We start from the raw sequence: 56,035 nt of genomic DNA, 5'->3' as shown, positions 1-56,035 counted from the left end.
TTTCAGCTGGAACCGTCCTGATGCGCCTTCGCCTGCTATCCGCCTCCGTCCTGGCCGCCCTGGCCGCCGCTCCCGTCGCCTGGGCCGGGGAGGGCATGTGGGTGCCGCAACAGCTGCCGGAAATCGCCGGCCCGCTGAAGCAGGCCGGGCTCAAGCTCTCCCCCGGGCAGCTGGCGGACCTGACCGGCGACCCGATGGGCGCGGTGGTGGCGCTGGGCGGCTGCACCGCCAGCTTCGTGTCCCCGAACGGCCTGGTGGTGACCAACCACCACTGCGCCTACGGCGCGATCCAGCTCAACTCGACCGCCGAGAAGAACCTGATCAGGGACGGCTTCAACGCCCCGACCACCGCCGACGAGCTCAGCGCCGGCCCGAACGCGCGCGTCTACGTCCTCGACGAGATCACCGACGTGACCGCCGAGGCCCGCGCCGCGATCGCCTCGGCCGGCAAGGACGCGCTGGCCCGCACCAGGGCGCTGGAAGCCTTCGAGAAGAAGCTGATCGCCGACTGCGAGGCCGAGGCCGGCTTCCGCTGCCGCCTGTACAGCTTCTCCGGCGGCAACACCTGGCGCCTGTTCAAGAACCTGGAGATCAAGGACGTGCGCCTGGCCTACGCGCCCCCGGGCAGCGTGGGCAAGTACGGCGGCGACATCGACAACTGGATGTGGCCGCGCCACACCGGCGACTTCGCCTTCTACCGCGCCTACGTCGGCAAGGACGGCAAGCCGGCGGCGTTCTCGCCGGACAACGTGCCGTACCAGCCGAAGCACTGGCTGAAGATCGCCGACAAGCCGCTGGGCGCCGGCGACTTCGTGATGGTCGCCGGCTATCCGGGCTCGACCAACCGCTACGCGCTGGCCGCCGAGTTCGACCACACCGCGCAGACCGTGTACCCGGACACCATCCGCCACTACCAGAACCTGATCGGCATGATCGAGGAAGCCGGGCGCAAGGATCCGGACATCCAGGTCAAGTACGCCAGCAACATGGCCGGCTGGAACAACTACGCCAAGAACTACGCCGGCCAGCTGGAAGGCTTCAAGCGCATCGACGCCGCCGGCCAGAAGCACGCCGAGGAAGCGGCGGTCCTGGCCTGGCTGAAGGGCCAGGGCACGAAGGGCAGGGAGGCGCTCAAGGCGCACGCCACCCTGATGCAGCTGCTGGAGCAGAACAAGGCCACCCGCAGCCGCGACTACACCTTGGCGATGTTCAACGGCACCGGCGTGGTCGGCGCCGCCACCCAGCTGTACCGCCTGTCGCTGGAGAAGGCCAAGCCGGACGCCGAGCGCGAGCCCGGCTTCCAGCAGCGCGACCTGCCGACCATCGAAGGCGCGATGAAGCAGCTCGAGCGCCGCTACGTGCCGGCCATGGACCGCCAGCTGCAGGCCTACTGGCTCAACGAGTACATCAAGCTGCCGGCGAACCAGCGCGTGCCAGCGGTGGACCAGTGGCTGGGCGGTAGCGACGCCGCCGCCGTGGAGCGCGCGCTCGACCGCCTGGCTTCGACGAGGCTGGGCAGTACCGAAGAGCGCCTGAAGTGGCTGCAGGCCGACCGCGCCGCCTTCGAGTCCAGCGACGACCCGGCGATCCAGTACGCGGTGTCGGTGATGCCGACCCTGCTCAAGCTCGAGCAGGAGCGCAAGATCCGCGCCGGCGAGAACCTGGCCGCGCGCCCGGTGTTCCTGCAGGCGCTGGCCGATTACAAGAAGAGCCAGGGCCGCTTCGTCTATCCGGACGCGAACCTGTCGCTGCGCATCACCTTCGGCAACGTGATGGGCTACGAGCCGAAGGACGGCGTGGCCTACACCCCGTTCACCACGCTCGAGGGCCTGGTCGCCAAGGACACCGGCGAGGAGCCGTTCGACTCGCCGAAGGCCCTGCTCGACGCGGTCGCGGCCAAGCGCTACGGCGGCCTGGAAGATCCGCGCGTCGGCTCGGTCCCGGTCAACTTCCTGTCCGACCTGGACATCACCGGCGGCAACTCCGGCTCGCCGGTGCTGGACGCCGAGGGCAAGCTGGTCGGCCTGGCCTTCGACGGGAACTGGGAGTCGGTCAGCTCCAACTGGGTGTTCGACCCGAAGATGACCCGCATGATCGCGGTCGACCAGCGCTACATGCGCTGGGTGATGCAGGAGGTGTTCCCGGCGCCGCAGCTGCTGCAGGAACTCAACGTCGCCAACTGACCGGGCAGGCCGGGGCGGAAGGCATTCCCGCCCCGTAGACCCTGGCCGGTGCGGCCCACGGGACGGGAGCGGGTATCATCCGCTCCCGTCCTCGCGTCCGGACCCCGGAAACGGGCAGGTCCAGGCCGGGTCGCCACCCCTACCGGAAACACTGCTGCATGCGCATCCTGCTTGCCCGCCACGGCGAAACCCCGTGGAACGCCGAAGGCCGCTACCAGGGCCAGATCGACATCCCGCTTTCGCCCGTCGGCGAAGCCCAGGCCCGCGCCCTGGGCGAGCGCCTGCGCGACGTGCCGGTCAGCCGCGCCGTCGCCTCGCCGCTGTCGCGCGCACGCCGTACCGCCGAACTGGCGCTGGGCGAGGAGCGTGCCGGCATGCTGCAGCTGGACCCGGACATCCAGGAAATCGCCCACGGCGAGTGGGAAGGTCTGCTGGCCGCCGAGATCGGCGAGAAGGACCCGGCGCGCCTGCGCGCCTGGCGCGAGGAGCCGGACACGGTGCTCATGCCCGGCGGCGAATCGCTGCGCCAGGTGCTGGACCGGTCCTGGCGCGGCCTGGTCCGCGCCGCCGAAGGCCTGGGCGACGACGACACCCTGCTGCTGGTCGCCCACGACGCGGTCAACCGCGTGCTGCTGTGCCGGATCCTCGGCCTGCCGATCGGCAAGCTGTGGACCTTCCGCCAGGCGCCGACCACGCTCAACCTGCTCGAAGGCGCGGACGTGGACAGCCTGGAAGTCGTGCGCCTGAACGACTGCTCGCACCACACCCCGTTCTTCGGCGAAGCCAGGCACCGCGCGCTGTAAGGCGACGCCAGCCAGGACGACGAGCGCGGCCGCGTGCCGCGCGCCTTGACGTGCGTGGCACGCGGCGGGCCGCCGGCGGTATCGTTGGCGCGTGCCGCGGGCACCAATGGAATGACCTGGGCGGAAGCCGGATCCGATGAACCTGCAGCAGTGGCTCGAGCATATCGAGCGCCAGCATCCCCGCAACATCGAACTGGGCCTCGAGCGCGTGCGCGAGGTCGCCGCGCGGCTGGGCCTGCAGCGCCCGGCCGCGCAGGTCATCACCGTCGCCGGCACCAACGGCAAGGGTTCGACCGTGGCCTTCGTCGAGGCCATCGCCCGCGCCGGCGGCTGGAAGGTCGGCGCGTACACCTCGCCGCACCTGCTGCGCTACAACGAGCGCGTGCGCATCGATGGCGTAGAGGCAAGCGACGAGGCCCTGGCCGAAGCCTTCGCCGCGGTCGACGCCGCGCGCGGCGACACCCCGCTGACCTATTTCGAATACGGCACCCTCGGCGCGCTGTGGCTGTTCGAGCGCGCCGGGCTGGACCTGGCGGTGCTGGAAGTCGGCCTCGGCGGCCGCCTGGATGCAGTCAACCTGGTCGATCCGGATGTGGCGGTGGTCACCACCGTCGACATCGACCACGTCGACTGGCTGGGCCACGACCGCGAAGCCATCGGCGCCGAGAAGGCCGGCATTGCCCGGGCCTGGAAGCCGCTGGTGCTGGGCGAGATCGATCCACCGTCCAGCGTGCTGCGCCATGCCTATGCGATCGGTGCCAATGCGATCCGCCTGGGCAGCGACTTCTTCCACGAACCGGTGGACGACACCCAATGGCGCTGGCGCGAGGTCGGTGCCGAGCTGCTGCTGCCGATGCCGCGCCTGCCGGCGCCGGTGCAGCTGGCCAACGCCGCCACCGCGATCGCCGCGCTGCGCGCGCTGCCGCGCGAGCTGCCGGAACAGGCCTACGCTGACGGCGTGGCCGCGGCGACCCTGCCGGGGCGCCTGCAGCGCTTCGAACGCGACGGCGTCGAAGTGGTGCTCGACGTCGCCCACAACCCGCAGGCCGCGCGCGAGCTGGCCGCATGGCTGGCGCTGCAGCCGCCGGCGCCCACCGCGGCGGTGTTCGCGGCGCTGGCGGACAAGGACGTGGCCGGCGTGGTCGAGCCGCTGGCCGGCGCGGTCGCGCGCTGGCACCTGGCCGGCCTCGACGGCATCGCCCGCGGCGAGGCGGTGGATGCCTTCGCCGGACGCCTGGCCGGCACCGCGGTGGCCGGCGGCAGCCGCGACGCCAGCGTGGCCGATGCATTGCAGCGTGCGCTGCGGGCTTCCGCGCCGGGCGAACGGGTGCTGGTGTTCGGTTCCTTCCACACCGTGGCCCAGGCGCTGGAAACGCTGCGTTCAGGCCACTGACGGCAGGCCAGCGGGCCTGCAGCCTATAATCGCCAGGCATTCCCGGCGCGCTGCGAGGCCCAGTGGATACCACCCTGAAACAACGCCTGATCGGCGGCGCGGTCCTGGTCGCGCTGGCGGTCATCTTCCTGCCCATGCTCGTGCAGGGTCCGGCCCCCGACAGCGGCGTGGCGGACGTCTCGACCCGCGTGCCGCCGACCCCCGGCGGCGAATACGAAACCCGCGAACTGCCGCTGGTGCCCGGTGCCGCGGATCCGGCGTTGCCGGCGCCGGCGACCGAGGCCGCGCCTGCACCGGCCGAAACCGCAGCCCAGGACGCGGCAGCGCCCGCGGCGGCCGGCAAGCCCGATCCGGCGGAAGCCGCCGGCCAGTGGGCGGTGACCTTCGGTGCCTACGCCAGCGCCCGCGACGCCGACACCGTGCTGTCGCGGCTGCGCCAGGCCGGCCTGGAGGGCTTCAAGGAAGAGGCCGAACTCAACGGCCGCAAGGCCTGGCGCGTGCGCGTGGGGCCGTATCCGGACCGTGCGCTGGCCGAGGCAGGCCGCCTGCAGGCGGTGCGCATCCGCAGCGACGTCAACGCGCAGGTGATCGCGCTGGATGCCGGCAACGACACGGCCGGCACGTCTTCCGCGCCCGCCACCGCGGCGGCTGCGACCACGGCGGCCAGCCCGCCCGCGCCGGCCGCGAGCCAGCCGGCCGCCACCGCCCAGGCGCCGGCGACGAAGACCGAGGCGCTGCCGGCGGAGAGCAAGCCCAAGCCTGCGGCCACGACCCCGGCGCAGCAGCCGGCACCGGCGAAGACCACCGCGGCCACCGCGCCGGCCCCGGCGCCAACCGCGCCTGCCGCGTCCGGCGTCGGTTTCGCCGTGCAGCTGGGCGCGTTCTCCAGCGCCACCGAGGCCAACGCGCTGCGCGACCGCCTGCGCGGCGCCGGCTACAGCGCCATCGTCCAGCCGGTGCGCACCGACAAGGGCACCCTGCATCGCGTGCGCGTCGGGCCGGTCGCCAGCCGTGCCGAGGCCGAACAGCTGAAGTCGCGCCTGGCCTCCGGATTCGGCGGCGGCATGGTGGTGCCGCACCCGTGACCGCACCGGCCGACGCACGGGAGGGGTGCGCCGCGTGAATCCGATCGACCTGGTCCTGGGCGTGCTGGTCCTCGCCTCGGCGCTGTTCGGGGCGATGCGCGGGCTGGTCGGCGTGATCGCCTCGCTGGTGGCCTGGATCGGCGCGGCCTGGTTCGCGTTCCGCCATGGCGCCGAGCTGGCTTTCTGGTTCAGCAACGACGGCCAGCCGGGCGCGACCGAACTGCTCGGCGGCTACGTCGTCGCCTTCGTCGGCGTGCTGGTGCTGGTCGGGCTGGTCGGCTGGATCGTGCGCAAGCTGGTGCACGCGGTCGGGCTGTCCGGCGTGGACCGTTTCCTGGGGCTGCTGCTGGGCCTGGCCCGGGGTGCGCTGATCGCCTGCATCGCCATCGTGGTGCTGGCGTTCAGCCGCCTGCCGCAGGAGCCGGCATGGGCCGAATCCCGCGCCGTTGCTGTGTTGTTGCCCGGTGCGCAGTGGCTGGCGCGGTGGTTGCCGGACTGGGCCGTGCAGGAACTGGACTTTGGCAACGGCCGTCCGAGCGGCGATAATGGTGTCCTTGATCGGGCCGGCGCAGTCGTCGGGACGATCACCGAGGCGCTGCCCACCCCCGTGGACGAGAACGGACCTCCTCCCCGCGGCGCGGAGCCGCCGCCACCATCGTCTTCCCCCGGTCGCTGAGACCGCAGCGAGTACCCCCGAACATGTGCGGCATCGTCGGAATCGTCGGCAACCAGAACGTTGCCGGTCAGCTTTATGACGGCTTGACCGTCCTCCAGCATCGCGGCCAGGACGCGGCGGGCATCGCCACCGCCGACGGCACCCGCCTGCGCGTGCACAAGGACAACGGCCTGGTCCGCGACGTGTTCAACGCCAAGGCCATGAGCGTGCTGGAAGGCCGCGTGGGCATCGCCCACTGCCGCTACCCGACGGCGGGTTCTGAAGGCATGGACGAGGCGCAGCCGTTCTACGTCAACTCGCCCTACGGCATCGCCCTGGCGCACAACGGCAACCTGATCAACACCGAGGCGCTGCGCCAGCAGGTGTTCGCCCAGGACCGCCGCAACATCAACACCGACTCCGACAGCGAAGTGCTGTTGAACGTGTTCGCCCACGAGCTGGACGTGCAGCGCACCCTGACCCCGGACGCGGCGCTGCGCGCGATCTCCGGCGTGCATCGCCGGGTGAAGGGCGGCTACGCGGTGGTCAGCGTGGTGCTGGGCCTGGGCCTGGTCGCGTTCCGCGACCCGCACGGGATCCGCCCGCTGGTGCTGGGCAAGCGCGAGCAGGCCGAGGGCACCGAGTACATCGTCGCCTCCGAGTCGGCGGTGCTGGACATCCTCGGCTTCCAGCGCGTGCGCGACGTGCTGCCGGGCGAGGGCATCGTCATCACCGCCCGCGGCGAGATGTTCGCCGGGCAGTGCGCCGAACCGGCCGAGCGCGCGCCGTGCATCTTCGAATACGTGTACTTCGCCCGCCCGGACTCGATGATCGACGACGTCTCGGTGCACAAGGCGCGCATGCGCATGGGCGTCAAGCTGGGCGAGAAGATCCTGCGCCTGCGCCCGGACCACGACATCGACACGATCATCCCGATCCCGGACACCTCGCGCGACGCGGCGCTGGAGATCTCCAACGTGCTGGGCGTGAAGTACCGCGAGGGCTTCATCAAGAACCGCTACGTCGGCCGCACCTTCATCATGCCGGGGCAGGGCGAGCGGGTTAAGTCGGTGCGCCGCAAGCTCAACCCGATCCACCTGGAGTTCCGCAACCGCGTGGTCCTGCTGGTCGACGACTCGATCGTGCGCGGCACCACCAGCCAGCAGATCGTGCAGATGGCGCGCGACGCCGGCGCGCGCAAGGTCTACCTGGCCAGCGCCGCGCCGCCGGTGCGCCATCCGAACATCTACGGCATCGACATGCCGTCGCCGGACGAGCTGATCGCCCACGGCCGCTCCGTCGAGGAGATCGAGAAGCTGCTGGGCTGCGACTGGCTGATCTACCAGGACCTGGAAGACCTGGAGGCGGCGGTACGCGAAGGCAATCCGCAGCTGACCCGCTTCGATTCCTCGTGCTTCGACGGCAACTACGTCACCGGCATCGAGCCGGGCTATTTCGAGCGCATCCAGCAGCTGCGCTCGGACGAGGCCAAGCGCAAGCGCCGCGCCAGCTGAGGCAGGGGCGCGCCTCGTCGCTGCGGCGCGCCGTCCACGATGGATTCGCTGTTCGACGCCGCCCGCCAGTGCCTGGATGCCGCGGATCCGGCGGAAAAGGTCGCGCTGACCCATCGCCACTTCGCCGCCCTGCAGCGCGGCGGGCTGGCGATCCCGCAGGATGCGCCGCCGCCGGAGCCGATCCGCATGCCCGGCCGCCCGCCGCGGCCGCGGCTGGTGCATCCGCGCGACCTGCCCAAGCGCGGGCTCGGCAGCGACGAGGGCAAGGCGGCGTTCCTGCACGCCATCGCCCACATCGAGCTCAATGCCATCGACCTGGGCTGGGACGCGGTGTACCGCTTCCGCGGCCTGCCGGAGCAGTTCTACCTCGACTGGGCGCGGGTGGCCGACGACGAGGCGCGCCACTTCGCGATGCTGCGCCGGCGCCTGCAGGAATGCGGTTACGACTACGGCGACTTCGACGCGCACAACGGCCTGTGGGAGATGTGCGAGAAGACCGCGCAGGACGGCCTGGCGCGGATGGCGCTGGTGCCGCGCGTGCTCGAGGCGCGCGGGCTGGACGTGACCCCCGGCATGATCGAACGCCTGCGCACCATGGGCGACACGCGCACGGTGGCGGTGCTGGAGGTGATCCTGCGCGAGGAGGTCGCACACGTGGCGGCCGGTTCGCGCTGGTACCGCTGGTACTGCGAACAGCGCGGGGTGGAGCCGCGCCAGCGCTTCCGCGAACTGCTGCAGGAATACGCCAGCGGCTACCTGCGCGGCCCGTTCAACCTGGAAGCGCGGCTGCTGGCCGGTTTCGACGAGGACGAACTGCTGGCGCTGCAGCAGCAGGCCGGCTGAGACGGCCCGACCGCTGGCGGTCTCACAGGCGGTCCAGCGTCATCCCGGCGGCGTCCACGCGCAGTACCGAACCCTGTTCGTACCAGTCGCCGAGCACGACGCGCCGGCACTCGCCGCCACCTGCCTGAAGCGTGTGGATCGCCGGACGGTGGGTGTGGCCGTGGATCAGCGTGGCCACGCCGAAGCGGGCGAGGGTGGCTTCCACCGCCGCCGGGTTAACGTCGGTCACCGTCTCGAACGCGCCGCGGTCGCCGGCGAGCATTTCCTTCTGCCGGGCCATGCTCGCCTGCCGCGCCTGGGTGGCGAAGGCCAGGCGCGCCTGCAGCGGCTGGTCGAGGAAGCGCTGCTGCCAGGCCGGGTCGCGGGTCTGCGCGCGAAACGCCTGGTAGGCGGTGTCGTCGGTGCACAGCAGGTCGCCGTGCATCAGCAGGACCGGTTCGCCATACAGCGACACCACCGCCGGGTCGGGGAGGATGCGCATGCCGGCGCGGCGCGCGTAGGCCTGGCCGACGAGGAAATCGCGGTTGCCGCGCATGAAGTACACCGGCACGCCGGCGTCCGCCACGGCGCGCAGGCCGTGCGCCACTTCCGCGCCGGCTTCGGACGGGTCGTCGTCGCCCACCCAGGCCTCGAACAGGTCTCCGAGGACGTACAGCGCGTCGGCGCGCATCGCCTCGTCGCGCAGGAAGTCGAGGAACAGGGTGGTGATCGCCGGCCGGGCCGGGTCCAGGTGCAGGTCGGAGACGAACAGCGTGGTCATGCGCCGATTGTAGGGCGACCCGACGCCGGGCGTGGGCTCAGCCGGCCGCGGCCTGGTCCTGCATGCGCGCCAGCGACCGCCGCCACGGCGAATCGTCGGGAATGCCCTCGGCCTCGAGCAGCGCCTGGTAGCGTTCGAGCACCTTGCGCATGCCTGGCGTGTCGCCCGAGGCCCTCATCGCGCGGGCCTGGCCGCGCATCGCGCTGTCGTACACGACCATGAAATCGCGCGCGTGCGGCAGCACGGCCTGCTCGGCACGGGCCAGTACCTCGGTCGCCTCGCGCGGGTCGCCGCCGGATTCGAGCAGGGCGAAGCCCAGCGCGCCGAGGGCGTAGGCGTAGTTGACCGCGTCGATCCCGGGCGCGGCGCGGGCCTCCAGCGCCGGCAGCACCTCGCGCAGCACCTGCACCGACTCCTCGTGGCGGCCGGCGCCGGTGAGCGCCTGCGCCGCGGTGACCGCGATCTGCAGGTAGAAGCGGTTTTCCGGGCCGCCGGCTTCGCGCGCCACCTGCGTCGCCAGCAGCAGCGTCTCCAGCTGGCGGGCCTTGTCGCCCAGCAGCTGGTAGCCGATGCCGAGCTGGTTGAGCACCACCGCGCGCTGCACCGTGGCCTCGCCGACCAGGTGCACGTAGTCGCGGTCGACTTCCTCGAGCAGGGCCACGCCCTCGGCGACGCCGTTTCCGCCCAGCAGCATCGCGCCGAGGTTGGACCTGGCCAGCAGCCGCGTGGCCGGCTGCGAGGCGTAGTGGACCTCCATCAGCGCGACCACCTCGCGCTGCACGGCCAGCGCCTCGTCCACGCGCTCGGCGCGGTTCAGTGCCGAAGCCAGCGCCTCCAGCGCGGTGATCCGCACGCGGCCGATCGACTGGCTGGTGGCCAGGGGCTGCAGCCTGCCGTCGAGCTCGCGCAGCACTTCGATGATCCGCGCCGCCGGCACTTCGCCGAGCAGGTCCTCGTTGCGCAGTTCCTGCACGCGGTGACGGGCCCAGGCCTCGAACTGCGCCGGATCGTCCTGCGGGAGCAGGGTGCGGGCCTCGCGGTTGAGCGCGATCGCCTCGCGGTTCTGGCCGAGGAACAGGTGCGCGTCGGCGAGCAGGCCGAGGGTGGCGGCAAGGTCCTGCTTCGCCGCCGCGGACGTGCGCCGCAGCTGCAGCGCCTCCTCCAGCACCGGCAGCGCCTGCTGGCCCAGCTGCAGGCCGATGTAGGCCTGGCCGATCGCATCGAGCATCTCAGCGCGCACCTCGGCTGGCACGTCCTGGCGCGCACGCAGGTCGACCGCGCCGCGGTCGAGCAGTTCGCGCACGGTCAGGTCCTCGCCGTGGGCCTGCGAGGGATCGGCGTTGGCGAACAGGTCGGCCATGAACGTCGACAGCGCCTGCGCCTTGTTGCGCTCGGCGGTGACCTGGCGCAGCTGGCGGTCGCGCTCGAAGGCGAAGCCGCCGAGCATCAGAAGCACCACCGCCGCGGCGGCGACCCGCCAGCGGTGCCGCCAGGCGAAGCGGCGCAGGCGGTACAGGCGCTGGCCGCGGCGGGCCGATACCGGGCGTGAGTCGAGGAAGCGGCGCAGGTCGTCGGCCAGGGCCGCGACCGAGGGATAGCGGTCGCCCGGGTCGCGGCGCAGCGCCTTCATCACGATCGCGTCCACGTCGGCGGGGATGCGGCTGACGCCCGCATCCGGCGAGGGCGCATGGCACGCGCTGGCGCTGGGCGGGCGGATCTCGCCGGAGACGATCGCGCCGGGCAGCAGGTGGCCGGATTCGACGCCGTGGTGCGGGCGCACGCCGGCCACCAGTTCGTACAGCACCACGCCCAGCGACCACACGTCCGCCGCGGTCGACAGCGGCCGGCCTTCGATGTGCTCCGGGCTGGCGTAGGCCAGGGTCAGGGCGTGGTGCGCGGTGGCGGTGGGATCGGCGGCGTGGGCGTCGCCGGTGGTGAGCCGGGCGATGCCGAAATCCAGCAGCTTCGGTTCGCCGTCGGCGCGCACCAGGATGTTGGCCGGCTTGAGGTCGCGGTGGATCACCAGGCGCTGGTGGGCGTGTTCGACCGCGGCGCAGACCTTGAGGAACAGGCGGATGCGGGCGTTCAGCGGCAGCTTGCGGGTTTCGCACCAGTGGTCGATGCGATCGCCTTCCACGTACTCCATCGCCAGGAACGGCTGGCCATCGGCGCTGAGCCCGCCGTCGATGAATTGGGCGATGTTCGGGTGCTGCAGGTTGGCGAGGATGCGGCACTCGTCGGCCATCCCCGCCGCAGTGGGGCCTGCCTGCGGGCCGGTGCCGGCCAGCATCTTCAGCGCCACCTGCTGGCGCAGGTCGCCTTCGCCGCGTTCGGCCAGGTAGACCCGGCCCATGCCGCCTTCGCCGAGCATGCGCAGGATCCGGTAACGGCCCGGCTGCGCGGCGCCGATGGTGGTGTCCTGCGCCAGCGGTTCGGTCGGGGTGTCGCCGGCGGCCCAGCGCGGTACCAGCACCTCGGTCATGTCGGCGCGCAGCGCGTCGAGCAGCCAGTCGACCTCGGTGCGCAGTCCGGGGTCGCCCGCGCAGCGCTGCTCCAGCCAGGCCTGCCGAGCCTCGGCGGGCAGCTCCATGGCTTCCATCGCGATGGACTTCGCTTGCAGGTACCGGTCCGACATGGCCTTGCTCCCCCGGGTGCCATGGACGGGCCATGGTATCGGGGGCCGGGGCCGTCCGCGCGGGGCGTGGCGGCGTTCCGCCGGGGGACGGGTGCGGCGGGGTAAAATCCCGGGATTCCATCGATCCCCCCGCCTCCATGACCTGCCGCACCCGCTTCGCCCCCAGTCCCACCGGCTACCTGCACATCGGTGGCGCCCGCACCGCGCTGTACTGCTGGCTGGAGGCCCGCCACCGCGGCGGCGAGTTCGTGCTGCGGATCGAGGACACCGACCGCGAGCGCAGCACCCAGGCGGCGATCGACGCCATCCTCGAGGCCATGGACTGGCTGGGCCTGGACTACGACGAAGGCCCGATCTACCAGACCCGGCGCATCGACCGCTACCGCGAGGTGGCCGAGCAGCTGGTCGCGCAGGGCAAGGCCTACTACGCCTACGAGACCAAGGAAGAGCTCGACGCCATGCGCGAGGCCGCGATGGCGAAGCAGGAGAAGCCGCGCTACAACGGCGCCGCGCGCGAGCTCGACCTGCCGTACCGCGACGACCCGAACCGCGTAATCCGCTTCAAGAACCCGCTTGATGGCGTGGTCGCGTTCGACGACCTGATCAAGGGCCGCATCGAGATCGCCAACAGCGAACTCGACGACATGGTGATCTTCCGTCCGGACGGCTACCCGACCTACAACTTCGCGGTCGTGGTCGACGACTGGGACATGGGCATCACCGAGGTCATCCGCGGCGACGACCACATCAACAACACCCCGCGCCAGATCAACCTGTACGAGGCGATCGGTGCGCCGGTGCCGAAGTTCGGCCACATGCCGATGATCCTGGACGAGCACGGCGCCAAGCTGTCCAAGCGCACCGGCGCGGCCGACGTGATGCAGTACAGGGACATGGGCTACCTGCCCGACGCGCTGCTGAGCTACCTGGCGCGGCTGGGCTGGTCGCACGGCGACCAGGAGATCTTCAGCCGCCAGGAGCTGATCGACCTGTTCGACGTGCGCAACTGCAATTCCAAGGCCGCGCGGCTGGACATGGCCAAGCTCGGCTGGGTCAACCAGCACTTCCTCAAGACCACCGATCCGGCCGAAATCGCGCCGCAGCTGGTGTTCCAGCTGGAGAAGCTGGGCCTGGACCTGGGCCAGGGCCCGAAGCCGGAAGAGGTGGTCCTGGCCCTGCGCGAACGCGTGCAGACGCTGAAGGAAATGGCCGAGAAGTCGGTGGTCTGGTACACGCCGCTGGAGACCTACGACGAAGCCGCCGTGGCCAAGCACCTGAAGGCCGGCGCCGACTCGCCGCTGGCCAAGGCCCGCGAGCTGCTGGCCGCGCTGCCGGAATGGACCGTCGAGGCGGTCGGCCAGGCCCTGCACGACACCGCCGCCGCGCTGGAACTGGGCATGGGCAAGGTCGCGCAGCCGCTGCGCGTGGCCATCACCGGCACCCAGGTCAGCCCCGACATTTCCTGGACGGTCTACCTGGCCGGCCGCGACGAGGCCTTGAAGCGCATCGATGCGGCCCTCACCAAGGTTCCGAAGGGCTGATTCCGGAGACGCCATGGGCAAGCCGCACGCCTGCACCGACCCGCACCACCACGTCGACAGCGCCGATGCCTTCGTGTCGGCGGTGGAGCGCGCATGCGGCGAGCGTGGCCTGCGCCTGACCCCGATCCGCGCCAACGTGCTGCGCCTGATCGCCGATGCCGGCAAGCCGGTGAAGGCCTACGACCTGCTGGAGAAGGTGCGCGAGAGCAAGGGCGCCGGCGCCGACGCGCCGCCGACCGTATACCGCGCGCTGGATTTCCTGATGGCCAACGGCTTCGTGCACAAGCTGGCCTCGGTCAACGCCTTCGTCGCCTGCCACCACCCGGACAGCGCGCAGCACTCGGTGCCGTTCCTGATCTGCGACCGCTGCCATAACGCAGTCGAACTGGAGGACCGCGAAGTGGTCGCACAGCTCGACGCGCGGGCCAAGGCCCTCGGCTTCCAGCCGCAGGCGCAGACCCTGGAAGTGCACGGACTCTGCGCGCGCTGCGCCGGCTGATCCGCTGCACGCCTGCGGTGCTTACGCCGCCGCGGGCACCAGCCTGCGTTCCCTGATCGGCGCGTTGGCCAGTGCGGCCACCAGCGCCAGCGCCATGTCCGCGTACCACATCCACTGGTAGCTGCCGGTGGCTTCCAGGGCCACGCCGCCCAGCCACGCGCCGAAGAACCCGCCGACCTGGTGCGAGAGCAGGGTCAGGCCGAACAGCGTGCCCAGGTAGCGCGGGCCGAACAGCTTGCCGACCAGGCCCGCGGTCGGCGGCACCGTCGCCAGCCAGGTGAAGCCCAGTCCGGCGGCGAACAGGTAGAACGTCCAGGCGCTCGGCGGCGCCAGCAGGAACAGCGCGATCAGCACGGCGCGGCTCGCGTACATCGCCGCCAGGATCCACTTCATCCGGAAGCGTTCGCCGAGCTTGCCGGCGGCCAGGCTGCCGGCGATGTTGAACAGGCCGATCAGCGCGATCGACACCGCCGACACGCTCGCCGGCAGTCCGCACAGCGCGACCTCGCCGGGCAGGTGGGTGACCAGGAAGGCCACGTGCACGCCGCAGGTGAAGAAGCCCAGGTGCAGCAGCCATTAGCTGCGGTCGCGCAGGGCCACGCCCAGCTGGTGGCGCAGGCCGCGGTCCTCGAAACCTTCGTGCGCGACCGGCGCCTCGCCTTCGCGGCGACGGAAGCAGCGCGCCAGCGGCAGGGTCAGCAGCGAGGTGGCGGCCATGCCGAGCATCGCCACGGTCCAGCCGGCCGCGCCGATCACCAGCTGCAGCAGCGGCGCGAACACGAACTGGCCCAGCGAGCCGCCGGCGTTGATGATGCCCGCCGCCGACGAACGCTTCTCCGGCGGCAGGCGACCCGCAGTGGCGCCGATCAGGATCGAGAAACTGCCGGCGCCCGCGCCGGCCGCGGTCATCAGGCCAAGGGTCAGCATCAGGCCCGGTCCGGAAGGCAGGAACGGCACCAGCGCCAGGCCGGCGGCGAGCAGCAGGCCGCCGGCGATGAGCACCGGTTCGGGGCCATGGCGGTCGGCGATGGCGCCGAATACCGGCTGCACCGCGCCCCAAACGAACTGGCCGATCGCCAGCGCCAGGCTGATGGTGGCGATGCCGATGCCGGTATCGAGGTGGATCGGCGCGACGAACAGGCCGGTGGTCTGCCGCGCGCCCATGGTCAGCATCAGGATGACGCCGGCGGCGATGACCAGGCCGGCGGTGCCGCGGTTGCCGGCGGCGTTCATGCCTGTCGCTCCTGTGCCAGCGCGGCGTCGAGCGCATCGAGCGTGGCGTGCAGCCGTTCGCGCGCCTGCCCACCGAGCAGGGCGTCGATGCGCTGCTGCGCCTTGCGCCACAGCGGACGCGCGCGGGCCAGGCGCTCGCGCCCGGCGTCGGTGATCCGCAGCACGCGCTGGCGCGGATCCTCGCCACGCGCGTCCTCGATCAGCCCGTCGCGGAGCAGCGGCTGCAGGTTGCGATTGAGGGTGGTGCGGTCCATGCCCAGGCGCGCCGCCAGTTCGCCCAGGCTCAGCGGCGTGCGTGCGTGGCGCAGCAGCGAGTACTGGTTGACGCCCAGGCCGGCGCCGGCGAGGGCGTGGTCGTAGACCTGCGAAACCTGGCGCGCCGCGCGGCGCAGCAGGAAGCAGGTGCAGGGCGAGGACGCGCGTTCGCTCATCGGCTGGACCAGGGGGAGGCGGGGATCCACTATACGTGCATATGCACGTATCCGCGAGCGGGGCCGGCCGGTGCGTTGCACGCCGGCCGGCCCCGCGTCCGCGTCCTCAGAACCAGGCGCGGATGCCGAACGCCAGCGCCCGGCCAGGCAGCGGTGCGTACTCGCGCAGCAGCGAGGTATGCGGGCGCGCCTCGCGGTCGCCGAGGTTGCTGCCGTCCAGGAACAGTTCCCAGGCACGGCCGCCCTCGCGCTCGAAACGGTACGCAAGGTGCGCGTCGACCAGGGTGTACGCCGGGCTCGGGTCCTCGTGGCGGGCGACGTCGCGCTGGGCGTGGTAGCGCACCGCACCCAGCGAAGCGCGCCAGCCGCCCAGTTCCCAGGACAGGCCCGCGCCGACACGCGCAGGCGCGATCCGCGGCAGGTGGCCGCCGTTGTCCAGCTCGGCCTCGTAGGCGTGGGCGTGGTCGCCATGCGGCACCTCGAACGCGACCATGCGCGTGCCGCTGCCATCGAGGCGGCCGTGGACGCGGTCGGCGAACAGGCGCAGGTCCCAGGCGCCGCTGCTGCCGTCGGCCAGGTGCAGCACGGCTTCGGCCTCGGCGCCGGTGAACAGGGCGTCGGCCTGGGTCCACAGCCGCACCGGCGTGGCGTGCTCCTCGATCCCGGTATCGGCCAGGTAGATGAAGTCGCTGAAGCCGTTGCGGTACAGCGACAGCTTCAGGTCCACGCGCTCGTTGTGCGCGTGCAGGCCGATCTCGCCGCGCAGCGCGCGCTCGGTGTCCATCGTCGCGTCGCCGATCTCGATCGAGGCGGTAGCCACGTGCAGGCCGCCGGCGTACAGCTCCTCCTGGCTCGGCGCGCGCTCGGAGCGGTCCACGCCGAAGCGCAGGTCGACCGCATCGTTGAGCTTCCAGATCGCCGCCGCCGACAGGCTGGTGGTGTGGAAGTGGCGCGAGGGCAGGGCGCCTTCCGGATCCAGGCGCACCCGGTCGTGGCGCGCGCCCAGCTCCAGCTTCAGCGGGCCGAAGGCCTTCTCCTGCACCACGAACAGGCCGTGGTTGCCGGTGACGGTGCCCGGAACGAAGGCTTCCTCGCCGACGGCGGAGAAATCGGTCTGCCCCAGCTGCAGGCCGAACACGCCGTCCCAGCCGGCGAGGGTCTGCTGCACTGCCTCGATCCGCGCCTCGTAGCCTTCGCTGGCGAAGCGCGTGCCGACCACGCCGTCCTCCAGCTCGGCATGCGCGTAGTCGCTGTAGCTGCCATGCAGCTCCAGGCTCTGCAGGAACGGCAGCGGCTCGTAGACGCCGGCCTTGAGCTCGACGCGGTCCTGGACCATGTCGATGCGCACCGCCCCGGCGCCGTGCGCGGCGTGGCCGTCGTCGTCATCGTGGTCGTCGTGGCCGTCCGGATCGTGGTCGTCGTCGCCATGCACGTGCGCGCCTGAGGGAATGCCGTAGTCGCTGCGGTACGTGGTGGCGGCCAGGCCGAAATAGCCGGCACTGCCGAACCAGGTCGCGCCGACGGCGCCGGCGCGGGTCTCCAGTTCGCTGTTGGGCAGGGTACCGCGCACCAGTTCCTCGCCGTCGTGCTCGCCAGGATGCGCGGCGGCGTAACCGGGAATGTCGTAGTCGCCGGTATCGCGGAGCAGGCCATCCACGTGCAGGACCCAGTTCCCGTTGACCCCGTCGAGGCGGAACATGCCGCTGCGCTCGTTGTTGACGGTGTTGCCGCGCAGTTCGGCGCGGCCACTGAGCGGCGTCTCCGGCAGGGCCAGGGCGATGCGGCCGTCGGCGACGTTGACCGCGCCGCCGATCGCGCCGCTGCCGAACAGCAGCGTCGCCGGGCCCTTCAATACCTCGATCTGGTCGGCCAGGAACGGTTCGACGCTGGTGGCGTGGTCGGCGCTGACGGTGGAGGCGTCCATCACCCCGAGGCCGCCGGCGAGGACCTGCACGCGCGGGCCGTCGAGGCCGCGCAGGATCGGCCGGCCGACGCCGGGGCCGAAGTAGCTGGTCTGCACGCCGGGCAGCCCGGCCACGGTCTCGCCGAGGGTGCCGGCCTTGGCCCGGTCCAGCGCGTCGCCGCGCAGGACCTCGACCGGGCGGGCGAGGGATTCGGCATCGCCGGCCAGTGGCGAGGCGGTGACCTGGACCGCATCCAGGTCGACCGGCTCGTGGGCGCCGGCGACGCCGGGGAGGGCGGCCAGGACAAGGATCAGGGCTGTGGCCAGGGGGGCGGGGCGGCGGTGAAGCGGAGGGGTATGAAGCATGGAGTCCAGAGGGGGAAGGATGACAGCCGGTGCGGAATGTTATAATGTATCCAGATCCGGCAACACCCCCCAGGACCCACGTCTTGTCGTTCGATCGCCACAAGGACCTGCTCGACCGCCTCGGCGCCACCGGGTCGCTGCTGTGCGCGATCCACTGCGCGCTGACGCCGCTGCTGCTGGCCGCGGTGCCGGCGCTGGGCCTGGGCCTGTGGTTCGACCGCAGCCTGGAGCTGGCGCTGGTGGTGTTCGTCACCCTGCTGGGCGCGTCCAGCCTGGGCTGGAGCTACCGCCGGCACCGTTCGCTGCGTGCGCTCGGCCTGCTCGTTCCCGGGCTGGCGGCGCTGTGGGCGGGCCTGGTGTACGCGCCGCTGCACGAGTCGGCGCTGCCGCACGCGGTGGTGATGACCCTCGGCGGGACCCTGGTCGGCGTGGCGCACCTGCTGAACCTGCGGCTCAACCACGGCCACGTCCACGACGCCAGCTGCGCCCACTGAGGCCTGCATGCTAGGCTTGCCGGCCTGCCGTGCGCCGCGCGGCCAGGACTTCATGCGAATCAAGGAGTTGAACAATGGGCAAGGGTGACCGCAAGACCGCCAAGGGCAAGCGCTACAACGCCAGCTACGGCAACGCGCGCCGCCATGGCGGTACCCGTGCCGCCGCGGGCGCTGCCGCGCCGGCAGCGAAGAAGACCGTGGCCAAGCCGGCCGTGAAGAAGGCCGTGGCCAAGAAGACCGTGGCGAAGGCCGGCTGATCCCAGCCCCACACGGTGTAACCGGAGAACGCGGCGCCTGGCGCCGCGTTTCTTTTTGGCGCCGCCGGGCTCAGACCGGGCGGCCGCCGATCCAGCTGGCCAGGCGCGGGTTGCCGCCCAGCCAGTAGGCCAGTTCCGCCGGCTGGCCGATGTCCCACAGCACGAAGTCGGCGCGCAGGCCCGGCTGCAGACGGCCGCGGTCGTCCAGGCCGAGCGCGCGGGCCGCATGCACGGTGGCGCCGCGCAGCGCTTCCTCCGGGGTCAGGCGGAAGTGGGTGCAGGCCAGCGACATGGCCAGGCGCAGCGACTGCAGCGGCGAAGTGCCGGGATTGCAGTCGGTGGCCACCGCCATCGGCACGCCATGGCGGCGGAATCCGTCCAGCGGCGGCAGCCGGGTCTCGCGCAGCACGTGGAAGGCGCCAGGCAGCAGCACCGCGACGGTGCCGGCGCGCGCCATCGCCTCCACGCCGGCAGGCGAGGTGTATTCGACATGGTCGGCCGACAGGCCGCCGAACTCCGCCACCAGCGCCGCGCCGTCGCCGTCGCCGAGCTGGTCGGCGTGCAGTTTCACCGGCAGGCCGAGCGCGCGCGCGGCCTCGAACACGCGCCGGGTCTGCGCGGCGTCGAAGCCGATCTTCTCGCAGAAGGCGTCGACCGCGTCGACCAGGCCTTCGGCGTGCAGTTGCGGCAGCCAGGCGCAGACCGCCTCGATATAGGCGTCGGGCCGGCCGGCAAACTCCGGCGGCAGCGCGTGCGCGCCGAGGAAGGTGGTGCGCACTTCCAGGCCCAGGGTCTCGCCGATGCGGCGCGCGACCTGCAGCGTGCGCCGTTCGCTGTCCAGGTCCAGGCCGTAGCCGGACTTGATCTCGACCGTGGTCGCGCCGTCGGCCAGCAGGGCGCGGGCACGGGGCAGCGACTGCGCCAGCAGCGCCTCGGCACCGGCGGCGCGGGTGGCGCGCACGGTCGAGACGATGCCGCCGCCGGCGCGGGCGATCTCCTCGTAACTGGCGCCCTGCAGGCGCTGCTCGAACTCGCCGGCGCGGTCGCCGCCGAACACCAGGTGGGTGTGGCAGTCGATGAGCCCGGGGGTGACCCAGCGGCCATGTGCGTGGGTGACCTGCGTGGCCAGCGTCTCCGGCGCACCGGGCAGGTCGGCCTGCACTCCGGCGAAGACGATGCGTCCGTCCTTCCAGCCCAGCGCGGCGTCGGCGATGGCGCCATAGCCGGCCTCGCCCTGCAGCGTGGCGAGGTTCGCGTCGAGGATGAGGCCGTCCCAGCGGTGGGTGTTGTCCATGCGCCGATTCTATCGGGCCGTCCGCCGGGGCTGGGGGCCGGTGTGGGGTGCGGCGCGTCACCGGATCGCCAGCGCCACCGGTTCCGGCGAGAATGCGCGCATGCATATCCCGAGCGACGCTTCCCTGATGTGGACCCGCGCCGGCTGGCGCCGCGATGCCGCGCCGGCAGTGGAGGATGGCTGCGTGGCCGCGCCACCTGCGGCCGGCGGCAATGGCGGCTGGGTGCTGCCTGGCATCCCCAACCTGCATTCGCACGCCTTCCAGCGGGCGATGGCGGGGCTGGCCGAACGCCAGACCCATCCGCAGGACTCGTTCTGGACCTGGCGCGAGGCGATGTACCGGATCGCCGCGCGCTTCGATCCGGACAGCCTGTACGCGGTGGCTGCGCAGCTGTACGTGGAGATGCTCGAGGCCGGCTTCACCACGGTGTGCGAGTTCCACTACCTGCACCACGCGCCGGACGGCAGCGCCTATGCCGATCCGGCGGCGATGTCGCAGGCGCTGGTCGCCGCGGCGCGCGACACCGGCATCCGCCTGACCCTGTTGCCGGTGCTGTACATGACCGGTGGCTTCGACCGCCGCCCCCTGTCGGCGCGGCAGCGGCGTTTCGGCCACGACCTCGAGGGCTTCCTGCGCCTGTTCGGAACCCTGCGCGCGCAGGAGGACGCGACCCTGCGCGTGGGCGTGGCCTTCCACAGCCTGCGCGCGGTGCCGGCCGAGGCGCTGTCGGCGGCGCTGGCCGCCCTGCCGGCGGACATCCCGTTGCACATCCACATCGCCGAGCAGGTAGGCGAGGTGCAGGACTGCCTGGCGGTGCGCAATGCGCGGCCGGTGGAATGGCTGCTGGCGAACGCGCCGGTCGACGCGGGCTGGACCCTGGTGCACGCCACCCACCTCACCGCCGACGAGGTCGCCGGCATCGCGCGCAGCGGCGCCACGGTGGCGCTGTGTCCGACCACCGAGGCCAACCTCGGCGATGGCCTGTTCCCGCTGCGCGACTACCTGGCCGCTGGCGGACGCTGGGGGGTCGGCTCGGATTCGCACATCTCGGTGTCGCCGGTCGAGGAACTGCGCTGGCTCGAGTACGGCCAGCGCCTGCAGGCGCGCCGCCGCAACATGGCCGCCGGCGGCGAGGGCGACAGCGTCGGCGAGGCGCTGCTGCGCGGGACGCTGGCCAGCGGCGCGCAGGCCACCGGCCAGCCGGTGGGCGAGCTGGCGCCGGGGATGGCCGCCGACTGGATCGTGCTCGACACGGCTTCGCCGGTGTTCGCCGGCGCGCGTGAGCAGGACGTGGTGGACCGCTGGCTGTTCTCCGGCAACCGGCCGCTGGTGCGCGACGTGTACGTGGCCGGGGAGCAGGTCGTGTCGGACGGCCGCCATCGCGACCGGGAGGCGATCGCAGCGCGCTACCGGGTGGCGGTGGAGCGGCTGCTGGCGGACTGAAGCGCGTCGCTACGCGCCAGCTGCCTCGCCGTATGCGCAGCGCTGCTCGAAAGCACTGGCGTGGTTGGCTTCGGACGGAGGCGTGCTACCGCGGTTTTCGGCGCGTTGGGCTCGTGGCTTCGCTCCTGTTTCCCTCTCCCTCCGGGGTGAGACGGGGGGCGGAGCGGAGCCCGGGGGAGAAAGTCGGCACTACGGCGCCGTTGGCACCCGGCCCTCACCCCCACCCCCTCTCCCGGTGGGAGGGGGGAGACCAGAGCATCCATGTATCCTCCCGCGCGGTTCGTCGCCCGCAGGCGGGGGTTCGTCGCAAGCCCGCACGCTTGCCGGCGGCTCCGGCAGCATGGCCCCATCACGACACAGGAGGTGCTGCATGAACATCCGTCCCGCCGCGCTGGTTGCCGCCCTTGCCACCACGCTGTCCGTCCCCGGGTTCGCCCATGCGATGACCGACGCCGAGCTGGCCGGCATCGTCCGCCAGCGCATCGACGGCGACCGTACCGGGGCCTGCATGGCCGTCGCCGTGGTCGAGAAGTCGCAGGTCGCCCGCACCTTCCAGTGCGCCAACCCGGCCGACGCCGCGCGCATCGGTCCGGACGCGGCGTTCGAGATCGGTTCGGTCAGCAAGACCATGACCGCCGCGCTGCTCGCCGACCTGATCCTGCAGGGCAAGGGTTCGCTGGACGACACCCTGGCCTCGTGGCTGCCGGAAGGCACGAAGGTGCCCGACTTCAACGGCCAGCCGATCCTGCTGCGCCACGTGGTGACCCACACCTCCGGCCTGCCGGCGCTGCCGTCGCGGCTCGGTGCCACGACCATGGCCGATCCTTACGCCAACCTCGACGAGGCCGCGCTGCTGGCCTCGCTGGGCGATGCGCAGCTGGCGTCGGCGCCGGGCACGAAGTTCGAATACTCCAACTTCGCCTCGATGGTGCTGTCGTATGCGGTGGCCCGTCGCGCCGGCACCGATTTCGAGACCCTGGCGAAGGAGCGCCTGTTCAAGCCGCTGGGCATGGACCGCGCCCACGTCAACCAGCCGCCTGCAGGCGTGCGCGCGGCGACCGGGCACACGCCCGATACCCGCGCCACCCCGGCCTGGCACTTCGCCACCAACCTGGCCGGCGTCGGTGGCGTGCGCGCCACCCTCGACGACATGATGAAGTACGTGCAGGGCGGCCTGGGCTGGACCGGCGCGCCGATCACCGCGGCGCTGGCCAAGACCCACGAACAGGTCTCGGAGAAGCCGGCGATGGGCATGAACTGGCTGATGGTGCCGGGGGCCGGACGCACCGTGCTGGCCCATGAGGGCGGCACCGGCGGCTTCTCCTCGTACGTCGCGATCGATCCGCAGCAGCAGCGCGGCGTGGTGGTCCTGTCCGACACCGCGCTGCACTCGATCGGTGGCCTCGGCAGCCTGGGCAACCACCTGGTCGATGCCTCGCTGCCGCTGGGCAAGCCGCGCAAGCTGGCCGCGGCCGATCCGGCGCTGCTGGAAGCGCTGGCCGGCGAATACCAGCTGCAGGGCGCGATGAAGATGACCCTCGGCCACCGCGACGGCAAGCTGTTCGTGCAGCCGGCCGGGCAGGGCGAGTTCGAAATGGGTCACGACGATGCCGGCGATTTCTTCCCGCTGAAGCTCGACGCGGTCCTGCGTCCGACGCGCAAGGCCGATGGCAGCTATACCTTCACCTGGTTGCAGATGGGCGGCATCCTCCCGGCTACGCGTATCGATCCGACCGCCGCGCCGGCACCCACCGCCGCGGAGTTGGCTGCATACGCCGGCGACTATCCGCTGATGCCGGGCTTCTCGCTGAACGTGCGCAGCGAAGGCGGCAAGCTGCTGGCGCAGGCCACCGGGCAGGGGGCGTTCGAGCTGGAGGCCGCGGCGAAGGACCGCTTCGAGGCGCCGGCCTTCGGCATCGAGATCCGCTTCCTGCGCGGCGCCGATGGCCAGGTCGAGTCGCTCGAGCTGCACCAGGGCGGCCAGGTGCTGCGCGGTGCGCGCACGCCGGCCGCCGCTGGCGCCGGCCGCTGAGGAGATACGGCCATGGAGATGCTGACCACCCTGCTGGCGCCGGCCGCCGCCCTGCTCGCGCTGCTGCTTCCGGGCAGCAGCGGACGCCGCACGGCCTGAGGACTGATCGATGAGCGAACGTTCCGGTTATCCGCTGGGCCAGGTGCTGCCGCCGGCCGTTCTGCTGGGCGGCAACGCGGTGTGGAGCCGCTACCGCCAGTACCCGGTGTTCAGCCTGCGCTGGCTGGCCGGCCGCAGCCTGCTGGTGTGCAGCGTCATCGCGGTGGTGTCGATGTTCACCGGTACCGGCGTGGGCCTGGCGGTGCAGGACTGGGGCGCCGGCCTGCGTGGTGGCCTGGCCCACTTCATCGCCTTCAGCCTGATGGCCACGCTAGGTCCGGCGATGGCCACGGCGGTGCGCCGCCGCCGCTGGCCGGAAGCCACGGAGCGCCGCGCGGTGGTGCTGGCGGTCCTCGCGGGCATGGTGATCAGCTATGGCGTCGACAAGGTGGCTTCGGCCTACGTGGCGGAGCTGATGCAGCCCCACCTGGCGGCGATGGGCCTGAAGTCCACGCCGGGTCCGCAGCTGGGTCCGGTGGCCAAGGCGATCGGCCTGGCCTTGAACGTGGCCGCGCTGGTGGTGATCTACGGTCTGTTCGGCGGTGGCCTGGCGCTGCGCGCGTACTTCAGCGAGCGCCGCCGCTGGGAAGCGGACCAGCACGCGCGCGAGGTGGGCGAGCTGGAATCGCGGGTGCGCGAGGCCGACCTGCGCCTGGGCGTCCTGCAGGCGCAGGTGGAGCCGCACTTCCTGTTCAACACGCTGGCCTCGGTGCGCGCGCTGGTGCGGCAGGATCCGGCGCAGGCCGAGGCCACCCTCGATGCGCTGGTCGGCTTCCTGCGCGCGACCATCCCCAAGCTGCGCGACGGCCAGTCCCTGCACGCGACCCTGGGCCAGCAGCTGGAGATCTGCGCCAGCTACCTGGAGCTGATGCGGGTGCGCATGGGCGGACGCCTCACCTATACGATTTCGGTGGCGCCGGAACTGCGCGCGCATCCATTTCCGCCGTCGCTGCTGATCACCCTGGTGGAGAACGCGATCAAGCACGGCATCGAGCCGCGCCCCGGCCCTGGCCGCATCGACGTGGTGGCCGAGCGCGAAGACGGGCGGCTGCGCGTGCGGGTGGTCGATGATGGTGCCGGGCTGAAGCCGGGCGTCGGTGGCGGGATGGGCCTGGCCAACGTGCGCGACCAGCTGGCGCACCGCTTCGGCGACCGCGCCAGCCTGCAGTTGCAGCCGGGGCCGCGCGGGGGCGTGGTGGCGCAGGTGGAAGTGCCGTGCGCGATGGAGGAGGCATGACGGACAACGGAGACGTGCGCGTCACCGCGCTGATCGCCGAGGACGAGGCACCGCAGCGGCGCGCGTTGCACGAGCAGCTGCTGCAGGCGTGGCCGGGGCTGGAAGTGGTCGCGGTCTGCGAGGACGGGGTCTCGGCGCTGGAGGCGGTGGACGGGAAGCGGCCGGACGTGGCCTTCCTCGACATCCGCATGCCCGGTGTCAGCGGGCTGAACGTGGCGCGGGAAGTCGTCGCGCAGGGCGGGCTGGTGGTGTTCACGACGGCCTATGACGATTACGCAGTGAAGGCCTTCGAGGCCGGCGCCGCCGACTACATCCTCAAGCCGGTGCAGGCGTCGCGGCTGGAGCAGGCGGTGGAGCGGTTGCGCGAGCGCCTGGCCGCGCGCCAGCGCGACGGCGGCGCGGACCTGCGTTCGCTGATCGACGACCTGGAGGCGCGGCTGCGTCCGCAGGGCGAGCGGCTGATCCGCTGGATCACGGCGAGCGCCGGCGACAGCGTGCGCATGATCGGCATCGACGAGGTGCTGTTCTTCCAGGCCAGCGAGAAGTACGTGCGGGTGGTGACGGCCACTGGCGAGGGGGTGATCCGGACGCCGTTGAAGGAGCTGCTGGCGGGGCTGAATCCGGACGAATTCTGGCAGGTGCACCGGGGGACGGTGGTGCGGGTGCAGGCGATCGACCGGGTGACGCGCAGCGAGCTGGGCCGGTACGTGCTGAGCCTGAAGAACCACGAGGAACGCCTGGCGGTAAGCGCGGCGTTCGTGCACCGGTTCAGGGGGATGTAACGGGCGGTGGTGCGGGCGCTGCGGCGAGCGTGACGGTGACTGTCACGGCAGCAGCAACTGCAACTGCAACTGCAACTGCAACTGCAACTGCAACTGCAACTGCAACCGCAACTGCAACTGCAACTGCAACTGCAAAGGCGTTGGGGTACGCGGGCTTCGGACGGAGCCGCGGCAGCACGGGGGTATCGCGCATCGCGCGGTTCCGCGTCCGCGCCGGGAATGGGCAAGGGCGCTGGCGACGGCTGGCGCGTCGCCACGCGCCAGCCGACTCACCGCTTGCACTGCGCTCGCGAACGCGGCACATCCATGTGCCGCTTGCGCCATACCCCCCGCGCTACCGCGTCTTCCGGAGCTTTGGGGACATGGCTTCGCTCTCGCTCCCCTCTCCCACCGGGAGAGGGGCAGGGGTGAGGGTCGGGCGCCGACGAGCTGGCTTGCTCGCAAGGACGTCAGATTCCCGACGCTTCCAATCAGGGTGCGGCCTGCGTCTGTTTTGCGTACGACTGCTCTGAGCGCTCATCGGCAAGAGCAATGGCAACTGCGTTGATGCCGTCGGCTTCGGACGGAGCCACGGCAGCGCGGGGGGCGCCGGGAATGAACGAGGGCGCTGGCGACGTCTGGCGCGTCGCCACGCGCCAGCTGCCCTACCGCGTCTTTCGGCGCTTTGGGAGCGTGGCTTCGCTCTTGTTTCCCCTCTCCCGGTGGGAGAGGGGTGGTGGCTGCTCAGAACAGCAGCGACGCCATCCTGCGGCGGTACTGGCCGACCAGGTCTTCGTCCTCGACCACGCGGAAGGCGTCGATGAGAGCCTTCTTCGGCAGGCCGTCCTCGTAGGCGCGGTCGCGGCGCAGCATCTCCAGCAGCTGCTCCAGGCCGGTGGCGGCGTCGCCGCCGACCAGGTGGTGCACGGCGAGGAGGTGGCGGGCCTTGAGGTCGTCCGGGTTGGCGGTGATGGCCTGTTCCAGCACCGGCACCGGCGGGGCGTCCTTGAGCAGGGCGGCGAAGCCGAGGCGGGCGCGGGCGCGTACGGCGCGGTCGTCGGTGGAGAGGTTGGCCGGCAGGGCGTCGAGCAGCTGGGTGGCTTCGGTGGTGCCGCCGATCTTCAGCAGGGCCAGGGCCAGGTCGAGCTTGAGGCCGTCGTTGTCCGGCGCGGCTTCGAGTTCGCGGCGCAGGCGCACGACTTCGGCGTGCGGATCGAGCGGGGCGGCCTCGTCCGGCGCCTGTTCGGCGGCCAGCGGTTCGATGCCGTGCTGCTGCAGGAACTGGCGCAGCTGCCCTTCCGGCAGGGCGCCCTGGAAGGCGTCGACCGGCTGGCCACCGATCAGCAGGAACACGGTCGGCACCGAGCGGATCTGGAACGCGGCGGCGATCTGCTGCTCCTTGTCGACGTCGACCTTGGCCAGTACGAAGGCGCCGCCGTATTCGGCGGCCAGCTTCTCCAGGATCGGGGTCAGCGACTTGCACGGTCCGCACCAGGTCGCCCAGAAGTCGACCAGCACCGGCGTCTGCAGCGACTGCTGCAGGACCGCACTTTCGAAGGTGTCGGTGGTGACGTCGATGACGTGGGGCAGGTCGGCCATGAAGGATTCCGTGGGAGTGGGCGGATGGCGCCGAGATGGAGCCGGAGGGCGCAGCTTACAAGCCGATGTAAGGTCGACTTGACATCGGAGGGTGCGGATGTAAGGTGGATTTTACATCCGTCCGTCAGGGAGCGAGGTCCATGGCCGGTACGCCGGTCGGCAACGACATCCGCCGCTGGCGCGCCGGGCGCGGCGGCATGACCCAGCAGGCGCTGGCCGACGCCTGCGGCGTGACCCGGCAGACCATCATCGCGCTGGAGGCGGGGCGTTACGCGCCTTCGCTGGAACTGGCCTTCCGCATCGCACGCGCGCTCGGGGCCGGCATCGAGGACGTATTCCACTGGAGGGACGCATGAACACCATCGAGCGGTTGCGCCTGCCGCTGGCTCTGGCGGCGCTGGCCAGCACCGTGATGGCCGCGCTGGTCGCGGGACTGGCGACCGAGGGCTTCTCGCATCTGCGCCATCCGCTGGCGGTCCTCGGCGCGCAACAGCTGGAATGGCGAGGCAGCCTGTTCGGCCTGTTCGCTTTCGTCCTGCCCGGACTGGTCGGCGCCTGGCTGGCGCTGGACCTGCGCCGGCGCCTGCCGCAGGGCAGCGGCTGGCCGGCGCGGATCGGCGCGCAGCTGCTGTTGCTGGCGGCGCTGGGCTTCGCCGCGCAGGGCGTGCTGCCGCTGGACCTGGAATCGCTGGACGGCGGCATCGGCCGCTACCACGCCACCGCGTGGCTGCTGTGGGCGCTGGCCTTCCCGGTGGGCGGACTGCTGACGAGCGGCGGCCTGTGGCACGCGCCGGGCTGGCGCAGGTTCGCGATCGCCACGATCGCCGCCGCCGGGCTGGTCGTGGTCTGCGGCTTCCTCGGCAGCGGCTGGGTTGGCGCGGCGCTGGCGCAGCGGATCGCGTTCGGCCTGTGGCTGGCCTGGGGCGCGGTCGCGGCGACCGCGCCGGCGCTGCCGTTCAACCGTGGCGCAGCTTGAGCGCGAGGATCAGCAGCGCCAGCAGCAGGGTGATGCAGTTGGACAGGATCATCGGCCAGGAACCGAGCGCGATCCCGTAGGCCAGCCAGAAGCACAGGCCCACGGTGAAGATCACGTACATGCCCAGCGAGATCGAGCGGGTGTCGCGGCTGCGCAGGGTCTTCAGCGCCTGCGGCACGAAGGCCGCGGTGGTCAGGGTGGCGCCCACGTAGCCGAGCCATTCGCCGCTCATGGCGTGTCCGGCGCCCGGTAGACCACGCCGTCCTTCATCACGAAGGCCACGTCCATGACCACGTTGATGTCGGCCAGCGGATCGCCCGGCACGGCGACGATGTCGGCGCGCTTGCCAGCCTCGAGCACGCCCTGGTCGTCCACGCCCAGCACCTCGGCGGCGCGGATCGTCGCCGCCTGCAGCGCCACCGCGGCAGGGATGCCGGCTTCGACCATGTAGATGAACTCGCGCGCGTTGTCGCCGTGCGGGCCGACGCCCATGTCGGTACCGAAGGCGATCTTCACGCCGTTGCGGTAGGCCTTGCCGGCGGTCTCCTGGATCAGCGCGCCGATCCGCGCCGCCTTCGGCCGCACCACTTCGGGGAAGTACCCGTCGATCTTCGCCTTGTCGGCGACGAAGCGGCCGGCGTGGATGGTCGGGATGTACCAGGTGCCGTGCTGCTTCATCAGCCGCATGGCCTCCTCGTCCATGTAGGTGCCGTGCTCGATGCTGGTGACGCCGGCGCGGATCGCGCGCTTCATGCCCTCGGCGCCGTGGGCGTGGGCGGCGACGCGGTAGCCGTAGTCGCGCGCGGTCTCGACCACGGCGCGCACCTCTTCGTCGGTGAACTGCGGCGCGTCGCCGGAGCGGGCGTAGGACAGCACGCCGCCGGTGGCGGTGATCTTGATCAGGTCGCTGCCTTCCTTGTAGCGCTGGCGCACGGCCTGGCGGGCGCCGTCGACCGAGTCGACCACGCCGTCGGCCGGGCCGGGCGGGCCGTGCAGGTCCGACAGCAGGTGGTTCCAGCCATTGGTCGGGTCGGCGTGGCCGCCGGTGGTGGCGATCGAACGGCCGGCGGCGAAGATCCGCGGGCCGCGGACCCGGCCCTGGGCGATGGCGTCGCGCAGGTGCGGGGCGACGTCGCCGCCGAGGTCGCGGACGCTGGTGAAACCGGCCAGCAGGGTCTTCTCGGCGTACCCGACGCTGCGGAAGGCGTAGTCGACCGGGTCCAGGCGGAAGCCTTCGGCGTAGCTCTGCGGGCTGGACTGGTCCTCCAGGTGCACGTGCAGGTCGGTCCAGCCGGGCATGCAGGCATGCCCGCGCAGGTCGACCGCGCCGGCGGCCGAGGCCTCCGGGATGCCGGGCCGCACCGCCGCGATGTGGCCGTCGCGCACCTGCACCGTATGCGGCCCGAGCAGGCGGCCGCTGCGGGCGTCGAACAGCCGGCCGCAGTGCAGTTCGGCCGGTTCCGGCGGGACCGCCAGGGCGGCGGCAGGGGCGAGCAGGACCAGCGACAGCAGCAGTACGCGCATCCGACGGTCTCCGGTGGGTCCGGCCGATGGTAGCCGCTGCCGGGGGCGTTCCGGGGAGCCGGCCGGCGGGCCGTGGAGGGCCGCCGCCACGCGGTCCGGCGGCACCCCCCGCCGGGGCCGCCAAGTGGAGCCCGATGCTGCGCTGCGGTACCCTTGGCGACTTTGCCGCAGCCGCAGCGAACCCGCATGTCCGCCGTTCCCGAAAACGCCTCGTCCTACGATCCCCGCCAGGTGGAGGCCGCCGCCCAGAAGTTCTGGGGCACCACCCGTGCGTTCGAGGTCTCCGAGTCCTCCGACAAGCCGAAGTACTACTGCCTGTCGATGCTGCCGTACCCGTCCGGCGCGCTGCACATGGGCCACGTGCGCAACTACACGATCGGTGACGTGATCAGCCGCTACAAGCGCATGACCGGCCACAACGTGCTGCAGCCGATGGGCTGGGACGCGTTCGGCCTGCCGGCCGAGAACGCGGCGATCAAGAACAAGGTCGCCCCGGCGAAGTGGACCTACAGGAACATCGAGCACATGCGCTCGCAGCTGAAGTCGCTGGGTTACGCCATCGACTGGTCGCGCGAGTTCGCCACCTGCACGCCCGAGTACTACGTGCACGAGCAGCGCATGTTCGTGCGCCTGATGCGCAAGGGCCTGGCCTACCGCAAGAACGCGGTGGTGAACTGGGACCCGGTCGACCAGACCGTGCTGGCCAACGAGCAGGTGATCGACGGCCGCGGCTGGCGCTCCGGCGCGCTGGTCGAGAAGCGCGAGATCCCGCAGTGGTTCCTGCGCATCACCGATTACGCCCAGGAACTGCTGGACGGCCTGGACGAGCTGCCGGGCTGGCCGGATTCGGTCAAGACCATGCAGCGCAACTGGATCGGCCGCTCCGAGGGCCTGGAGATCCAGTTCGACGTGGTCGACGGCGCCGGCGCCGCGCTGGAGCCGATCCGCGTGTTCACCACCCGCCCGGACACGCTGATGGGCGTGACCTTCGTGTCGATCGCCGGCGAACACCCGCTGGCGCTGAAGGCCGCCGCTTCGAAGCCGGAGCTGGCCGCGTTCCTGGAAGAGCTCAAGCGCGGCGGCGTGTCCGAGGCCGAGCTGGAGACCCAGGAAAAGCGCGGCATGGACACCGGCCTGAAGGCGGTGCACCCGGTCACCGGCGAGCAGGTGCCGATCTGGGTCGCCAACTTCGTGCTGATGGGATACGGCACCGGCGCGGTCATGGCCGTCCCCGGCCACGACCAGCGCGACTTCGAGTTCGCCAGCAAGTACGGCCTGCGCAAGGTGCAGGTGATCTCGCTGAAGTCGCCGCGCAACGAGGACGAGAAGAGCTGGGACGCCGACACCTGGCGCGACTGGTACGGTGACAAGTCGCGCGACGACCTGGAGCTGGTCAACTCCGGCGAGTTCGACGGCCTGGACTACTGGGGCGCGTTCGAGGCCCTGGCCGAGCGCTTCGAGCGCCAGGGCCGCGGCCAGCGCCGCGTGAACTACCGCCTGCGCGACTGGGGCGTGAGCCGCCAGCGCTACTGGGGCTGCCCGATCCCGGTGATCTACTGCGACAAGTGCGGCGCGGTGCCGGTGCCGGAAGACCAGCTGCCGGTGGTGCTGCCGGAGGACGTGGAGTTCAGCGGGACGGGCTCCCCGATCAAGACCAATCCCGAGTGGCGCAAGTGCACCTGCCCCGAGTGTGGTGCGCCGGCCGAGCGCGAGACCGACACCTTCGACACCTTCATGGAGTCGAGCTGGTACTACGCCCGCTACACCTCGCCGCAGGCGCGCGAGATGGTCGACAAGCGCGGCAACTACTGGCTGCCGGTGGACCAGTACATCGGCGGCATCGAGCACGCGATCCTGCACCTGATGTACTTCCGCTTCTACCACAAGCTCCTGCGCGACGCGCGGCTGGTGGACAGCGACGAGCCGGCGCTGAACCTGCTCACCCAGGGCATGGTCATTGCCGACACCTACTACCGCGAGAACCCGGACGGTTCCAAGGACTGGATCAACCCGGCCGACGTGGACGTGCAGCGCGACGACAAGGGCCGGGTGACCGGGGCGGTGCTGCGCGCCGACGGCCAGCCGGTGCTGGTCGGCGGCACCGAGAAGATGTCCAAGTCGAAGAACAACGGCGTCGACCCGCAGGCGATGGTCGACAAGTACGGCGCCGACACCGTGCGCCTGTTCTCGATGTTCGCCGCGCCGCCGGAGCAGTCGCTGGAGTGGAACGAGGCCGGCGTCGACGGCATGGCGCGCTTCCTGCGCCGGCTGTGGTCGCAGGTGCAGAAGCACGCCGCCGAGGGCGCCGCCCCGGCGCTGGACGTGGCCGCGCTCGATGCCGGGCAGAAGGCCCTGCGCCGCAAGACCCACGAGACCATCGAGAAGGTCTCCAACGACTACGGCAAGCGCCACAGCTTCAACACCGCCATCGCCGCGGTGATGGAGCTGATGAACGCGGTGGCCAGGTTCGACGACGCCAGCGAACAGGGCCGCGCCGTGCGCCAGGAAGCGCTGGAGGCGGCGGTGCTGCTGCTCAACCCGATCACCCCGCACTCCAGCCACGCCCTGTGGCAGCTGCTGGGCCACCCGGAGACGCTGCTGGAGGACGTGCCGTTCCCGAAGGCCGACCCGGCCGCGCTGGTGCGCGACGCCGTGACCCTGGCGGTGCAGGTCAACGGCAAGCTGCGCGGCACCATCGAGGTCGCCGCCGACCTGCCGCGCGACCAGATCGAAGCCCTGGCCAAGGCCGAGCCGAACGCGGCCAGGTACCTGGAAGGCCTGACGATCCGCAAGGTCATCGTCGTTCCGGGGAAGATCGTCAATATCGTGGCTGCTTAAGCAGCCACGATATTGACGGCGTGCAGCGCGGCCCGCAGCCGCGCTGCATCCAAGGTTCCTGCGGAACCTTGGGTCCCGCTCGCCATGCCTCCATCCCCCCGTCCGCGCTGCGCGCGGACAGCCCCCCAACTTGGGGGCGGTAGCGTCGGCTGTTTCCGCCTGGCGCCTGTCGGTGCGGAGGAGCCTTCGGCCCCACGCCTTGAGCTTCCATCCCCGATCCGCGCTGCGCGCGGATCCGCCCCCAACCTGGGGGCTATGACGTCGGCTTGGTCTGCGCACGGGCGACTCAGGGGCGCGCGGCCCGCAGGCCGCGCTGCCCCCAAGGTTCCTGCGGAACCTTGGGTCCCGCTCGCCATGCCTCCATCCCCCCCGTCCGCGCTGCGCGCGGACAGCCCCCCCAACTTGGGGGGGCGGTAGCGTCGGCTGTTTCCGCCTGGCGCGTGTCGGTGCGGAGGAGCCTTGGGCCCCACGCCTTGAGCTTCCATCCCCGATCCGCGCTGCGCGCGGATCCGTCCGAAGCGGGCCAGACCCAACTGCTTGGTTTGCTGGCCCGCCGAGGCTTCGCCCGAAGCCCGCCACCCGCGGCCGGCCTCCACGCCAGCACCTACAACGCCCGTTCACGGCCGCTCGGGCAGGCTGGCGGTTGCCGCTGCCTGCCGGCTCGTCCAGACTTGCGCCCATGATCCGATACGCGTTGCCTGTCCTCCTCGCGCTGGCCCTGGCCGGCTGCGGTTTCCACCTGCGCGACCGCCTGGCGCTTCCGGAGGACACGCCGCCGGTGCTGGTCTCCTCGACCACCCCCTTCAGCGAGCTGGTCACCACCCTCGAGCGCAACCTGCGCAACGCCGGCGCCACCGTCGCCTCGCGCGAGGAGGTCGGCAGGGACCGCACGGCGCGCGTGGCGCGGCTGGAAATCGTGTCCGAGCGCTGGGGCGACCTGCCGATCGCGATCGACAACCAGGGCCGCGCCCAGGAGTTCAGCCTGCGCTACGCCACCATCTTCACCTTCCGCATGGCCGACGGCCGCGAACTGGTGCCGCAGCAGGTGGTCGAACTGTCGCGCGACTACGTGTCGCCGCCGGAAAACGCCACCGGCACCAGCACCGAGCGCGAAATCCTCGCCGACGAACTGCGCCGCGAGATGGCCGCCTCCATCCTGCGCCGCATCGACAGCGTGGTCCGCGCCGAGGCCGCGCGTGGCGCCGCCGTGGCGCCGGCCGCGACCGAAGCGCCGCTGCCGACCCCGCCGTCCTCGCCCACGCCCTGATGGTGTCGATGGACGCGTCCTGATGGAACTGCGCCCCGACCAGCTCGCGACGCAGGCCGCCACGCAGCCGCTGCAGCCGGTGTACCTGATCGCCGGCCCCGAGACCCTGCACGTGATCGAAGCCGCCGACGCGGTACGCGCCCGCGCCCGCGCCGAAAGCGCCGAGCGCGAAGTCTTCGACGGCGACGGCCGCGACCCGGACTGGGACGGACTGGCCGCCAGCTTCAACGCGCCCAGCCTGTTCAGCAGCCGCCGGCTGCTGGAAGTGCGCCTGCCCAGCGGCAAGCCGGGCAAGACCGGCGCCGAAGTCGTAAGCAGCTTCTGCGAGAACCCGCCCGCCGACGTCACCCTGCTCATCGTCGCCGGCGACTGGAGCAAGGCCCACCAGGGCAAGTGGGTCGAGGCGATCAACCGCCGCGGCGTAGTCTCCATCGCCTGGGCGGTCAAACCGCACGAATTGCCCGGCTGGATCGACCGGCGCCTGCGCGAGCGCGGCCTGCGTGCCTCTCCCGAGGCGGTGCAGGGCCTGGCCGAGCGCGTGGAAGGCAACCTGCTCGCCGCCGCGCAGGAAATCGACAAGCTGGCGCTGCTGGCGCCGGAAGGCGTGCTCGACCTGGCGGCGATGCAGTCGCTGGTCGCCGACGCCGCGCGCTACGACGTGTTCCGCCTGCTGGAGGCGACGCTCTCCGGCCAGGCCGCGCAGGTGCGGCGCATGCTCGCCGGCCTGCGCGCCGAGGGCGAGCAGGTGGCCGGGTTGATGCCGATGGTGATCCGCGAACTGCTGCGCGCCGCCGCGCTGTCGCGGGCCCAGGCGCGCGGCGCCAACCTGGCCGCGGAGATGAAGTCGCAAGGCCTGTGGGAAGCGCGCCAGGCGCCGTTCAAGCGCGCGCTGCAGCGCCACGCCACGCCGCTGCGCTGGAACCGCTTCGTCGCCTACGCCTCGCGCATCGACCGCGCGGCGAAGGGCCGCGGCCCGGGCGAGCCCTGGCAGCTGCTGGAACGGCTGCTGCTGGCGATCGCCGAAACCCCGGCCACCCGGCTGCTGGCCGCCAGCCGCTGAGCCCGGGCGTGCATGGCGTGCTGACCCTCTGGTACGGCGGCACCTTCGATCCGGTGCACGCCGGCCACCTGGCCATCGCCCGCGCCGCCGCCGATGCCTTCGGCGTGCCGGTGACGATGGCTCCGGCTGCCGATCCGCCGCACCGCGACGCCACCGGTGCCTCGGCCGACCAGCGCGCCCGCATGCTGGAGCTGGCCACTGCCGGCGACCCGCGCCTGCGCGTCGACCGCCGCGAACTGCACCGCGATGGACCGTCCTGGACCGTCGATACCCTGCTGGAGCTGCGCACCGAACTGGGCGGCAAGGCGCCGCTGGCCCTGCTGGTCGGCGCCGACAGCTTCCGCTCGCTGCCCACCTGGCACCGCTGGCGCGAACTCCTGCAGCTGGCGCACCTGGTCGTGGCCGCCCGCGCAGACGAGGACCTGGCCGACCTGCCCGAGGCCCTGGCCAGCGAAGCCGCCGGCCGCTGGACCGACGATCCGGCCCGGCTGGCCGCGACCCCGGCCGGCGCCATCCATGCCCTGCGCCAGCCGCTGCGCCCGGAATCGGCCACCGCCGTGCGCCAGGCCATCGCCGCCGGCGATCCGGCCTGGCGCGGGCAGGTGCCGGCCGCCGTCGCCGCCTATATCGAGGCCGAAGGCCTGTACCGCCAGCCGTGAAGGCGGCGCCACCCCCGCGGCCGGTATAATCGGCCCCTGTTTCCGCCCGTTCCGCAGAGCCTTCCTTGAGCAGCCACGCCCACGTCATCAAGACCCGCCTCCCCGAACCGCCGCCTTCCGCCGAGAGCCTGCTGGCGTCCGTGCGCGCCGCGGTGGAGGAGATCAAGGCCAAGGATGTCGTCGAGATCGACGTGCGCGGCAAGACCAGCGTCACCGACCACATGGTGATCGCCTCGGGCACCTCGACCCGGCACGTGAAGTCGATCGCCGACGAGGTGATCAAGTTCGCCAAGAAGCTCGGCGCGATGCCGCTGGGCGTGGAAGGCGAGCGCGAGGCCGAGTGGGTGCTGGTCGACCTGGGCGACGTGGTCGTCCACGTGATGCTGCCGCGCGTGCGCGAGTTCTACGCGCTGGAACGGCTGTGGACCGTCGGCGACCAGGCCCAGGCGCAGGACGCCGGCTGATCCGCCGCGCCGCCGCGCATGCGTGGCGGCTTCTTCGCAGGCAATCCCGTAGCGGCCGCGCCTCGATGCGCGGCCGTTGCGTTTGCCCTCAGCGCGCCTGCCCGTGCCGCGCCGCGTATATGCCGAACACCGCGCCGGTGAAGCCGCCGGCCACCGCGGTGCTGAGCAGGGTGCCGTCGACGCCTGCGGCCAGCGTGCGCCAGTTCCCGCCGGGCAGCGCGTACTGGAAGTCGTAGTCCGCACCGCGGGCGCGGATGCGCAGTCGCAGTCCTTCGCCCGCCTGTTCCGGCAGCGTGGCGACGGCGAGCCGCGTCCCGGTCAGCGGTTCGTCGCTGATGCGGCCGTCGCGGCGGTCCAGCACGATCTTCAGCGCGCCATCCTCGCGGGTGAGCGCGAGCAGGTACCAGTAGGCCTCGTTCTGGAATGCCGCCAGCCCGGCGATATCGCCATCGCGCCGCGGCGCGAAGCGCACCAGCGTGGTGGCGTCCGCGTCCTGGTGCTGCTGGCGCCGCGCCAGGAACGAGGGATTGTCGCGCTGCCCCAGCAGTGTCCCGCGTGCGCGCAGGTGCAAGGCGCCGTCGCCGAGGCGGTACCAGGCCTCGCGAGGATTGCGCACCGTCATCCAGTACAGGGGCAGGGCGTCGCCCTCGAACTCGTCGCGGACGGTGAAGCCACCGCTGGTGGGCAGCGCCTCGTCGCTGCGCGGCAGGCGCGGTCCATCGAGCACGTACGGCACGGGCTGTCCGGCCTCGGCGATGCGCGGCCAACCGTCCTCCCAGTGCACCGGCATCAGGAAGGTCTCGCGACCGGTGTTGACGTAATGGCCTTGCAGCGGTGGATACGGACGGTTGCCGAGGAACAGCGCCCACCACTGGCCGTCCCGGGCCTGCACCAGGTCGGCATGGCCGGTCGACGTGATCGGGAACGGGCGCTCGCGCGGCAGGTCGCGCTGGGTCAGGATCGGATTGCGGGCCCACGGCTCGTACGGCCCGGTCACCTGGCGGCTGCGCAGGATCACCTGGCGGTGCATCTCGCCGGTGCCGCCCTCGGCGGCGCTGAGGTAATACCAGTCGCCATGGCGGAACAGGTGCGGGCCTTCGACATACTCCGGTTTCTCCGCCGGATCGATGCCGCCGTCGAGGATCACCTTGCGCGGGCCGATGGTGCGCAGCGCCTTCGCGTCGAACTCCTGCAGCCAGATCGCGCGGTGGCCGTTCCAGCGTTCGCCGCCTTCGGGCAGGTCGTTGTTGACGATCCACGCGCGCCCGTCCTCGTCGAAGAACAGCGAGGGGTCGATGCCGCCGGCCAGCTCCGGCAGCCACACCGGATCGGACCACGGCCCGGCCGGATCCTTCGCGGTGATCACGTAGTTGCCGCCGCAGTTGGGGAAACAGGTGTTGACGATGTAGAAGAGGCCATCGTGATGTTCGATCGCCGGCGCGAACACGCCGTTGACCAGGTCGTGCTGGCCGAAGTCCAGCTGCGTCGTGCGGTCGATGGCGTTGCCGACCTGGGTCCAGTGCACCAGGTCGCGGCTGTGGAATACCGGTATGCCGGGGAACCAGCCGAAGGTGGAGGTGACCAGGTAATAGTCCTCGCCGACGCGCACCACGCTGGGATCCGGATAGAAGCCCTTCAGCACAGGATTGCGGAACTGCTCCGGCCCCGGACTCGCCGTCGCGTCGACCGGATCGCTGCCTGCGTACTCGAACCAGTCGAACGACGCTTCCGGTGCCGCATCTTCCGCGGCGACAACCACAGGCACCGCGAGGCAGAGGGCGGCCAGCAGGCCGAGCGCGGAGGAGCGGAAGTCCATGGGTTCCTCCCGGAACGGATGCGGACGGTGCCTCGTCGGGCCGCCGGACCGTAGCACGCGCATGCGCGGGCATATCAGCGCTGTCGCCGCGGAATACCCGGCGTGCAGGCGCGCGCCGCTATCATGGGCGCCATGAAGGCCCGACTGATCGCCACCGGCGAGCGCGCTCCGCCCTGGGTGGCGGAAGGCTTCGCCGAATACCGCAAGCGCCTCTCGCACTGGCTGCCGCTGGAGCTGGTCGAGGTCGAGCCGGGCATGCGCGGCAAGGGCCGCGATCCGCAGCGTGCGATCGAGGAAGAGGGCAGGCGCGTGCTCGCCGCGCTGCCGAAGAATGCGCACGTGGTGGCGCTCGATGTTCCCGGCAGGCAGTGGTCGTCCGAACAGCTGGCGAAGCGCATGGAGCACTGGCGCCAGCAGGGCCGCGACCTGGCGTTCCTGATCGGCGGCCCCGAAGGCCATGCGCCGGAAGTGCTGGCTGCCGCGTCCGAATCCTGGTCGCTGGGTCCGCTGACCCTGCCGCACATGCTGGTGCGGCTGGTGGTGGCCGAGCAGCTGTACCGCGCCGCGGCGCTGCTGGCCAACCACCCATACCACCGCGCCTGAGCGACGCACGCGGTTGCGCGGCCAGGTAGCGCTGGCCGCTCGGCCGTCGCGTCGGCGTGACACGTGGAAGCCTGCACGCGCCGGAGCGCGTGCAGGTCGTACTTACTGCAGGGTGAAGCTGATCGGCACCAGGCCCCAGGCCTGCACCGCGCGGCCGTCGCGCATCGCCGGCTCGAAGCGCCAGCGCTGCTGCACGTGGCGCACCGCCTCGCGGTCCAGCGAGCGGTTGCCGCTGCTGCGCTCGATCGCCACGTCCAGCGGCTTGCCATCGACGTCGACGAGGATGCGCAGCAGCACCACGCCTTCGGCGCCGGTGCGGAGGGCATCGCGCGGATACGGCGGCGGTGGCGCCACCGCGTAACGCAGTTCGGCGCCCTGCAGCGGCTGGCCGTTGCCGGCCGGAGCCAGTTCGCCCGTAGTGCTGGCGGCGGGCGCAGGATCGACGGCGAGCGTGCCGAAGTCGATCACCGCTTCGACCGGGGCCATCCGCGGCTCGGGCACGGCGAGCGGTTCGACGCGCGGCATCGTGCGCGGCTGGGGCTGCGGCTGCTGCACCAGTTGCGGCGGCAGGGGCGGAAGCGGCGGGACTTCGACGATCTTCCAGCGCTCCGGCTCGGTGGCCGGGCGGGTCATCTCCACCGGCGACTGGACCAGCGGTACGAGCAGGACGAGGAAGGCCAGCGCGTGCACGGCGATGGCGAAGCTGGTGGCGAGGATGCGCTGGAAATCCAGGCGCGGGGTGTCATCGGACGGCAGCGTGCGAACCATGATCCACCTCCATTGCAGGAATGACGGAGGAAACAACGCACGGACATGGCGGCAGGGGTTTGGCCGCGATGGCCCGCTTCCAGACTGCGCCTCCGCTTCCGCCGCGCGCAAGCCTCCGCGTCACATTCCCGACCAAAGTCGGATGGATGCCGACGGCACGCCAAGCCCCTCTCCCACCGGGAGAGGGGTTGGGGAGAGGGTCGGTATGCCCGCGTGGCGAGAGGTCCCGACCCTCACCCCTGCCCCTCTCCCGGAGGGAGAGGGGTGCAAAGAACGAAGCCACGACCCGAACGCGCCGGAAGACGCGGTAGCGCGGGGGTATGGCGCAAGCAGGCCATGGATGGCGGAACCGCGCGATGCGCCATACCCCCGCGCTGCCGCGGCTCCCACCGAAGCTCGCCACGCCAATGCTTTCAAGCAGCGCTGCGCATGCGGTGACGCAGCTGGCGCGCGGCGACGCGCCAGACGTCGCAAGCGCCCTTGTTCATTCCCGGCGCCCCCCGCGCTGCCGCGGCTCCGCCCGAAGACGGCCACGTCATGCTTTCAAGCAGTGAACTGTGGATGCGGTGAGGCAACAGGCGCGTGGCGACGCGCCAGACGTCGCCAGCGCCCTCGTTCATTCCCGGCGCCCCCGCGCTGCGCGGCTCCCGCCGGAGCTGGCGCGCATCGAAACCGTTGCTCTTGCGTTGCCGATGTCGGCAAGCGCAGCTTTCACCGACCCTCATTCCCGGCACCCGCTCCCCACCCCGGCCCGCGTCCATGGGACGCGGGCGTGGCGGCATGCGTGCCGGTAGTGCGCAGAGATGCCGCCTCGCCGGCGGGAGCGAGGGTAAAGCTTCTTACCGTCCCAGCTCGAACACCACGTCCAGGTTGACCGACACGCTGCTTTCGCCGGCGGCGACCGGGGTGCTCTCGTAGGCATCGGCCTTCATCATCGCCATGCGCGGCATCGGCACCGGCATCGCCGCGCCCCCTTCGCTGATGCTGACGATGCGGCGCACGCGCAGGTCCAGCGCCTTGGCATAGGTCTCGGCGCGGTCGCGGGCGCGGCGCAGGGCCTCGACGCGGGCCTGGTCGTACAGCGGCTCCGGATCGTCGATGCCGAATGACGGGCCGTTGATCTGGTTGGCGCCGCTGGCCACCAGCGCGTCCAGCACCTTGCCCATCTTCGCCACGTCGCGCAGTTTCACGTTGACCGTGTTGCTGGCCTGGTAGCCGGTGATGCGCGGCGGCTGGTTCTCCTCGTAGCGGTACTGCGGGTGCAGGTTGATGCCGCTGGTCTGCACGTCCCTGTCGGCCACGCCCGCGGCGCGGATCGCCGCCAGCACCCGGTTCATCTGCTCGGCGTTCTGGCGCATCGCCGTGTTGCCGTCGGCGGCCTGGGTGACCACCCCGGCCGAGACCGTGGCGATGTCCGGCGCCCGGCTGGCTTCGGCCTGGGCCGAGACCGACAGCAGGGTCGCGTCGGGCGGGAGGGTCGGGGCGCCCGTGGATTGGGCGGCGGCCGGGGCCGACAGGGCGAGGGCGAGCAGGGCGGCGATCGGATAACGCATGTAAGGCTCCTTTCCTGGGATGCGATGACACTGGCCGTGCGGGGGTGTGCCGCAGGGTCGGTTCGTGGGGATGAACGCGCGGTGAGTCCGGCCGGGGTTGGGGGCGTAACCGCCAGCCAGGCCACGGTTCAGCCAGCCGGGCCGGGTTATCCTGTGCCCATGCTTTACCTGGCCTCGAAATCCCCCCGCCGCGCCGAGCTCCTGGACCGGATCGGCCAACCCTACCGCCTGCTCGACGTCGACGTCCCGGAAGTCCGGGCGCCGGGCGAGGCCGCGGCCGACTATGTGCGCCGGGTCGCCCGCGACAAGGCCCGGGCCGGCTGGGCGCTGGTCGCCGGCGAGCCGGGCGCGCGCGTGCTGGGCGCCGACACCGAGGTGGTGCTGGACGACGAGGTCTTCGGCAAGCCGGCCGACGACGCCGACGCGGCGGCGATGCTGCGCCGCCTGTCCGGCCGCACCCACACCGTGCTGTCGGCGGTGACCGTCATCGACGCGGCCGGCGAACGCCAGGCCCTGTCGACGACCGAAGTCCGCTTCGCCGCGCTGGCCGACGAGGCCATCGCCGCCTACGTCGCCACCGGCGAGGCCATGGGCAAGGCCGGCGCCTACGGCATCCAGGGCCGCGCCGAGGTGTTCGTCGAGCACCTGGCCGGCAGCTACTCGGGCGTGATGGGCCTGCCGCTGCACGAGACCGCGCGGCTGCTCGCCGCGCCGCCGGCCGCGCCGGCGCAGACGGGTGGCGCCGCCGTCGCCGTGGCCGGGTGAGCGGGCGCATGTCCGAGGAGATCCTGGTCAACGTCACTCCCCGCGAGACCCGCGTGGCGGTGGTCGAGAACGGCATGCTGCAGGAGCTGCACATCGAGCGCGGCTGGCGGCGTGGCGTGGTCGGCAACATCTACAAGGGCCGCGTGCAGCGGGTGATGCCCGGCATGCAGGCGGCGTTCGTCGAAGTCGGGCTGGAGCGCGCCGCGTTCCTGCACGCCAACGACGTGATCCGGCCGGTGCCGGTCGATGCCGGCATCGCCGACGACGCGCCGCCGCAGCCGATGGCCACGCCCTCGATCGTCGAGCTGCTGCGCGACGGCCAGGACATCGTCGTGCAGGTGGTCAAGGACCCGATCGGGACCAAGGGCGCGCGCCTGACCACCCAGATCAGCATTCCCAGCCGCTACCTGGTGCTGCTGCCGCAGTCGCGCAGCATCGGCGTGTCGGCGCGGATCGAGGACGAGGCCGAGCGCCAGCGCCTGAAGACGCTGGTCGCCGACCTGTCGGCCAGCCATGGCGGCCACGGCTACATCGTCCGCACCAACGCCGAAGGCCAGCCGGCCGAGGCGCTCGCCGAGGACATCGCCTACCTGTCGCGGGTATGGAACGTGGTCGAGCGCCGCGGCCGCGAGGCGCCGTGGGGCACGATCATCTACGAGGACCTGAGCCTGCCGCTGCGCGCGGTGCGCGACCTGATCCGCCGCGACGTGGAGAAGGTGCGCGTGGATTCGCGCGACACCTACGACCGGCTGCAGGCCTTCGTCGCCAAGTACATGCCGGTGCTGGCCGAGAAGATCGAGCTGTACGCGGGCGACCGCCCGATCTTCGACCTGTACGGGGTCGAGGACGAGATCGGCCGCGCCCTGGACAAGCAGGTGCCGCTGAAGTCCGGCGGCTACCTGGTCATCGACCAGACCGAGGCGATGACCACGATCGACGTGAACACCGGCTCGTTCCTCGGCCAGCGCAACCTTGAGGAGACGGTGTACCGCACCAACCTCGAGGCCGCCCAGGCGGTGGCCCGCCAGCTGCGCCTGCGCAACCTCGGCGGCATCATCATCATCGACTTCATCGACATGACCGACCCGGAGCACCGCCGCCAGGTGCTGCGGACGCTGGAGAAGTCGCTGTCGCGCGACCACGCCAAGACCACGGTGTACGACTTCTCGCCGCTGGGCCTGGTCGAGATGACCCGCAAGCGCACGGTCGAGAGCCTGGAGCGCCAGCTGTCGGAGACCTGTCCGCAGTGCAGCGGTCGCGGCACGGTGAAGACCGCCGAGACGGTGACCTACGAGATCTTCCGCGAGATCACCCGCGCGGTGCGCCAGTTCGACGCCGCGCGCCTGCTGGTGATCGCCTCGCCCAAGGTGGTGGCGCGGATCACCGAGGAGGAGTCGGCCGCGGTGGCCGAGCTGGAGGAATTCCTCGGCAAGACGATCCGCTTCCAGGCCGACGAGCAGTACATGCAGGAGCAGTTCGATGTGGTCCTGCTCTGACCGCGGGCGCGGCGCGGAGGCCTGATGCCCACCCCGCTGCGCCGCCGCCTGCGCCTGGCTCGCCGCTGGGCCGCCTATCTGCTGGCCGTAGTGCTGGTGATGATGGCGCTGGTGCTGGGTGCGGTGAGCCAGCTGCTGCCGCTGGCCGAGCGCCATCCCGAACGCGTCGCCGCGTGGCTGAGCGAGAAGGCCGGGCGTCCGGTCAGCTTCGACCGCGTGCGCACGCAGTGGACCCGCCGCGGTCCGGTGCTGCAGCTTGAAGGCCTGCACGTCGGCGCGCCTGGCGCGGGCGTGCACGTCGGCCAGGCCGAGGTGCTGGTGTCGATGTACGCCGGCCTGCTTCCGGGCAGCTCGTTCACCGAGCTGCGCCTGCGCGGGCCTTCGCTGACGCTGGAGCGCGACGACGACGGCCGCTGGTCGGTGCGCGGCCTGCCGACGTCCGGCGCTGCCGCAGGCGATCCGCTGGAATACCTGGAAGGCCTCGGCGAGCTGCAGGTGATCGGCGGCAGCCTCGACGTGCGCGCACCGCAGCTGGGGCTGCGCACGCGCATCCCGCGGATCGACCTGCGCCTGCGCGTCAACGGCCAGCGCGTCGACGCCGGTGCGCGCGCCTGGATCCGTCCCGACGGCAAGCCGGCGCGGATGGCTTTCGATTTCGACCGCGGCAGCGGCGCCGGCCGCGCCTGGTTCGGCCTGGACACCGAGGCGCTGGGCGCGTGGGCGCCGCTGCTCAACCGCGCCGGCATCTCGGTGGCCGATGGCCGCGGCCACGTCGAAGCCTGGGCCGAGCTGCGCCAGCACCGCGTGGTCCTGGCCACCACCCGTTTCGAACTGCGCCACCTGCTGCTGGCCGGCGCGCCGCTGGCCGACGGCCTGCTGCCGCAGGTGCGCCTGGACGAACTCCGCGGCCGCGCGCGCTGGCGGGTGACCGCGCAGGGCTGGCGCCTGGACGTGCCGCAGCTGCAGCTGGCCGACGAACACGGCGCGCAGTCGCTGGATGGCCTGCTGCTGGCCGGCGGCCAGCGCTACGCACTGCAGGTCGAACGCGTCGATGCGACCCCGCTGCTGGCGCTGGCGGCGCTGTCCGACGCGCTGCCGTCGGGCCTGCGCGGCTGGCTGCGCGAGGCGGCGCCGAAGGCGCAGGTGTCGGCGCTGGAAGTGGCCGGCATGCGCGGCGGTCCGATGCACGCGCAGGGCCGGCTGGAACGGATCGCGTTCGACCCGGTCGGCGACGCCCCCGGCATCGACGGCCTGTCCGGCCGGTTCGAAGGCGACGGCCAGGGCTGGCAGCTGGCGCTGGATCCGCGCAGCGCGCTGAGCTTCGACTGGCCCAGCGGTTTCGGCGTGCTGCACGAGCTTGCGCTGGACGGCACCGTGCTGGCCTGGCGCGAAGGCGCCGGCTGGGAAGTGGGCACGCCCGCGCTGCGCCTGGACGGCGGCGACTACGCCGCCGATGTGCGCGGCGGGCTGTGGTTCCAGGGCGACGGCACCCGGCCGTGGATCGGGATTGCCGCCGACATCGACGACGCGCCGGTGCCGGTGGCGAAGAAGTTCTGGGTCCACCACCGCATGTCCGAGGCGGCGGTGGGCTGGCTGGACATGGCGCTGGAAGACGGCGTGGTCAGCGGTGGCCGCGGCCTGGTCGCCGGCGACCTGGACGACTGGCCGTTCACCGGCAACAACGGCCGCTTCGAGGCCACCGCGCATATCCGCGACGGCCGCATCCGCTACCAGGAAGACTGGCCGGTGCTGGAAGCGCTCGACGCCGAGGTGGCCTTCGTCGGCAACGGCTTCAGCCTGCAGGGCCAGGGCACGACCCGCGGCCTGCCGATCCAGCGCCTGCAGGTCGGCATCGCCGATTTCAGCCACGCGCCGCTGAAGGTGCGCGCCAGCGCGCGCGGCGACGCGGCGAGCATGCTCGAGCTGCTGCGCGACAGCCCGCTGGACCGCGAACACCACGAGACCTTCGCCAACCTCGAAGCGTCCGGTCCCGCCGCGACCCTGTTCGCCCTGGACCTGCCGCTGGGCGCGGGCGAGGGCCCGGCGCGGATCGACGGCACGGTCGCGCTCGACGGCGCGCGCCTGGTCGAGAAGCGCTGGAACCTGGCCTTCGACGCGGTGCGCGGTAGCGCGCGCTACGACGGCAACGGCTTCGACGCCGAAGAACTGGCGGTGCGCTACCGCGGCCAGGACGGCGTGCTCGCGCTGCGCGCCGGCGGCCACGCCGGGGACGCGGCCAACGCCTTCGAGGCCAGCCTGCAGGCGCCGCTGGACGCGGCCGACCTGTTCGCGCGCGCGCCGGAACTGGACTGGCTGGCGCCGCGCGTGCAGGGCCGTTCGCCGTGGCGGCTGGACGTGGCCCTGCCGAAGCAGGCGCGCGGCGACCTCGTCGGCACCCTGCAGCTGCAGTCGAGCCTGGCCGGCACCCGCCTGGACCTGCCGTCGCCGCTGGCCAAGCCGGCCACCGACACGCTGGCCACGACGGTGAAGCTGGGTCTGCCGCTGGGCAGCGGCCCGATCGACGTGGCCTTCGGCGAACGCATGGCGGTGCGTGCGCGCCAGCGCGACGGCCGCACCGGCGTGCGCGTGCTGCTCGGTGCCTCGACCGTGGATGCCGAGCCGCCGACGTCCGGGATCGTGGTAGGCGGCCGCACGACCTCGCTCGACGCGCTGGAATGGATCGGCCTGGCCAAGGGCGGCGGCGACGGCCCGGCGCTGCGCCAGATCGACGTGGTCGCCGACGAGTTGCACCTGCTTGGCGGTGTGTTCCCGGATACGCGGTTGAAGCTGCGCCCCGAGGCGCAGGCCCTGCAGGTCGACGTCGAAGGCCCGGCGCTGGCCGGCCACGTGCGCGTGCCCGACCAGTCCGGCGCGACCGTGGAAGGCCGCTTCAGCCGCTTCCACTGGCAGCCGCCGGCCGGCGCGGCGAAGGTTTCGGCCGGCCAGGTCGCGCGCGATGCGGTGGCCGCGGCCAACGACGCCGATGGTGCCGGCACCGACGTGCCGAAGCCGGCCGACGACGGCTTCGATCCGGCGGCGATCCCGCCGCTGGCCATGGACATCGACGACCTGCGCTACCGCGACGCGGCGATGGGCCGTGCGGTGCTGCGCACCCGCCCGGTTCCCGGTGGCCTGCGGGTGGAGCAGCTGCAGGTGCAGGCCGGCGAACAGAAGATCGAGGCCAGCGGCGAATGGCTGGGCCGCGGCGAGGGCGCGCGCACCCACCTGGCGCTGACCGTCGACAGCCGCGACATGGGCGCGCTGATGGACAGCCTGGGCTATCGCAACTGGCTGGCGCGCGGCGAAGGCCGGGTCAGCTTCGACGCCAGCTGGCCGGGTACGCCGGCCGGATTCCGCCTCGGCGGGCTGCAGGGCAGCCTGCGGATCGCCGCCCGCGACGGCCAGCTGCTGGAAGTGGAACCCGGCGCGGGCCGCGTGCTCGGCCTCTTCAGCCTGGCCCAGCTGCCGCGCCGGCTGATGCTCGACTTCCGCGACTTCTTCTCGCGCGGTTTCGCCTTCGACCGCCTGGAAGCCAACGTCCGCTTCGCCGACGGCGAGGCCCGGACCGACGACATGCTGATCGAAGGCCCGGCCGCCGACATCCGCATCCGCGGCACCACCGACCTGCGCGCGCAGCGCTTCGACCAGACCATCGACGTGCTGCCCAAGTCCGGCAACCTGCTGACCGTGGTCGGCGCGGTCGCCGGCGGCCCGGTCGGCGCGGCGGTGGGCGCGGCGGCCAATGCGGTGCTGTCCAAGCCGCTGGGCGGCATCGGCGCAAAGACCTACAAGGTCAGCGGCCCGTGGAAGGAGCCCAAGGTCGAGGTGATCGGCCGTGAACAGTCGCGCCGCGAGCAGGAAGAGGCCGGGGCGCAGGACGCCGGCCAGGACGCGGGCTGAGCGCCCCGCCTACCCGGCGCGGGTGAACTTCGGCAACCGCAGCTTCACCCGGTGGCCTTCGGCCGGGCAGCCGCGCATGTCGACGCCGCGGAAGTAGCCGCGCTGCCACTGCTCGCGCGCCGCTTCCGATTCCGGGTCCGGCAGTTCCTGCAGGAAGTGGCCGCGGCTGTGGGTCCAGGCGTGGTACTGCGAGTGCAGGTCCGGCGCCTCCGATAGCGGCCGCCATTCGGCGCTCACCTCCTCGAGCAGCGGCCGGTGCAGCGGCAGCAGGTGGCAGAACGGTTCGCCGGCCTCGAAGCGCACCTTGCCCGGCCGGGTGAACTTCCAGTTCATGGTGAACGGGTAGGGGCTCCAGCCGGTCTCGACCACGCCGGTCAGCGCGGTGATGCCGTCGCGCGGGCGGTTGATCGGGCCGGTGACCATCAGTTCCACCGCCGCGTCGCTGCGGAACAGGCAGGGCACGTGGAAGGTCAGCACGCCGTAGCCGAAATGGCTCACCGCCGGCGCCAAGGTGCCCGGATCGGGCGTGACCTTCACGTCCTCCAGGGCGTCGCCGCCGGTCCATTCGGCGCTGAAGCCGGTCTGGCACAGCAGTTCCCAGCCGTGCACGTTGGCCATGTCCAGCGGCAGGCAGCGGTAGGCGTAGCGCTGGTCGGTGCGCTCCATCCAGTCGCGCTCGCGCGGCGCCGGGCGGATGTCCAGGGTGTGGCCGTCGATCACGTAGGCGGTCAGCTTCATCGGGCGGGGCGGGCGGGTCCGGAAGAGGGCGGTCAAGGCCGCCGGGCGGCCAGCTGTCATCATAGGCATGCTTGCCATCCCCGGCGCCCGCCCCCATCCCCCGTACATGACCTCGACCACGCTCGCCCTCGCCGAAAACCGCCTGCTCGTCCCCGGCGGCCTGGATCCGTCCGGGCTGGACCACGCCTTCTCGACCCTGCTGGGCCCGGGCATCGACTTCGGCGACCTGTATTTCCAGCACTCGCGCCGCGAGAGCTGGACGGTGGAGGACGGCATCGTCAAGGACGGCGCCCACTCGATCGAGCAGGGTGTGGGCGTGCGCGCCATCTCCGGCGAGAAGACCGGTTTCGCCTATTCGGACGACATCAACGCCGGGGCGCTGCGCCTGGCCGCCGGCTCGGCGCGGGCGATCGCCCGCGACGGCGCGCGGGTGGAACGGCAGCTGGTGCGCACCGGCGCGCCGGTGGTCCGCGACCTGTACCCGGCGCTGGATCCGGTCGACGGCATGGGCAACGAGGACAAGGTCGAGCTGCTGCGTTCGCTGGACCGCCTGCTGCGCGCGGCCGACCCGCGCGTGGTGCAGGTTTCGGTGAGCCTGTCCGGCGGCGTCGACACGGTGCTGGTGGCGCGCAGCGACGGCGTGCTCGCCGCCGACGTGCGCCCGCTGGTGCGGCTCAACGTGCAGGTGATCGTCGAACACGGCGGGCGTCGCGAGTCCGGCTACGCCGGCGGCGGCGGACGCTATTCCTATGCCGAGCTGTTCTCCGGCGGCCGTCCGGAGGCGCTGGCGCGCGAGGCGCTGCGCCAGGCGCTGGTCAACCTCGACGCGGTCGATGCGCCGGCCGGCACGATGCCGGTGGTGCTCGGCGCCGGCTGGCCGGGCGTGCTGCTGCACGAAGCGGTCGGCCACGGCCTGGAAGGCGACTTCAACCGCAAGGGCACCTCGACCTACGCCGGCCGCCTCGGCCAGCGCGTGGCTGCGCCGGGCGTGACCATCGTCGACGACGGCACCCTGGAAGGCCGCCGCGGCTCGCTCAACGTCGACGACGAGGGCGAGCCGACGCGCTGCACCACGCTGATCGAGGATGGCGTGCTGGTCGGCTACATGCAGGATTCGCTCAACGCGCGACTGATGGGCATGGCGCCCACCGGGAACGGCAGGCGCGAATCGTTCGCGCACCTGGTGATGCCGCGCATGACCAATACCTACATGCTCGCCGGCACGCACGACCCGGAGGAGATGATCCGCTCGGTGAAGAAGGGCCTGTACGCGGTCAACTTCGGCGGCGGCCAGGTCGACATCACCAGCGGCAAGTACGTGTTCTCGGCCACCGAGGCCTACCTGATCGAGGACGGCAAGGTGACCGCGCCGGTGAAGGGCGCGACCCTGATCGGCAATGGCCCGGAGACCATGCAGAAGGTGCGCATGGTCGGCCACGACCTGGCCCTGGACGAGGGCGTGGGCGTGTGCGGCAAGGACGGGCAGAGCGTGCCGGTGGGCGTGGGCCAGCCGTCGCTGCTGATCGACGGCCTCACCGTCGGCGGAACGCGGGCGTGAGGACCGGCGCGTGAGCCCGGCGGCGCGGCCGCCGGCAGCGCACGGCCCGGCGCGGTCAGTCGTCGTCGCCGGGGTCGAAGCCTTCGCCGGCCTCGTCGAAATCGAATTCGTCGCTGTCCGCGGCGTCGTCGGCGTGCGCATGCGCGGCGGCTTCGCCGGCGCCGCCGGCCAGCAGCAGCGCGCGCAGTTCGCGGAACAGTTCGCGGAAGGCGCGCGGCGGCTTGTTGCGCTTGCGCTCTTCCAGGGTGCTGCGGACCAGCTGGCGCAGGCGCTGGCGGTCGGCGCCCGGATGCTCGTCGAGCAGTTCGGCCAGCGCCGCGTCGCCCTCGGCCAGCAGGCGTTCGCGCCAGGCCTCGACCCGGTGCATCGCGGCGACTTCGCGGCGCGCGGCCTTGCCGTCCTCGTCCAGCGCGTCGCGGATCGCGTCGAGGGTCTCGTCGTCCTCGCGCCGCATCTGCTTGGCCAGGTAGGCCAGCTGGCGCTTGCGGGCGATGTGCGCGGTGATCTTCCGGGTGTGCTGCAGGTGCGGCAGCAGGTCCTCGGGGATCGGCAGCCTGGCCAGCTGGCTCGGCGTCAGGCTGGCGAGCTTCTCGGCCAGCTCCAGCACGCCCAGCGCCTCGCGGCGCTGCTGGCTGCGGCTGGGGGAAAGGTACTCGCCGGTTTCTTCGTCGCGTCCGCGCATGGGGCTGGGGCTCTGTTCGATGCGGAGGATTCTACCCGCCCGGCCATGAATCCCGCGGGGCCGGCGCGTCGCCGGCGCCCGCTGGCGCGGATCCCGGCAGGCCGCCGGGCGCGCCGCCCGCGTCGCGCGGACACGCAGACAGCATTCGCAACTTGAAGGTGGAACCCTTGAACGACATCGTGCACAACGACGACAGCCAGCAGCGCCTGGACCGGCTGGCGGACATCTCGCAGCGCCTGCTGGACCGCGCCCGCGCGCTGGGCGCCAGCCAGGCCGAGGTGAGCTGCAGCGAGGAACGCGGGCTCAACGTCTCGGTGCGGATGGGCGAGGTGGAGACGGTGGAGTCGACCCGCGACCGAGGCATCGCCGTGACCGTGTACTTCGGCAAGCGCAAGGGCAGCGCCAGCACCGCCGACCTGCAGGAATCCAGCCTCGACGCCACCGTCGAGCAGGCCTGCGCGATCGCCCGCCACACCGAGGACGACCCGGCCGCCGGCCTGGCCGACGCGGAGCTGATGGCCACGGCCTTCCCCGACCTGGACACCTGGCATCCGTGGGCGCTGGAAGCCGACGAGGCCATCGACCTGTGCCTGGCCTGCGAGGCCGCCGGTCGCGACGCCGACGCGCGCGTGACCAACTCCGATGGCGCCTCGCTGGGCAGCGGCGAGAGCCTGTCGGTCTACGCCAACAGCCATGGCTTCATCGGCCGCGAGCGCGAGACCCAGCATTCGCTGGGCGTGGCGCTGATCGCCGGGCAGGGCGAAGGCATGCAGCGCGACGGCTGGTACAGCATCGGCCTGGCGCAACGCGACCTGGAAGCGGCGGCGGCCATCGGCCGTCGCGCGGCCGAACGCGCGGTGTCGCGGCTGGCGCCGCGCAGCGCGCCGACCGGCGAGTTCCCGGTGCTGTTCTCGGCCGAGGTCGCCCGTTCGCTGGTCGGCCACCTGCTCAACGCGGTGTCCGGCGGGGCGCTGTACCGGCGCGCCAGCTTCCTGCTCGACAGCCTGGGCACGCGCCTGTTCCCGGAGTGGTTCTCCATCGACGAGCGGCCGCTGATGCCGCACGGCCTGCGCTCGACCGCGTTCGACGCCGACGGCGTGGCCACCCGCGACAGCGCCCTGGTGTCCGGCGGCGTGCTGCAGCGCTACGTGCTGGGCAGCTATTCGGCGCGGCGGCTGGGCCTGCAGACCACGGCCAATGCCGGTGGCGTGCATAACCTGGAGGTGGCGGCCAACGCCGGCACCCTGCAGGAGCTGCTGGCCGGGATGGGCCGCGGCCTGCTGGTCACCGAGCTGATGGGGCAGGGCGTCAATGGCGTCACCGGCGACTATTCGCGCGGCGCGGCCGGGTTCTGGGTGGAGGACGGGCAGCTGGCCTACCCGGTCGACGAGCTGACCATCGCCGGCAACCTGCGGGCCATGTTCGCCGGGATCGAGGCGGTGGGCCGGGAAGTGGACCCGCGCTCGCACATCCGCACCGGTCCGGTCCTGGTAGGGCGGATGACCGTGGCCGGGGGGGATTGATATGCTCGGGCCGGCTACACCACTACTTGCGGTGCCCGGCACCGCTTCGCCATGGGGAACACCAATGAACGACTACAACACCACCGCCCAGTCGCAGAACGATGACCGCACCATCGCCATGCTGGTGCACCTGTCGGGCATCCTGCTCGGCTTCATCGTTCCGCTGATCGTGTGGCTGATCCACAAGGACCGTCCCGAAAAGGCCTTCCTCAACGACCAGTCCAAGGAAGCGCTGAACTTCCAGATCACCCTGCTGTTCGTCTACATCATCGGCACGGTCCTGACCATCATCCTGATCGGCGCGCTGATCAACTTCCTGGCCTGGATCGCCTGCATCATCCTGAGCATCATCGCCGGCCTGGCCGCCAACCGTGGCGAGGAGTACCGCTATCCGTTCGCGATCCGGCTGATCAAGTAAGTACCCCATCGCAGATGGACGAAGGGCCCGGCATCGACCGGGCCCTTCGCGTTCCTGCATCCTGCGCGCGCCGCGTCAGCGGTTGCGGCGCACCGCCATTTCGCCCAGCGCGTCCAGCAGCGTGCAGTCGCCGCCGACGCCTTCCAGCGCGGCACGCATCTCCGCCGCCAGCTGCTCGAGCCTGGCGCGGGCGCCGTCCACGCCCAGCAGGGCCGGATAGGTCGACTTGGCCTGGGCCACGTCCTTGCCGGCGGTCTTGCCCAGCGCCTCGGAACTGGCCTCGATGTCGAGCAGGTCGTCGCGGACCTGGAAGGCCAGGCCCAGCGCGTCGGCGTAGTGGTCCAGCTGCGCCAGCGTGGTCGCATCGGCGCCGCCGCCCAGCGCGCCCATGCGCACCGCGGCGCGGATCAGCGCGCCGGTCTTCAGGGCGTGCATGCGCTGCAGGCGGGCAAGCGGTCCGGACGTATCGCTGGCGACTGCTGGACGGCCGCCGGTGCCGGTGGCGTCGATGTCCAGCGCCTGGCCGCCGCACATGCCGGCCACGCCGGAAGCGATGGCCAGGGTACGCACCCAGTCGATGCGCAGCGCCGCCGGGGCGTCGGCTTCGGCCAGGGCGGAGAAGGCCAGGGTCTGCAGCGCGTCGCCGGCCAAGATCGCGGTCGCCTCGTCGAAGGCCACGTGCACCGTGGGACGGCCGCGACGCATGTCGTCGTCGTCCATCGCCGGCAGGTCGTCGTGGACCAGCGAGTAGGCGTGGACCAGTTCGACCGCGGCGGCCGGCGCGTCCAGCGCGGCTTCGCTGGCGCCCAGCGCGGTGCCGGCGGCGTAGACCAGCAGCGGACGCATGCGCTTGCCGCCGCCGAGGGTGGCGTGGCGCATGGCGGCGTGCAGGCGCGAGGGTTCCTGCGCCGGGTCCGGCAGCAGGCGCTCGAGCGTCGCCTCGGTGCGCGCCGCCCAGCGCGCGAACACCTCACTCGCCATCGGGGCCGGCGAAAGGCTGGGCGCTGTCGGGCTGGTCGGGATCGGTGAGCAGGCGCACGCGCAATTCGGCCTGTTCCAGCGCGGTCTGGCAGCGCCGGTACAGGCCGATGCCGCGCTCGTACGCGGCCAGCGAATCTTCCAGGCTCATCTCGCCCTGCTCCATCTTCTGGACCAGTTGTTCCAGCTCGTCCAGCGACTGTTCGAACTGCGCGACGGGCGAGGCGTCGCCGGAGGTTTTCTTGGACATGGGCGAAGTGTGCGCGGTGCGGCGGCCGGGGGTCAACGCGCGGTGCCGCTGCCGGGCGGCTGCCAGGCCAGCTGCCAGCCGCGGGCGTCCAGCCATTGCGCGAGCGCACAGGCCTGGATGGCGTCGCCGGCGGCCAGCACCTTGCCTTCGGCGTCGGACAGCAGCGGCAGGTGGCGCCGGCGCCAGGGCGGGACGGCGCGCTCCTGCAGCACGTGCTTCAGCGCGTGCGAATGGGAACGGCCGGGCAGGGTGATGCGTTCGCCACCCTGGCGTGCGTGGACACGCAGCGGGGCGTCGAAGCCAGGCACGGGAGCGCCGCGGCCGTCGTGCAGCTGGAGCAGGCCACCGTCGGGCAGGTGCAGCGGTTCGAGGCCGTCCCAGGCCACGCTCCAGGACGACGACAGCGGCTCACGTTCCCGGTCGGCATGGAGCAGGTCGCCCCAGCGTTCGATCCGGGCGCCGGCCCAGGCGAAGCAGGGCCGGGCATCGGCGCGGGCGGCCAGCAGTTCGCGTTCGATCCGCTCGACGGCATGGCCGGGCAGGCGCGGCAGGCCCAGCTCGCGTACCCACCGGCGCAGCAGGCGGGCGCGGCGTTCCGGCGGCTGCGTTTCCAGCGGCGATACCGGCAGGGTGTGCGGGTCTTCACCGGTGTGTTCGCGCAGCAGCTGCGCGTCGGCATCGGCCAGCAGCGCGTCGGCCTGCGCGCACAGCTCTGCGCTGCGGGCCAGCGCGGCGGCGGCATGCGGCCAGCGTTGGCGCAGCAGCGGCAGCAGCTGCAGGCGCAGGAAGTTGCGGTCGGGATCGGGGTGGAGGTTGCTGGGGTCCTCGATCCATTCGAGGCCGTGCTCGCCGGCGTAGTCCAGCAACGTCGTGCGTGGCAGCTCGAGCAGCGGCCGCCATTGCCAGGCGTGGCCGCGCCGGCGCAGCGGCCGCATCGCGCCCAGGCCTTCGGGGCCGGAGGCGCGCAGGGCGCGCAGCAGGAAGGTCTCGGCCTGGTCGTCGAGGTGGTGGGCGGTGGCCAGCACGTCGCCCGGTTCAAGCGTCGACAGCAGCGCGGCGTAGCGCGCCTCGCGCGCGGCGCCTTCCAGGCCGAGGCCGGCGTCGCGCGGCACCTGCACTTCGATCACCTGCAGCGGCACGTCCCACGCGCGCGCCTGCGCCTGGCAGTGCGCGGCCCACTGGCCGGCATCGGCATGCAGGCCGTGGTGCACGTGCACGGCGCGCAGGCCGCGGGCCCGGGCGGCCGGTTCAAGCGCAAGGGCATGCAGCAGCGCGCTCGAATCCAGGCCGCCGCTGAAGCCCACGACCAGCGCGCCGGTCGCGGGCAAGGCATCGAAGGGAAGCGGCAGGCGAGGGGCCATGCCGCCATGGTAGCGGTCGCCGGCTCAGCGCACCTGGCGCAGGATCACCACGATGGCGAAGATCCAGCACACGGTGACGAACCAGGCCAGCACCCAGCCGGAGGCGAGGCCGCGGCGGTTGCGCGCCAGCCGGTTGACCGCCAGCGCCACCAGCAGCGGCACCGCGAACAGGCCGACCGGCAGTACCCAACCCGGAAGTGCGCCCATGTCCGCTCTCCCCGGAGCTTCAAGGTCCTGCGCGACAGCATACGCGCCGTCGCGCGGGATGGCGGGCGGCCGCGGTTACGCCGCCTCGTAGGCGCCGTAACCGTGCAGGCGCTTGTAGCGGCGCTGGACCAGATCCCCGGTCGGGATCTGCTCGAGGGCGTCGAGCTCGTTGAGCAGCACGGCCTTGAGCCGGCGCGCCATCTGCTTGGGGTTGCGGTGGGCGCCGCCGGTGGGCTCGCGCACGACCTTGTCGACCAGGCCCAGCTCCTTCAGGCGCTTGGCGGTCATGCCCAGCTGTTCGGCGGCTTCCTTGGCCTTGCCGGCGTCCTTCCACAGGATCGAGGCGCAGCCTTCGGGCGAGATCACCGAGTAGGTGCTGTACTCGAGCATGATGGTGGCGTCGCCGACGCCGATCGCCAGGGCGCCGCCGGAGCCGCCTTCGCCGATCACGGTGCAGATCACCGGGACCTTCAGTTCGGCCATCTCCAGCAGGTTGCGGGCGATGGCTTCGGACTGGCCGCGTTCCTCGGCATCGATGCCCGGCCAGGCGCCGGGGGTGTCGATGAAGGTGAGGATCGGCAGGCCGAAGCGTTCGGCCATCTTCATCAGGCGCAGGGCCTTGCGGTAACCCTCGGGCTTGGGCATGCCGAAGTTGCGGCGCACCTTCTCCCTGGTGTCGCGGCCCTTCTGGTGGCCGATGACCATGACCGGGCGGCCGTCGATGCGGGCCAGGCCGCCGACGATGGCCTTGTCGTCGGCGAAGGCGCGGTCGCCGGCCAGTTCCTGGAACTCGTCGCAGATCACGCGGACGTAGTCGAGGGTGTAGGGGCGGGCCGGGTGGCGCGACAGCTGGGAGACCTGCCAGGAGCTCAGGTCGCGGAAGATCTGGGCGGTGCGCTTGCGCAGCTTGTCCTGCAGGGCGCGCACTTCGGCGTCGACGTTGACCGCCGGGCCGGTGCTGGCGTTGCGCAGCTCCTGGATCTTGGCTTCCAGGTCGGCGATGGGCTGCTCGAAATCGAGGTAATTCGGATTCATCCGTGGGGGCTGACGCTGCCGGAATACGGGAAGTCGGGGAGTGTAGCCGAACCGCCCTGAAGGGACCGGACCGTATGGTACGGAGGGCGCCTCGAATGCCTTTGAGGCGCTGGCGACGCAGCGTTTTCCCTCTCCCCCCGGGAGAGGGGCCAGGGGAGAGGGTCGGATGCCGACTGCCGGAAGGGCAAAGGCCAAGGCCGCCAAGGGGATCGGCTCCGGACGGAGCCGCGGCAGCGCGGGGGTATGGCGCATCGCGCGGTTCCGCCATCCATGGCTCCAACGCGCGAACGCAGGCCATCCATGGCCTGCTTGCGCCATACCCCCGCGCTACCGCGTCTTCGGGCGGTTTGGGGTCGCGGCTTCGTTCTTGCACTCCTCTCCCACCGGGAGAGGGGCTATGGCCTTGTAGCCCGGATAAGCGAAGCGCATCCGGGAAGGGATGAGGGAGGCATTGGAGCGGCGTGGCGGCCGCTTCATCCCCGGATGCGGCCTTCGGCCTTGTCCGGGCTACGCACACGCAACCGCGTCTTCGGGT

49 protein-coding genes are annotated in these 56,035 nt (G+C 72.0%); 29 read left to right on the top strand and 20 right to left on the bottom strand.

What is annotated here, in order from left to right:
• The first annotated feature begins 20 nt into the window (after positions 1–20).
• The 7 genes from M503_RS0103460 to M503_RS0103430 all read left to right on the top strand — a co-directional run bounded on the left by M503_RS0103460 (position 21) and on the right by M503_RS0103430 (position 8,476).
• The gene (locus M503_RS0103460) at positions 21–2,183 is read left to right on the top strand and encodes a S46 family peptidase (protein ID WP_028920773.1); all 2,163 of its coding nucleotides are present in this window, start codon (positions 21–23) and stop codon (positions 2,181–2,183) included.
• A 158-nt stretch (positions 2,184–2,341) separates the two neighbouring features.
• Positions 2,342–2,986, top strand: coding sequence for a histidine phosphatase family protein (locus tag M503_RS0103455; RefSeq protein ID WP_028920774.1), 645 nt, complete (start codon positions 2,342–2,344; stop codon positions 2,984–2,986).
• 136 nt (positions 2,987–3,122) lie between these two features.
• Positions 3,123–4,379 (top strand): bifunctional tetrahydrofolate synthase/dihydrofolate synthase, encoded by a 1,257-nt coding sequence (folC, locus tag M503_RS0103450; RefSeq protein ID WP_028920775.1) that lies wholly within the window; start codon positions 3,123–3,125, stop codon positions 4,377–4,379.
• A gap of 62 nt (positions 4,380–4,441) precedes the next feature.
• Positions 4,442–5,464 (top strand): SPOR domain-containing protein, encoded by a 1,023-nt coding sequence (locus M503_RS0103445; RefSeq protein WP_028920776.1) that lies wholly within the window; start codon positions 4,442–4,444, stop codon positions 5,462–5,464.
• A 34-nt stretch (positions 5,465–5,498) separates the two neighbouring features.
• Entirely contained in the window at positions 5,499–6,140 is a 642-nt protein-coding gene (locus M503_RS0103440; protein WP_028920777.1) for a CvpA family protein, read from the top strand.
• Between the two features lie 23 nt (positions 6,141–6,163).
• A complete protein-coding gene (gene purF, locus M503_RS0103435; RefSeq protein ID WP_028920778.1) occupies positions 6,164–7,633 on the top strand; it encodes an amidophosphoribosyltransferase in 1,470 nt (489 codons plus the stop codon).
• Positions 7,634–7,672: 39 nt separating this feature from the next.
• A complete protein-coding gene (locus M503_RS0103430; protein ID WP_028920779.1) occupies positions 7,673–8,476 on the top strand; it encodes a ferritin-like domain-containing protein in 804 nt (267 codons plus the stop codon).
• Positions 8,477–8,498: 22 nt separating this feature from the next.
• Here the strand turns inward: M503_RS0103430 and lpxH are convergent, their stop codons facing one another.
• Together lpxH and M503_RS15580 are read right to left on the bottom strand one after the other, a co-directional pair.
• Positions 8,499–9,236, bottom strand: coding sequence for a UDP-2,3-diacylglucosamine diphosphatase (lpxH, locus tag M503_RS0103425; protein ID WP_028920780.1), 738 nt, complete (start codon positions 9,234–9,236; stop codon positions 8,499–8,501).
• 37 nt (positions 9,237–9,273) lie between these two features.
• On the bottom strand, positions 9,274–11,871 hold the full coding sequence (locus M503_RS15580) for a serine/threonine protein kinase (RefSeq protein WP_051414190.1): 2,598 nt from the start codon (positions 11,869–11,871) through the stop codon (positions 9,274–9,276).
• Between the two features lie 137 nt (positions 11,872–12,008).
• Here M503_RS15580 and gltX point away from each other — a divergent pair, with 137 nt between their 5' ends.
• Positions 12,009–13,412, top strand: coding sequence for a glutamate--tRNA ligase (gene gltX / locus M503_RS0103415; protein ID WP_028920781.1), 1,404 nt, complete (start codon positions 12,009–12,011; stop codon positions 13,410–13,412).
• 13 nt (positions 13,413–13,425) lie between these two features.
• The gene (locus M503_RS0103410; protein ID WP_028917817.1) at positions 13,426–13,911 is read left to right on the top strand and encodes a transcriptional repressor; all 486 of its coding nucleotides are present in this window, start codon (positions 13,426–13,428) and stop codon (positions 13,909–13,911) included.
• Between the two features lie 21 nt (positions 13,912–13,932).
• On the opposite strand, the gene M503_RS17695 is transcribed toward M503_RS0103410, so the two are convergent.
• The 4 genes from M503_RS17695 to M503_RS0103395 form a co-directional block, all read right to left on the bottom strand.
• Positions 13,933–14,448, bottom strand: coding sequence for an MFS transporter (locus M503_RS17695; RefSeq protein ID WP_231472305.1), 516 nt, complete (start codon positions 14,446–14,448; stop codon positions 13,933–13,935).
• Positions 14,449–14,487: 39 nt separating this feature from the next.
• Positions 14,488–15,144, bottom strand: coding sequence for an MFS transporter (locus tag M503_RS17690; protein WP_231472304.1), 657 nt, complete (start codon positions 15,142–15,144; stop codon positions 14,488–14,490).
• On the bottom strand, positions 15,141–15,575 hold the full coding sequence (locus M503_RS0103400) for a MarR family winged helix-turn-helix transcriptional regulator (protein ID WP_028920782.1): 435 nt from the start codon (positions 15,573–15,575) through the stop codon (positions 15,141–15,143). Before M503_RS0103400 ends, M503_RS17690 begins: the two co-directional genes overlap by 4 nt.
• Positions 15,576–15,681: 106 nt before the next feature.
• A complete protein-coding gene (locus M503_RS0103395; RefSeq protein ID WP_028920783.1) occupies positions 15,682–17,844 on the bottom strand; it encodes a TonB-dependent receptor in 2,163 nt (720 codons plus the stop codon).
• Positions 17,845–17,927: 83 nt separating this feature from the next.
• Here M503_RS0103395 and M503_RS0103390 point away from each other — a divergent pair, with 83 nt between their 5' ends.
• Positions 17,928–18,338, top strand: coding sequence for a MerC family mercury resistance protein (locus M503_RS0103390; protein ID WP_028920784.1), 411 nt, complete (start codon positions 17,928–17,930; stop codon positions 18,336–18,338).
• A 74-nt stretch (positions 18,339–18,412) separates the two neighbouring features.
• Positions 18,413–18,595, top strand: a complete 183-nt coding sequence (locus tag M503_RS0103385) for a 30S ribosomal protein THX (protein ID WP_024869379.1) — start codon at positions 18,413–18,415, stop codon at positions 18,593–18,595.
• Between the two features lie 70 nt (positions 18,596–18,665).
• Here the strand turns inward: M503_RS0103385 and hutI are convergent, their stop codons facing one another.
• Positions 18,666–19,889, bottom strand: coding sequence for an imidazolonepropionase (hutI, locus tag M503_RS0103380; RefSeq protein ID WP_028920785.1), 1,224 nt, complete (start codon positions 19,887–19,889; stop codon positions 18,666–18,668).
• A 100-nt stretch (positions 19,890–19,989) separates the two neighbouring features.
• On the opposite strand from hutI, the gene M503_RS0103375 reads away from it, so the two are divergent.
• The 4 genes from M503_RS0103375 (at position 19,990) to M503_RS0103355 (ending at position 25,483) form a co-directional block, all read left to right on the top strand.
• A complete protein-coding gene (locus tag M503_RS0103375) occupies positions 19,990–21,333 on the top strand; it encodes a formimidoylglutamate deiminase (RefSeq protein ID WP_028920786.1) in 1,344 nt (447 codons plus the stop codon).
• A 370-nt stretch (positions 21,334–21,703) separates the two neighbouring features.
• Positions 21,704–23,365, top strand: a complete 1,662-nt coding sequence (locus tag M503_RS16755) for a serine hydrolase (RefSeq protein WP_051414186.1) — start codon at positions 21,704–21,706, stop codon at positions 23,363–23,365.
• Between the two features lie 109 nt (positions 23,366–23,474).
• Positions 23,475–24,701 carry a sensor histidine kinase gene (locus tag M503_RS0103360; protein WP_028920787.1) on the top strand — a complete coding sequence of 409 codons (1,227 nt, stop codon included), beginning with the start codon at positions 23,475–23,477 and terminating at the stop codon, positions 24,699–24,701.
• A complete protein-coding gene (locus M503_RS0103355; RefSeq protein WP_028920788.1) occupies positions 24,698–25,483 on the top strand; it encodes a LytR/AlgR family response regulator transcription factor in 786 nt (261 codons plus the stop codon). The genes M503_RS0103360 and M503_RS0103355 overlap by 4 nt, the downstream gene beginning before the upstream one ends.
• A gap of 723 nt (positions 25,484–26,206) precedes the next feature.
• Here M503_RS0103355 and trxA read toward each other — a convergent pair.
• Positions 26,207–27,061, bottom strand: a complete 855-nt coding sequence (gene trxA, locus M503_RS0103345) for a thioredoxin (RefSeq protein ID WP_028920789.1) — start codon at positions 27,059–27,061, stop codon at positions 26,207–26,209.
• A 140-nt stretch (positions 27,062–27,201) separates the two neighbouring features.
• Here trxA and M503_RS0103340 point away from each other — a divergent pair, with 140 nt between their 5' ends.
• Positions 27,202–27,417, top strand: a complete 216-nt coding sequence (locus M503_RS0103340) for a helix-turn-helix transcriptional regulator (protein ID WP_024869372.1) — start codon at positions 27,202–27,204, stop codon at positions 27,415–27,417.
• Positions 27,414–28,037, top strand: coding sequence for a DUF998 domain-containing protein (locus tag M503_RS0103335; RefSeq protein ID WP_028920790.1), 624 nt, complete (start codon positions 27,414–27,416; stop codon positions 28,035–28,037). Before M503_RS0103340 ends, M503_RS0103335 begins: the two co-directional genes overlap by 4 nt.
• On the opposite strand, the gene M503_RS0103330 is transcribed toward M503_RS0103335, so the two are convergent.
• Together M503_RS0103330 and M503_RS0103325 are read right to left on the bottom strand one after the other, a co-directional pair.
• Complete coding sequence (locus tag M503_RS0103330) at positions 28,018–28,269, bottom strand: SemiSWEET transporter (RefSeq protein ID WP_028920791.1); 252 nt, start codon at positions 28,267–28,269, stop codon at positions 28,018–28,020. The two genes, M503_RS0103335 and M503_RS0103330, sit on opposite strands and share 20 nt — an antisense overlap.
• Positions 28,266–29,561: a metal-dependent hydrolase family protein gene (locus tag M503_RS0103325; RefSeq protein WP_028920792.1), complete on the bottom strand. Its 1,296-nt coding sequence runs from the start codon at positions 29,559–29,561 to the stop codon at positions 28,266–28,268. Before M503_RS0103325 ends, M503_RS0103330 begins: the two co-directional genes overlap by 4 nt.
• Before the next feature lie 186 nt (positions 29,562–29,747).
• On the opposite strand from M503_RS0103325, the gene leuS reads away from it, so the two are divergent.
• From leuS to rsfS, 5 genes are all read left to right on the top strand, one after another.
• Positions 29,748–32,399 (top strand): leucine--tRNA ligase, encoded by a 2,652-nt coding sequence (gene leuS / locus M503_RS0103320; protein ID WP_028920793.1) that lies wholly within the window; start codon positions 29,748–29,750, stop codon positions 32,397–32,399.
• A gap of 679 nt (positions 32,400–33,078) precedes the next feature.
• The gene (gene lptE, locus M503_RS0103315; protein WP_024870450.1) at positions 33,079–33,666 is read left to right on the top strand and encodes an LPS assembly lipoprotein LptE; all 588 of its coding nucleotides are present in this window, start codon (positions 33,079–33,081) and stop codon (positions 33,664–33,666) included.
• Between the two features lie 22 nt (positions 33,667–33,688).
• Entirely contained in the window at positions 33,689–34,726 is a 1,038-nt protein-coding gene (gene holA / locus M503_RS0103310; protein WP_028920794.1) for a DNA polymerase III subunit delta, read from the top strand.
• 17 nt (positions 34,727–34,743) lie between these two features.
• Positions 34,744–35,385 carry a nicotinate-nucleotide adenylyltransferase gene (nadD, locus tag M503_RS0103305; RefSeq protein WP_028920795.1) on the top strand — a complete coding sequence of 214 codons (642 nt, stop codon included), beginning with the start codon at positions 34,744–34,746 and terminating at the stop codon, positions 35,383–35,385.
• 65 nt (positions 35,386–35,450) lie between these two features.
• A complete protein-coding gene (rsfS, locus tag M503_RS0103300; RefSeq protein WP_028920796.1) occupies positions 35,451–35,849 on the top strand; it encodes a ribosome silencing factor in 399 nt (132 codons plus the stop codon).
• Between the two features lie 88 nt (positions 35,850–35,937).
• Here the strand turns inward: rsfS and M503_RS0103295 are convergent, their stop codons facing one another.
• Positions 35,938–37,665, bottom strand: a complete 1,728-nt coding sequence (locus M503_RS0103295) for a glycoside hydrolase family 43 protein (RefSeq protein ID WP_037060365.1) — start codon at positions 37,663–37,665, stop codon at positions 35,938–35,940.
• A 132-nt stretch (positions 37,666–37,797) separates the two neighbouring features.
• On the opposite strand from M503_RS0103295, the gene rlmH reads away from it, so the two are divergent.
• On the top strand, positions 37,798–38,268 hold the full coding sequence (rlmH, locus tag M503_RS0103290; RefSeq protein ID WP_024870455.1) for a 23S rRNA (pseudouridine(1915)-N(3))-methyltransferase RlmH: 471 nt from the start codon (positions 37,798–37,800) through the stop codon (positions 38,266–38,268).
• 102 nt (positions 38,269–38,370) lie between these two features.
• Here the strand turns inward: rlmH and M503_RS0103285 are convergent, their stop codons facing one another.
• On the bottom strand, positions 38,371–39,036 hold the full coding sequence (locus M503_RS0103285; RefSeq protein ID WP_028920798.1) for an energy transducer TonB: 666 nt from the start codon (positions 39,034–39,036) through the stop codon (positions 38,371–38,373).
• Positions 39,037–39,875: 839 nt separating this feature from the next.
• A complete protein-coding gene (locus M503_RS0103280; RefSeq protein ID WP_028928094.1) occupies positions 39,876–40,589 on the bottom strand; it encodes an SIMPL domain-containing protein in 714 nt (237 codons plus the stop codon).
• 159 nt (positions 40,590–40,748) lie between these two features.
• Between M503_RS0103280 and M503_RS0103275 the strand changes: the two genes are divergently transcribed.
• The 3 genes from M503_RS0103275 to M503_RS0103265 are packed head-to-tail and all read left to right on the top strand — an operon-like array spanning position 40,749 to position 46,750.
• Positions 40,749–41,354: a Maf family protein gene (locus M503_RS0103275; protein WP_028928093.1), complete on the top strand. Its 606-nt coding sequence runs from the start codon at positions 40,749–40,751 to the stop codon at positions 41,352–41,354.
• A gap of 8 nt (positions 41,355–41,362) precedes the next feature.
• Positions 41,363–42,850, top strand: a complete 1,488-nt coding sequence (gene rng, locus M503_RS0103270; protein ID WP_028928092.1) for a ribonuclease G — start codon at positions 41,363–41,365, stop codon at positions 42,848–42,850.
• A gap of 24 nt (positions 42,851–42,874) precedes the next feature.
• Positions 42,875–46,750: a YhdP family protein gene (locus tag M503_RS0103265; protein ID WP_028928091.1), complete on the top strand. Its 3,876-nt coding sequence runs from the start codon at positions 42,875–42,877 to the stop codon at positions 46,748–46,750.
• Positions 46,751–46,759: 9 nt separating this feature from the next.
• Here M503_RS0103265 and M503_RS0103260 read toward each other — a convergent pair whose 3' ends face one another.
• Entirely contained in the window at positions 46,760–47,488 is a 729-nt protein-coding gene (locus tag M503_RS0103260; RefSeq protein ID WP_028920631.1) for a DUF6065 family protein, read from the bottom strand.
• A gap of 106 nt (positions 47,489–47,594) precedes the next feature.
• Between M503_RS0103260 and tldD the strand changes: the two genes are divergently transcribed.
• Complete coding sequence (tldD, locus tag M503_RS0103255) at positions 47,595–49,046, top strand: metalloprotease TldD (RefSeq protein ID WP_028920632.1); 1,452 nt, start codon at positions 47,595–47,597, stop codon at positions 49,044–49,046.
• A 55-nt stretch (positions 49,047–49,101) separates the two neighbouring features.
• Here tldD and yjgA read toward each other — a convergent pair whose 3' ends face one another.
• On the bottom strand, positions 49,102–49,728 hold the full coding sequence (gene yjgA / locus M503_RS0103250; RefSeq protein WP_028920633.1) for a ribosome biogenesis factor YjgA: 627 nt from the start codon (positions 49,726–49,728) through the stop codon (positions 49,102–49,104).
• A 167-nt stretch (positions 49,729–49,895) separates the two neighbouring features.
• Here yjgA and pmbA point away from each other — a divergent pair, with 167 nt between their 5' ends.
• Together pmbA and M503_RS0103240 are read left to right on the top strand one after the other, a co-directional pair.
• Positions 49,896–51,251 (top strand): metalloprotease PmbA, encoded by a 1,356-nt coding sequence (pmbA, locus tag M503_RS0103245; RefSeq protein WP_028920634.1) that lies wholly within the window; start codon positions 49,896–49,898, stop codon positions 51,249–51,251.
• A 64-nt stretch (positions 51,252–51,315) separates the two neighbouring features.
• Positions 51,316–51,669, top strand: a complete 354-nt coding sequence (locus M503_RS0103240; protein WP_024869284.1) for a DUF4870 domain-containing protein — start codon at positions 51,316–51,318, stop codon at positions 51,667–51,669.
• 75 nt (positions 51,670–51,744) lie between these two features.
• Here the strand turns inward: M503_RS0103240 and M503_RS0103235 are convergent, their stop codons facing one another.
• From M503_RS0103235 to M503_RS0103215, 5 genes are all read right to left on the bottom strand, one after another.
• Complete coding sequence (locus M503_RS0103235) at positions 51,745–52,650, bottom strand: polyprenyl synthetase family protein (protein WP_028920635.1); 906 nt, start codon at positions 52,648–52,650, stop codon at positions 51,745–51,747.
• The gene (locus M503_RS0103230) at positions 52,640–52,897 is read right to left on the bottom strand and encodes an exodeoxyribonuclease VII small subunit (protein ID WP_028917849.1); all 258 of its coding nucleotides are present in this window, start codon (positions 52,895–52,897) and stop codon (positions 52,640–52,642) included. The genes M503_RS0103235 and M503_RS0103230 overlap by 11 nt, the downstream gene beginning before the upstream one ends.
• Positions 52,898–52,929: 32 nt before the next feature.
• On the bottom strand, positions 52,930–54,258 hold the full coding sequence (gene tilS, locus M503_RS0103225) for a tRNA lysidine(34) synthetase TilS (protein WP_028920636.1): 1,329 nt from the start codon (positions 54,256–54,258) through the stop codon (positions 52,930–52,932).
• Between the two features lie 24 nt (positions 54,259–54,282).
• Entirely contained in the window at positions 54,283–54,465 is a 183-nt protein-coding gene (locus tag M503_RS0103220; RefSeq protein WP_028920637.1) for a hypothetical protein, read from the bottom strand.
• Positions 54,466–54,540: 75 nt separating this feature from the next.
• Positions 54,541–55,500, bottom strand: coding sequence for an acetyl-CoA carboxylase carboxyltransferase subunit alpha (locus M503_RS0103215; RefSeq protein ID WP_028920638.1), 960 nt, complete (start codon positions 55,498–55,500; stop codon positions 54,541–54,543).
• Positions 55,501–56,035: the final 535 nt, after the last annotated feature.

This window comes from Pseudoxanthomonas suwonensis J47 (assembly GCF_000513955.1).
Lineage (GTDB): Bacteria > Pseudomonadota > Gammaproteobacteria > Xanthomonadales > Xanthomonadaceae > Pseudoxanthomonas > Pseudoxanthomonas suwonensis_C.
This window is presented reverse-complemented; position numbering and strand designations above follow the sequence as displayed.

Bases quoted from the DNA above. Each gene is read 5' to 3' on its own strand.
- rng (WP_028928092.1), top strand. From the start codon at position 41,363: ATGTCCGAGGAGATCCTGGTCAACGTCACTCCCCGCGAGACCCGCGTG.
- M503_RS17690 (WP_231472304.1), bottom strand. From the start codon at position 15,144: ATGAACGCCGCCGGCAACCGCGGCACCGCCGGCCTGGTCATCGCCGCC.
- M503_RS0103395 (WP_028920783.1), bottom strand. From the start codon at position 17,844: ATGCTTCATACCCCTCCGCTTCACCGCCGCCCCGCCCCCCTGGCCACA.
- M503_RS0103275 (WP_028928093.1), top strand. From the start codon at position 40,749: ATGCTTTACCTGGCCTCGAAATCCCCCCGCCGCGCCGAGCTCCTGGAC.
- gltX (WP_028920781.1), top strand. From the start codon at position 12,009: ATGACCTGCCGCACCCGCTTCGCCCCCAGTCCCACCGGCTACCTGCAC.
- M503_RS0103215 (WP_028920638.1), bottom strand. From the start codon at position 55,500: ATGAATCCGAATTACCTCGATTTCGAGCAGCCCATCGCCGACCTGGAA.
- M503_RS0103260 (WP_028920631.1), bottom strand. From the start codon at position 47,488: ATGAAGCTGACCGCCTACGTGATCGACGGCCACACCCTGGACATCCGC.
- M503_RS0103375 (WP_028920786.1), top strand. From the start codon at position 19,990: ATGCATATCCCGAGCGACGCTTCCCTGATGTGGACCCGCGCCGGCTGG.
- M503_RS0103330 (WP_028920791.1), bottom strand. From the start codon at position 28,269: ATGAGCGGCGAATGGCTCGGCTACGTGGGCGCCACCCTGACCACCGCG.
- hutI (WP_028920785.1), bottom strand. From the start codon at position 19,889: ATGGACAACACCCACCGCTGGGACGGCCTCATCCTCGACGCGAACCTC.
- M503_RS0103400 (WP_028920782.1), bottom strand. From the start codon at position 15,575: ATGAGCGAACGCGCGTCCTCGCCCTGCACCTGCTTCCTGCTGCGCCGC.
- M503_RS0103265 (WP_028928091.1), top strand. From the start codon at position 42,875: ATGCCCACCCCGCTGCGCCGCCGCCTGCGCCTGGCTCGCCGCTGGGCC.
- M503_RS0103455 (WP_028920774.1), top strand. From the start codon at position 2,342: ATGCGCATCCTGCTTGCCCGCCACGGCGAAACCCCGTGGAACGCCGAA.
- M503_RS0103240 (WP_024869284.1), top strand. From the start codon at position 51,316: ATGAACGACTACAACACCACCGCCCAGTCGCAGAACGATGACCGCACC.
- rlmH (WP_024870455.1), top strand. From the start codon at position 37,798: ATGAAGGCCCGACTGATCGCCACCGGCGAGCGCGCTCCGCCCTGGGTG.
- M503_RS0103235 (WP_028920635.1), bottom strand. From the start codon at position 52,650: ATGGCGAGTGAGGTGTTCGCGCGCTGGGCGGCGCGCACCGAGGCGACG.
- lpxH (WP_028920780.1), bottom strand. From the start codon at position 9,236: ATGACCACGCTGTTCGTCTCCGACCTGCACCTGGACCCGGCCCGGCCG.
- M503_RS16755 (WP_051414186.1), top strand. From the start codon at position 21,704: ATGAACATCCGTCCCGCCGCGCTGGTTGCCGCCCTTGCCACCACGCTG.
- M503_RS0103355 (WP_028920788.1), top strand. From the start codon at position 24,698: ATGACGGACAACGGAGACGTGCGCGTCACCGCGCTGATCGCCGAGGAC.
- M503_RS0103220 (WP_028920637.1), bottom strand. From the start codon at position 54,465: ATGGGCGCACTTCCGGGTTGGGTACTGCCGGTCGGCCTGTTCGCGGTG.
- trxA (WP_028920789.1), bottom strand. From the start codon at position 27,061: ATGGCCGACCTGCCCCACGTCATCGACGTCACCACCGACACCTTCGAA.
- M503_RS0103325 (WP_028920792.1), bottom strand. From the start codon at position 29,561: ATGCGCGTACTGCTGCTGTCGCTGGTCCTGCTCGCCCCTGCCGCCGCC.
- M503_RS0103360 (WP_028920787.1), top strand. From the start codon at position 23,475: ATGAGCGAACGTTCCGGTTATCCGCTGGGCCAGGTGCTGCCGCCGGCC.
- folC (WP_028920775.1), top strand. From the start codon at position 3,123: ATGAACCTGCAGCAGTGGCTCGAGCATATCGAGCGCCAGCATCCCCGC.
- M503_RS0103430 (WP_028920779.1), top strand. From the start codon at position 7,673: ATGGATTCGCTGTTCGACGCCGCCCGCCAGTGCCTGGATGCCGCGGAT.
- purF (WP_028920778.1), top strand. From the start codon at position 6,164: ATGTGCGGCATCGTCGGAATCGTCGGCAACCAGAACGTTGCCGGTCAG.
- M503_RS0103280 (WP_028928094.1), bottom strand. From the start codon at position 40,589: ATGCGTTATCCGATCGCCGCCCTGCTCGCCCTCGCCCTGTCGGCCCCG.
- M503_RS0103295 (WP_037060365.1), bottom strand. From the start codon at position 37,665: ATGGACTTCCGCTCCTCCGCGCTCGGCCTGCTGGCCGCCCTCTGCCTC.
- M503_RS0103460 (WP_028920773.1), top strand. From the start codon at position 21: ATGCGCCTTCGCCTGCTATCCGCCTCCGTCCTGGCCGCCCTGGCCGCC.
- lptE (WP_024870450.1), top strand. From the start codon at position 33,079: ATGATCCGATACGCGTTGCCTGTCCTCCTCGCGCTGGCCCTGGCCGGC.
- M503_RS0103335 (WP_028920790.1), top strand. From the start codon at position 27,414: ATGAACACCATCGAGCGGTTGCGCCTGCCGCTGGCTCTGGCGGCGCTG.
- leuS (WP_028920793.1), top strand. From the start codon at position 29,748: ATGTCCGCCGTTCCCGAAAACGCCTCGTCCTACGATCCCCGCCAGGTG.
- M503_RS0103230 (WP_028917849.1), bottom strand. From the start codon at position 52,897: ATGTCCAAGAAAACCTCCGGCGACGCCTCGCCCGTCGCGCAGTTCGAA.
- yjgA (WP_028920633.1), bottom strand. From the start codon at position 49,728: ATGCGCGGACGCGACGAAGAAACCGGCGAGTACCTTTCCCCCAGCCGC.
- tldD (WP_028920632.1), top strand. From the start codon at position 47,595: ATGACCTCGACCACGCTCGCCCTCGCCGAAAACCGCCTGCTCGTCCCC.
- M503_RS0103385 (WP_024869379.1), top strand. From the start codon at position 18,413: ATGGGCAAGGGTGACCGCAAGACCGCCAAGGGCAAGCGCTACAACGCC.
- M503_RS15580 (WP_051414190.1), bottom strand. From the start codon at position 11,871: ATGTCGGACCGGTACCTGCAAGCGAAGTCCATCGCGATGGAAGCCATG.
- M503_RS0103410 (WP_028917817.1), top strand. From the start codon at position 13,426: ATGGGCAAGCCGCACGCCTGCACCGACCCGCACCACCACGTCGACAGC.
- tilS (WP_028920636.1), bottom strand. From the start codon at position 54,258: ATGGCCCCTCGCCTGCCGCTTCCCTTCGATGCCTTGCCCGCGACCGGC.
- holA (WP_028920794.1), top strand. From the start codon at position 33,689: ATGGAACTGCGCCCCGACCAGCTCGCGACGCAGGCCGCCACGCAGCCG.
- M503_RS0103285 (WP_028920798.1), bottom strand. From the start codon at position 39,036: ATGGTTCGCACGCTGCCGTCCGATGACACCCCGCGCCTGGATTTCCAG.
- M503_RS0103340 (WP_024869372.1), top strand. From the start codon at position 27,202: ATGGCCGGTACGCCGGTCGGCAACGACATCCGCCGCTGGCGCGCCGGG.